We start from the raw sequence: 56,923 nt of genomic DNA on the forward strand, positions 1-56,923 counted from the left end.
CGCTGCTTCTCGGCGTGGTCATGTGCGCTGGCTCGGTCATCTCCATGGCAACCGCACTCAACGTCTTCGGCTTTGTCGTCGACCTGCGCGCTGCCTTTATCGGCGCCGCCGCGTTCTTCGGCGGGTGGCCTGCAATGTTCGTGGTCACCATCGGCTCCATCGCCTATCGCCTCTATTTGGGCGGGCAGGGTGCCAATGTCGGCGTCATAGGCATCCTGATCACCGCCGTCGTCGGTATCGCATGGTACCATGTCGTCGCGGTCCGCTCTCGTACCATGCTCGATATACTCGGCCTTGGCGTGACGGTGGCGCTTGCCGGGTTGATCACGCTTCTCGTCATTCCCCAGCAGCTCCTCGCGGGCTTCGTTCAGCAAAGCACATTGCCGTCTCTCGTGCTCGGCTTCATCGGCACCTTTATCATCGGCGTGCTGCTCGACCGGCAGCAGCGGCGTCGCGATCTCGCAATGTCCAACATGATCTACCGTGCCATGGTTCGCGAGCTGCCGGATTGCCTCAACGTAAAGGATGCCGCTGGCCGCTTCATCGTTGCAAACCCGGCCACCGCCGAAATGATGCGCGCCGCCTCGGCCGAGGACCTGATCGGCAAGACGGATTTCGATTTCTACTCAAAGGACGTGGCCGAGCGTTTCAGGCAGGATGAAATGGGCCCGCTGGAAACGGGGCAGACATTGCGCATCGATCAGCCCGCGCTTTTCCTGGATGGCAGCCAGGGCTGGCTCTATACGTTGAAAGCTCCTTTCCGCGACGAGACCGGCAAGATCGTCGGCGTCATCACCTACAACCGCGACATCACCGAGCAGAAGAAAAACGCGCAGCTCAAGAACGATTTCATCTCGACCGTCAGCCACGAGCTCCGAACACCGTTGACGTCGATCCGCGGCTCGCTCGGCCTGATCGTGGCCGGCGTTGCGGGCGAATTGCCGCCCAAGGCCGCCAATCTCGTCAACATCGCCCACAACAACAGCGAAAGGCTGGTTCTTCTCATCAACGACATCCTCGACATCGAGAAGATCGAATCGGGCGTCATCAGCTTCAAGATCAAGCAGATGCCCCTGCGCCCCGTCCTGGAGCAGGCTATAGCCGCCAGTTCCAATTACATGGCCGAGAGCAGGATACGCATCGTCTTGGTCGACGACGCGCCGCGCGCCGAGTCCAATATCGACCCTGACCGCCTGCATCAGGTGATGGCGAACCTCCTGTCCAATGCGATCAAGTTCTCCGAGCACGGCGGCACCGTGATGGTGAAGCTGCAGCGCCGTGAGGGCGGCATGCTGCGTATCTCCGTGATCGATCAGGGGGCCGGCATTCCCGAAGCCTTCCGCGGCCGCATATTCGGCAAGTTCGAGCAGGCCGACGCGTCCAGCACCCGCAGGAAGGGAGGTACGGGTCTCGGCTTGAGCATCGTCAAAACCATCGTCGAAAAGTTGGGCGGCGCTGTTTCCTTCGAAACGGAGGAAGGCAAGGGAACGTCGTTTCACGTCGACCTTGCCGAAGCGCATAGGCAGGAGGCGAAACCGGTCTTCGTCGAGCGCCGGTCGCGCAAGCGCGACGGCCGTCTGCGCGTCCTGATTTGCGAGGACGAGCCCGATGTCGCCGCGGTGATCGCCGCGCTTCTCGACGCGGAAGGCTTCTCCAGCGACGTTGCCCCCGACATTGACACTGCCAAGGCTCTCCTCGGCTCCCGCGACTACGCGGCGCTGACGCTCGACATCAAGCTGGCAGGGGAATCCGGCATCAAGCTCTTCCACGACATCAGGGCGTCGAAGGTCAATTCCGACATTTCGGTCATCGTCATCTCCGCTGTCGCCGATGAGGCCAGGCGTTCGCTGAACGGCACGGCGGTCGGCATCGTAGACTGGCTGGAGAAGCCGGTTGATTCGAAGCGCCTTCACGCCGCCATGGCCAAGATCGCTGGCCGCAGGGTCGAGCCGAAGCCGAAGATCCTGCATGTCGAGGACGACGAGGGCGTGCTTGCGGTGATGTCGGAAGGGTTGGGTTCGGGTGTCTCGATTATCTCGGCGAAAACGCTGAAGGATGCGCAGCAGGCCATCGCGAGCAATCCCTTCGATCTGGTCATCCTCGACATCGCGCTCCCGGACGGATCGGGACTGGATCTGCTTGCCAATCTGCCGCTCGAAACAGCGGTCATCGTGTTTTCGGCGGCGGAGCTGGACGACAAGCTGGGCGATCGGGTCCAGGCGATCATGACCAAAACCAAGGCGTCGGAGATCGACGTTGCAAGACTGGTCAGGAACATGCTGGTCTCGGCCGCCGACGGCGCGGGAGCCACCACGCAGGCCAAGGAGTGACCCTTTATGCCGGCGAAAATCCTTTATGTGGACGACGAAGACGACATCCGCGAAATCGCCCAGATGTCGCTTGAGCTGGAACCGGACTTCGAGGTGCGGTCCTCCACTTCGGGCGCCGAGGCACTGGTCGAGGCGGCGGCATGGCGGCCCGACCTCATCCTTCTCGACGTGATGATGCCGGACATGGACGGCCCGGAGACGCTGAAGCGCCTGGCCGCATCGCCGCCGACGGCGCCGATACCCGTGGTGTTCATTACCGCGCGCACCCAGACGCATGAGGTCGAACGCTATCTCTCCATGGGCGCGGTGGGTGTCATCGCCAAGCCCTTCGACCCGCTGGCGCTTGCCGGCGACGTGAAGAAGCTGCTTGCGTCGCGCGGCGGCCCGGCGGCTTAGCCAGCATTGCGCCGACAGCGCCCCGAAGCTTGTCGGCAAGCCCGCTACGGCGTTTACGCCTCCTATACCATGCGCCGATATTCATCTACTGATTGTATCGAAATGAGGCCGCCGCGAATCGGTCCGTCTATGATCGAGGCTGCATGGGTCAGCGCGGGTGACCGCGCGGGCTGTTTCATGGACCGCGTTGGCGGATGTCGGTTCATGGATCGGGTTACTCCGGGGGGCAACGAGGCGTAAACCGGAGCAGGACTGGTGGATGGAGCGAAGGCAAGAGTTCTGATCTGCGATGACGACCCCTTGCTGCTTGAGCTGATGGAGTTCAGGCTAAGGGCGAAGGGATACGAGGTCGTCAAAGCGGTCGATGGGGCGGAAGCGCTCGAGAAGGTGCGACAGGACGCGCCCGACGTCGTCGTGCTCGACGCGATGATGCCCAAGGCCGACGGCCTTGAAGTGCTGGCGCGCATCAAGGGCGACCCGGCTTTGTCCGACACGCCGGTCGTCATGCTGACTGCCCGCAAGGGCCAAAAGGACATTGTCTCGGCCTTGGACAAGGGCGCCGACGACTATTTGGTGAAGCCGTTCATTCCTGAAGAGCTTTTGGCCCGGCTGGCGCGTCTCATCGCGCGCAAGAGCGGAAAGCGCTGATGCGGCGCGGCCGGCGCTTGAGCTTCACCGCATGCCTGATCCTGGCCGTTGCCGCCGCTCCGGCCGCGGCCCTCGCGCAGACAGTCGACGAGCTCTACGCCTCGGCGGTGAAGGCGAGGCAAGCGCAGCATTTCGATGAGGCCGCCGACCTCCTGAAGCGCGCGCTGGCGCTCAAGCCCGACAATGCCGACGCGCTGGTCCAGCTTGGCTTCGCAGAACTCGGCCGCAACGACCTTTCGGCCGCGCGCGATGCCTTCTCTAAAGCCCTTTCCATTGCCCCGACCTATCGGGACGCCTCCTTCGGCATGGCCGAGGTCGAGTTCCGCTCGGGTAATCTGGATGCCGCGCTGCCGCTGGCCGAAACCGTTGCCAAGGCCGATCCGGCCAATACCGACGCTGGAAAGCTGGTCGAGAACATCCGCAAGGCAAAACAGTCGGCTGCCAGCAAGCTCAAACCGGCCGCCTCTACCCGGGCGGCGGCGACGATGCCGCATCGCCGGCCCGACCCCCTCCCGGGCCTCGTGGAAGAGGGCAGGCGCCTGCGCCAGGCGGGCAAGCTCCCCGAGGCGGAGAAGGTCTATCGCCGCGCCCTCAAGCTGGCGCCGAAGGACACCGACATCCTGGTCGCGCTTGGCCTCGTTGTGGGCTCCAGCCAGCGTCTCGACGAAGCCGACCATTTCTTCGACTGGGCGCTGGCCATAAAGCCCGGTCTTCTCGATGCCAGCCTGGGCAAGGCGCGCCTGGCGATCTGGCAGGGCGACGCGCCGCGCGCGCGAGCCCTGGTCGACGGCGTGCTGGCGACCGCGCCTGACAATGTCGAGGCGCTCAGCCTCGACGGCAAGATCGCCCTGATCGAGGCCGATTACACGCGTGCCGGGCAGTCGTTCCAACGTGTGCTTGCGCTTGAGCCGAAGAATGCCGAGGCGCTGGTCGGGATCGGCGATGTGCGCCGCGCCGAGGGCGACGACGAGGCCGCGCGGCAAGCCTATCATCAGGCGCTCGTCATCGAACCGGGCACTGCCGACATTGAGCAAAGGCTGGCTGTGCCGCCGCCGCGCAAATGGCGGCTCGATCTCGGTAGCGAGGTCAGCGATCTCACCAACGGTCTGGGCAACTGGACCGACAGCTCTGCCGGTCTTGCTTACCGGCTGTCGCCGCGCACGACGCTTTCCGGCCACACCCGGCTGGCGACGCGTTTCGGCCGCACCGACGCCCAGATCGAGGGTCGCATCGACCAGGCTTTCACGCCGGCCTTCTCCGCTTATGCGCTCGCCGCGGCGACGCCGGACGCCGACTTCCTGGCGCGCTATTCGATTGGAGCCGGCGCATCCTGGCAGGTCGTGGCGCCGGCAAAGGCGTTCGGCCCGCTCTCGCTCAACATCGATGCCCGCTACGACAATTTCGCCGATACGAGCGTCACCAGCATCCAGCCTTGGATCCAGGGCTACGTCCTCGACGGCCGCCTGGGCCTCTCCGCCCGCTGGGTGCATGCCCAAGACGAGATCGGCACGCGCGCCGACGGCTATGTGCTTCGCGCCGACCTCGCGGTGACCCCACGCTTCAACGTCTTCGCCGGTTATGCCGACGCCCCCGAGATCGACGACGGCGCGCTGGTGCCGACGCGCACCGTCTTCGGCGGCATTTCGTTCGACGTCAGCGACCCGCTGACACTGCGCGCGAGCATCGCGCATGAAGAACGCCCGACCTTCGACCGCAACATATTCGGCCTCGGCCTGACGGCGCGGTTTTGACGATGTGGTATATCTGGGACCTGTCGATACTGCTCAGCGCGCTGTCCCTGGCGACCATGCTGCTCCTGATCGCGCGCCGTGTGCTGCAGGAGCGCCGGGGCAGGGCGCCGGCTGATCAGCGGCGCCAAGTGCTGACGGCACTGATCGCCTTCACCGAGAACCGCGATCGCGAGGCCTTGAAGGCGACGGTGCTTGGCGTGCAGGCCGGCATGGCAATAGACGCCGGCTTCGAGTTCATTTCGCTGCTGCGCGGCGAGGAGAGGGATGATGTGTTGGTCGCCTTCAACGAATGCGATCTGCCGGACCGTGTCGGCCGGCTGCTGCAGAAAGGCAACGTCGCCGAACGCATTCACGCCGCCGAGATGCTGGCGGCGCTGGGTTCGGAGGATGCCTCGGCAAAGCTGCTTTCGGCGCTCGCACAGGACCGTTCACGCGAAGTCAGGATAGCGGCGGCCATCGCGCTCTGCGATCTGGGCAGCCTGCCCCTGCTCGGCACTGCGCTGGATTTCATCGGCGTGGCGGGGCAGCGCTCGCGCCGCCTGATCGAGCTGTTCCGGCGCTTTCCGCGTTCGCGCTTCAACGAGCTTGCGGTTCACGCATCGCGGGTGGACGCCTCGCCCTTTGTCAGGGCGGCTGCGATCGACGCGCTCGCCCATGCCGGCGGCTTCGGTTTTGCCGATTTCTTCGCTGGCCTAGCCGACGATGCCTCGCCCGAAGTTGTCGCCGCCGCGCTGCGGGCCTTGGGCCTCACTGGCCATGCCCAGGCGCCGGCCATCCTGAAGCGCGCCATGGCCAATGACGACTGGGACGTGCGCGCCGCCGCCGCCGAATCCGCGGGGCGCCTCGGTCTGCCCGAGCTCGCCGCGCCGCTCTCCAGGCTCTTGGATGACGAGGTCTGGACCGTGCGTTATGCCGCCGCTAATGCGCTGCGCTCCTTCGGCCAGCCGGGAGAGCGGCTGCTGCGCGAAATTGCTTCCGCTGAGGTTTCGCGCAGCCAGCGCACCGCCTCGCTTATCCTTGCCGAGGGACCGGTCCTATGATCGCCGAGTGGAGTCACGAGGTCGTTCTGGCCGCCACCGTCCTTTCCTGGTTCATCATCGCGGCTGGGTTGGCGCAGACAACGATCTACCTCCTGCAACTCGTTTTTGCCGGTTACGCGCTGTCCAAGCGCCCGCCGGTGGCGCGCTCGGCGTTGCTATGGCAGCGCTATGGCGACGTCGCGCCGCCGATCGCGCTGCTGGTTCCGGCCTATAACGAGGCACTGAACGTGGTCGAGAGCGTGCATTCGATGCTCGCGCTCGAATATCCGAATTTCGAGGTGGTCGTCATCAATGACGGCTCGAAGGACGACACGCTGCAACGCCTGATCGATGCCTTTAAGCTGATGAAGTTCCAACGGCCCTTTGAGGAGGCGCTCGCCCACCAGCCGATCCGCGGCCTCTATTCCTCGCCGATGACGGAACGGCTGTTCGTGGTCGACAAGGAAAATGGCGGCAAGGCCGATGCCCAGAACGCTGGCATCAATGTTTGCCGCGCGCCGCTCTTCTGCGTCATCGACGGCGACTCCATCCTCGAGCCGGATGCCTTGATGCGCGCTGCCCAGCCCTTCATCGACGACCCCGAGCGCACCATTGCCGTGGGCGGCACGATCCGCATCGCCAATGGTTCGAAGATCGAGGCGGGCAGGGTGCGCGAGGTCCACCTCCCGCGCCGCTTGCTCCCTTTGTTTCAGGTGGTCGAATATTTGCGCGCCTTCCTCATGGCGCGACTGGCCTGGAGCAGCATCAACACGCTGATGCTTGTCTCCGGAGCCTTCGGCATGTTCCGCCGCGCGGAAGTGGTGGCGGTGGGCGGCTTCACCAAGGGTTCGATGGGCGAGGACCTCGACCTCGTCATCAAGCTGCACCGCCATATGCGCGATAAAAACCGCAAATACCGCATCCAGTTCATTCCCGAGCCGGTGTGCTGGACCGAGGCGCCGGAATCGCTGAGCGTGCTCGCCCGCCAGCGCTCCCGCTGGCAGCGCGGCGCGCTCGAATGCTTCTTCCGCTATCGCTCGATGCTGTTCAATCCGCGCTACGGCCGCGTCGGCTTCCTCGGCTTCGGCCACATCCTGATTGTCGACGTGCTGGGGCCGGTGGCGGAGGTGCTGGGCTACATCCTGATCCCGGCCTTCTGGCTGCTCGGCATTCTTTCGGCGGAATATCTTCTCGCCTTCACCGCGCTCATCTTCACCTATGGGGTCTGCGTCAGCGTCTGCTCGCTGATCCTCGAAGAGGCCGAGCTGCAGCGCTTTCCTCGCGCCAGGGACCTTGCCGTGCTGACAGCCGCCGCCGTCATCGAGAATTTCGGCTATCGCCAGCTCAATAATTTCTGGCGCGTGAAGGGCTGGTGGCAATATCTGCGCGGTAACCAGGGCTGGGGCGAGATGACCAGGACCGGGCTCGGTGCCGCCAAGAAATAGGCCCCGGCGGCTTCAGGCCGGGGTCATTCACACCGGGATTAGCCCGCGCCATTCACGCCAGCGTCCCCTCGATCTCCGCGATCAAGCCATCAAGCGCCGCCCGCACGCTCGCGCCATCCGCCTGCTCGACGAGCAGCGTCTCCAGCGCGGACGCGCGCGCGCTGATTTCAGCGAAGCCGAATGTGCCGGCGGCGCCGGCGAGCGAATGGGCGAGGCGGACCAGCGGGTCGTTGCCGGGCAGGGGAGCAGCCTGATGCGCGATGGCCTTCAGCTCGGCGAGTTGATCGGCGCAGCGGGCGAGGAAGCGTTGGCGCAACGGGGCGAAGGGATCGTTTGGGATGAGGCTGGCTCCACCGCTAGCCCATTGTTTTTTCTGGTCGGAGTGGCAGGATTTGAACCTGCGACCCCCTCGTCCCGAACGAGGTGCGCTACCAGACTGCGCTACACTCCGTGACCAGACCGCGGGCTTATAGCTGCCGCTTTCCGATCCTGCAAGCGTCAATGACAGCACTTCTGTCGCATTTCCTTTCTTTCGCGAAGCTTGCCCGAATGGCATAGGATTTGGCTGCGAGGTAAAGGTGGGCTTAAAGGCTTTGTCGTAAGTCCAGCGCGTCGGAGCCGGACGTTTGACAAGGTCGTTCATGAGTCAGCGTATCGTCAGTTTTGTCATGAGCGGCGGCGTCGGCTCGCGGCTGTGGCCGCTGTCGCGCGAGGACAATCCCAAGCAGTTCCACGATTTTTCCGGCGACGGCTCGATGCTGGCGAAAACCTTGCGCCGCCTTGCGGCGCGGCCGCAGGGCGAGACGCCGATCTTCCTGATCGCCGCGGAGCGTCACGCCGAGCGCGTCCATGCCGACCTTGCGGGCATCGATCTCGGTGGCGGCGGGCCGCTGTTCGAGCCGACGGGCCGCAACACGGCTGCCGCGGTGGCGCTGGCCAGCCTGCGCACGCTCTCCGAATATGGCGACGAGCTTGTGCTGGTGGTCCCGTCCGATCATGAGATTTCGACGACCGCTCAGTTCTGGCAGAGCATCGAGGCAGGCGCGGCTGCGGCAAATGCCGGGCGGCTCGTGGTGTTCGGCCTCAAGCCGACCCAGCCCGAGACGGGCTACGGCTATATCGAGGTCGGGACCGGCAGGGACGGCGTCTTCGACGTCTCGCGCTTCGTCGAGAAGCCCGATCTCGCCACCGCGCAGGCCTATCTCGACGACGGCAGCTTCTACTGGAACACCGGCATCTTCCTGTTCCGCGCCGGCGCCATGCGCGACGCCTTCGCGGCCTATGAACCGAAAATCTGGCAGGCGACGGAGACCGCCTACGAGGCCGCGACCAGCGATCTGTCCGGCCTCTATATGCCGCTGGACCTTTATTCCGAGATCCCGTCGACCTCTATAGACTACGCCATCATGGAGCGCGCGAAAGACATCGCGATGGTGCCGGCCGGCTTCCGCTGGAACGATCTCGGCTCCTGGCAGTCGCTGCTGGATGTCGGCCCGTCCGATGGGCAGGGCAACGTCATCGTCGGAGACGTCGTCGCCATCGATTGCGAGAACTCCTATATCCGCAGCGAAGGTCGCCTGCTGTCGGCCATCGGCATGAAGGACGTGGCCATCGTCTCCACCGCCGATGCCACCTTCGTCGCCCCAGTGAGCCATAGCCAGCACGTCAAGAAGATCGTCGAGCAGCTGGAGAAATCCGGCCGGCTGGAGACGCGGTTCACGCCGGCGCATGACCGTGTCATCGAGAGTGGCGCCTGGCGGCGGCGCGTGCGCCACTGGCTGTTCGAGGAGACGCTGCCGCTGTGGTCGACGGTCGGCGTAGACGAGCGCCATGGCGGTTTCCACGAGGCGCTGCGCTTCGATGCCTCGCCGCTGATGAAGCCGAAGCGCATGCGCACCCAGGCGCGTCAGGTCTATGCCTTCGCGGTAGCCAAGGAGCACGGCTGGGACGGCCCGGCGGACCGGCTGATCGCGCATGGCATCGACTTCATGGCGGGGCAGGGCCGCACCGACCGCGGCGGCTGGGTGCGCACGTTCAACATCGACGGCTCGGTCGCCGATCCGGTGGAGGATGCTTACGATCATTCCTGCGTGCTTTTGGCGCTCGCCCACGCCCATATGTCGGGGCACCCCGACGCGTTACGGCTCGGCGAGGAGACGTTTTCCTTCCTCGATGCGCATCTGGAAGACGCCCGCATGACCGGCTTTCTGGAAACCTCCGACGGTGCGGAAGAACGGCGTTCCAATCCGCACATGCATCTGCTGGAGGCTTTCCTTGCCTGGCACAAGGCGACGGGCGAGCGCGCTTATCTGCGCCGCGCCGCGCGCATCATCGACCTTTTCCGCAGCCATTTCTTCGATGCCGAAAGCTGGACGTTGGGCGAATATTTCGACGAGGGTTGGAAACCGGCGGCGGGTGAGAGGCGGAGCTGGACCGAGCCCGGCCATCATTTCGAATGGGCCTCGCTGCTGGTCGATTTCGCTGCCCGCAGCGGCCAAGGCGAACTCACCGCCTTCGCCCGCAAGCTTTATGCCTCGGCCGTTGCCAACGGCCTCAACCGCGCCACCGGCCTCGCCTATGGCGCCGTTTCTCGGCAGGGCTTGCCGCTCGACACGGTCTCGCGCAGCTGGCCGCAGGCCGAGGCGATCAAGGCGGCGATCGCGCTCGACGGCTCGGGCGGGCCCGACCTCAAGCCCGAAATCGAAGCGCGCGTCGGCCGCCTGTTCCGCTGGCACATCGATCCGGCGCCGCTCGGTCTGTGGATCGACCGCATCGACGAGCGCGGCCGCTCACTGGCGACCGAGGTGCCGGCCAGCATCTTTTACCACCTGGTCTGTGCGCTGACGCAATATCTGGATGGGACGGCGGAGAGGTCTCAGTAGGGCGCCGCCACGTCCCCGGTCTCGACATAGACCGCCTTCAGCTGGGAGTAATGCGCCAGCGCGGCTAGCGAATTCTCACGGCCGATGCCGGACTGCTTGACCCCGCCGAAGGGCATTTCCACCGGCGTCAGATTGTAGGCGTTGATCCAGCAGGTGCCGGCCTGCAGTTCGGCAATCACCCGGTGGGCGCGCGGCAGGTCGCGGGTGAATACGCCGGCCGCGAGGCCGAATTCGGTGTCGTTGGCGCGCTCGATCACCTCGTCCTCGCTGTCGAATTTCAAGACGCTCATCACCGGCCCGAAAATCTCTTCGCGCGCGATCCGCATGTTATCGGTGACATTGGTGAACACAGTCGGCTCGACGAAGAAGCCGCCTTCGAACCCTTGCAGCGACGGCACGTTGCCGCCAAAGGCGAGGCTCGCGCCATCCTGCTTGCCGGCCGCGATGTAGGAAACGACCTTATCCTGCTGCGCCTTGTTGACCAGCGGCCCCATCTGCGTTTCGGGATCGAGCGGGTCGCCGATGCGGATTTTCTTGGTGCGCTCGATCAGCCGGTCGACGAAGCGGTCATGAATGCCGTTCTGCACGAAGACGCGCGTGCCGTTCGAGCAGATCTGCCCGGTGGAGTAAAAGTTGCCGAGCATGGCGCCGCCGATGGCGTTCTCGAGATCGGCGTCGTCGAAGACGATCAGCGGCGACTTGCCGCCGAGTTCCATGGTGGCGTGCTTCATCTTGGAGCCGGCGAGCGAAAGCACCTTGCGGCCGGTCAGCACCGAGCCTGTCACCGAGACCTTTGCCACGATGTCGTGCCCGATGAGGCCGGCGCCGACATCCCCATAGCCCTGCACGACGTTGAACAACCCGTCGGGCAGGCCGGCCTCCGAGTAGATCTCGGCCAGCGCCAGCGCCGACAGCGGCGTGTTTTCCGACGGCTTGAACACCATGGCATTGCCCATGGCGAGCGCCGGTGCCGACTTCCACCCCGCGATCTGGATCGGATAGTTCCAGGCGCCGATGCCGACGCACACGCCGAGCGGCTCCCTCCGCGTGTAGGCGAAGGGCCCACCAAGGTCGATCATCTCGCCGTTGAAGGCAGCGACCGCGCCGGCGAAATATTCCAGGCAGTCGGCTGCCGAAGGCGCATCCGCCACCAGTGTCTCCTGGATCGCCTTGCCGGTGTCGAGCGTCTCGATGCGGGCAAGATCGGCATTGCGCGCGCGCAGGATGTCGGCGGCCCGGCGCAGGATGCGGCCGCGCTCGACCGGCTTCAGCCGCGCCCAGGCCGGCTGCGCGGCGCGCGCGGCCTCGATGGCGAGTTCCAGAACGTTCGTCGTCGCTGAATGAAGCGTGGCGATGGTCTCGCCCGTCGCCGGATAGATCACCGGCAGCGGTGCACCGCCTTCGTCTTCAATATAGCGGCCGTTGACGTAGTGCGATGCCGTCGGTTGGGCGCGCATGGCTTTCTCCAGAACTGTTGGCCGATCGGGTCGTCTGCCTGACAATGCCCTATCGGTCCGCCACCTGCCAGCGCGGATTGATCCAGGGTTCCTGGTTGGATGGCGCCAGCGGCGTGCGACCGAGGATATGATCCGACGCCTTCTCGCCGGTCATGATCGACGGCGCGTTGAGATTGCCATTGGTCACACGCGGGAAGATCGAGGAATCGGCGACGCGCAGCCCCTCGACGCCGATCACCCGGCACTCGGGATCGACGACGGCGGTCAGGTCATCGGCGCGGCCCATCCTGCAGGTGCCGCAGGGGTGGTAGGCGCTCTCGGCGTGATCGCGGATGAAAGCATCGAGCTCGTCGTCGCTCCGCGCATGGCTGCCCGGCGAAATCTCCTTGCCGCGGAAGCCGTCGAAGGCCTTCTGGCCGAATATCTCGCGCGTCAGCCGGATACAGTGACGGAACTCGCTCCAGTCGTCCGGATGCGACATGTAGTTGAAGCGGATCACCGGCTTCGTCTTTGGATCCGGCGAGCGCAGCGTCACCGAGCCGCGCGACTTCGAGCGCATCGGCCCGACATGCGCCTGGAAACCGTGCGACTTCGCCGCCGATTTGCCGTCATAGCGCACCGCCGCCGGGATGAAGTGGTACTGGATATCCGGGTAGTCGACGCCAGCCTGCGAGCGCACGAAGGCTGCCGCCTCGAAATGGTTGGTGGCGCCGAGCCCGCTCTTGAAGAACAGCCACTGCGCGCCGATCAACGCCTTGGAAAAAGGATTTAGCACCGAGTTCAGCGTGATCGGTTTGGTCGATTCCTGCTGGATGTAGAGCTCCAGATGGTCCTGCAGATTGGCGCCGACGCCTGGCCGGTCGGCAACCACTTGGATGCCGTTTTCCTGGAGATGTGCGCCCGGGCCAATGCCGGACAGCATGAGGATCTTCGGCGAATTGATCGACGACGCCGCGACGATCACCTCACGCCGCGCCTTAACGACCTGAATTTGTTTGTTCGCTTCGATCTCGACGCCGACCGCACGTTGATTCTCGATCACCACGCGCCGCGCGAAACCCTTGAGCAGGCTAACATTCCTGCGTTTGAGAGCCGGCTTCAGATACGCGTTCGCCGCCGACCAGCGGCGGCCGCCCAGAATGGTCTGCTCCATCGGCCCGAAACCTTCCTGCTTCGAGCCGTTATAGTCGTCGGTGAGCTCGAAACCGGCCTGACGTCCGGCCTCGATGAAGGCGCCGTAGAGCGGGTTCTTGCGTGTGCCGCGCTGCACATGCAGCGGGCCGCCTTTGCCTCGCCAGCCATCCTCGCCGCCCTGGGAATCCTCCATGCGCTTGAAATAGGGGAGCACGTCGGCGAACGCCCAGCCGGCGGCACCCTGTTCGGCCCAGTGATCGAAGTCATGCGCATGCCCGCGCACATAGACCATGCCGTTGATCGAGGACGAGCCGCCGATCACCTTGCCGCGCGGGGTGGCAAGCACGCGCCCGCCGAGATGCGGCTCCGGCTCGCTGGCGAAGCCCCAATCGTAAAGGCTCATGTTGAGCGGGATCGACAGCGCCGACGGCATCTGGATCAGCGGCCCCATATCGGTGCCGCCGAACTCGATGACGATCACCGAGTGCTTGCCGTCTTCCGACAGCCGGTAGGCCATGGCCGAGCCGGCGGAGCCGGAGCCGATGATGACGAAATCCGCTTCAAGCATTGTTCATACGCGCCCATCGTTCATGTGCGAGATGAAATCGGCGAGCGAGACATTGCCGCCGGTTGCAACCACAAGGACGGTTTTCCCCGCCACATCCACCTTGCCGCCAAGAAGGGCGGCGAGCGATGCGGCACCCGAAGGCTCCAGCACCAGCTTCATCCGCTCGAAGGCGATCTTCATAGCCCGCCGCACCGAGGCGTCATCGACAGTGACGCCGCGCACACCGGCGGCGCTGACGGCCGCGAAGGGCGCGTCGCCTGGCTTGCGCGCCATCAGCCCGTCGCAGATCGATTTCGGCCCGATCGGCATCGTCTCGATCGCTCCATGCGCGAGCGACGAGCCCATGCCGTTGAAACCCTCCGGCTCGACGGCGATGACCCCGGTCTTCGGCGACAGATAGTGGAAGGCGAGCGAGACGCCGCCGATCAGTCCGCCGCCGCCGACCGAGCAGAACACCAGATCGGCATGCGCCTTCTTCATGGCCAACTGGTCGAGCGCTTCCAGTCCGGCGCCGGCCTGGCCGGCGACGATCTCCGGATCGTCGAAGGGATGGAGCAAGGTGAGGTGCTCGGTATCGGCGATCTCGCGCGCCTTTGCGGCCGCAACCTCCTCACGCGCGCGCTCGCCATGGTCGGTCAGCACCACGCGCGCGCCATAACCGGCCGTCGCGTCGCGCTTGGCGGCGGGCGCGTCGATCGGCATGACGATCGTGACCGGAATGCTCAGCGCCTGGCCGGCGGCCGCCAGTCCCTGTGCGAAATTGCCGGAGGAATAGGCCACCACGCCCTTTTTCGCTTCATCCGGCGTAAGCCGGCTCAGCCGCCAATAGGCCCCGCGCACCTTGAAGGAGCCGGCCCATTGCAGCGACTCCGGCTTGACGAAGACGCGCGCGGCGCCGGTTTCCCTGGCCAAGGCCGCGGACTCCAGGAGCGGCGTCACCTGCGTGGCCGCCGAGGTGACGGCATAGGCCTGCCTCAGGTGGTCGAGGGTAGGGACGAGAATGTCTGCCATCATTCGCCTCTCGGATACCGTTTGCTCTCTTCGAGATTGTCGAGGTTCATGTGATTGCGCATGTAGCGTTCCGACGCCTTCTGCAGGGGTTGGAACTCCCACGGGTAGTAGGCGCCGTTGCGCAGCGCCGGATAGATGACCCAGCGGCGCGCCTGGCTTTCGCGCACGGCGGCGTCGAAGCTCGCCATGTTCCAGCGCGCGCGAACCTTTTCCATGAAGGCCGAGACCAGATCGGCGTGGGCCGGGCTGGCGGCGAGATTGTCGATCTCGCGCGGATCGGCGTCGAGGTCGAAGAGCTGCGGCGGATCGAGCTCGCAATGGACGAATTTGTATTTGCCCTCGCGGATCGCCACCATCGGCGCGTAGGAGCCTTCGGCCGCATATTCCATCAGCACCGGCGCCGAGCGCTCCTTGCCGCCCGCAAGCGGCAGCAGCGATTGGCCGTCCGTCCATGGCGCTATCGCGCTCGTGTCGATGCCGGCGAGGTCGCAGAGCGTCGGCGCCACGTCGAGATTGGAGACAGGCGTCCCGATCAGCCCGGCCTCGATGCCTCTGCCGGCCATCATGAAAGGCACCCGCGCTGCGCCCTCGTAGAAGCACATCTTGAACCACAGGCCGCGCTCGCCCAGCATGTCGCCATGGTCCGAGCAGAACAGCACGATCGTGTCGTTAGCCATGCGGGTGCGCTCCAGCACCGACAGCAATTCGCCGACCTTCTCGTCGAGATAGGAGATGTTGGCGAAATAGCCGCGGCGCGAGCGGCGGATATGTTCCGGCGTGATGTCGAAACTGTCGTAGTCGGATGCCTTGTAGAGCCGCTTCGAATGCGGGTCCTGGCTGTCGTAGGGAATGAAGCCCACCTCCGGTTCCAACGCCGGGCAGTCCTCGTAAAGGTCCCAGTATTTGCGCCGCGCGACATAGGGATCGTGCGGATGCGTGAAGGAAACGGTCAGGCACCAGGGGCGCCGGTCCGCGTCATCCGAGACACGTGCGAACTCGTATAGCTTCTGCGTCGCATGGAAGGCGACCTCGTCGTCATATTCCATCTGATTGGTGATCTCGGCGACGCCGGCGCCGGTCACCGAACCCAGATTGTGGTACCACCAGTCGATGCGCTCGCCTGGCTTGCGGTAGTCCGGCGTCCAGCCGAAATCGGCAGGATAGATGTCGGTGGTGAGCCGCTCTTCGAAACCGTGCAACTGGTCGGGACCGACGAAATGCATCTTGCCGGAAAGCACCGTGTGATAGCCGGCGCTGCGCAGATGATGCGCGTAGGTCGGGATCGAGGAGGCAAACTCGGCGGCGTTGTCATAGACCTGGGTGCGCGAAGGCAGTTGCCCGCTCATGAACGAGGCGCGGCCCGGGGCGCAGAGCGGCGAGGCGGTATAGTTGTTGGCGAAGCGCGCTGAGCGCTGGGCGAGCGCCTTCAGATGCGGCGCATGCAGGAACTCGGCCGGGCCGTCCGGGAAAAGCGTGCCGTTGAGCTGATCGACCATGGCGATCAGGAAATTGGGTCGGGTCGTCAAGGCAGGCTCCGTCCGTTGAGCTTGGTTTCGAGATAGTCTTCGACGAGCGCGATCGCGGTCTGTGCGTCGGGAACGCCGTCTTTCAGCGCGCGGCGGATGTAGAGTCCGTCAATCAGCGCCGCGGTCGCTTCCGCCACGCGGTCGGCCTCGGTCCGCGGCAGGATGCCGGTCAACCCGCTCATCAGGTTCGAATGCAGCCGCCGCGCGTAAATGCGCAGTAGCCGCCGCAGTTCGGTCGACTTTTGCGCCTCGACATAGAAGGCGAGCCATGCGGCGATGATCTGAGACTGGAACTGGTCGTCGGAAAAGCTGACTGCCACGACTGCCGAGACGCGCTGGCGCGGCGTCCCGGCAAGGTTGAACGCACGCCTCGTGTCGGTGTTGAGCTCGGCGAGGATGTGCCGCATCGTCGCGAACAGCAGCTCGTCCTTGGCGCCGAAATAGTGATGCGCCAGCGCCGACGACACGCCGGCGCGGCCGGCGATCTCCGACATCGTCACGTCCAGCGATCCGCGCTCGCCGATCGCTGAAATCGTCGCATCGATAAGCGCCTTGCGGCGCACTGGCTCCATTCCGATTTTCGGCATTTTGGGGGTCCGGTTCGAGTTGAGATTATTTTTTATTGACGCATCAATCAATAATAATCGACAGCGGGATCAACCGATCGTGTCGTCCTGGCCCATGCCTTGGGCTGGAAAACGGTTCACTATTGAACAATATTGAATCACGTGCCGCGAAGGATCGTGCTAGGCTGCGGCGCAAATGGAGATTGCCATGACCGCATGCATCGTCGGCTGGGCGCATTCGCGCTTCGGCAAGCTCGAAGGCGAGACGCTGGAGGGCCTGATCACCAAGGTTGCCGTCGAGGCGCTCGACCATGCCGGCATCGGTCCCGACGATGTCGACGAGATCGTGCTTGGCCACTTCAACGCCGGCTTCTCGCCGCAGGATTTCACTGCCAGCCTCGTGCTGCAGGCAGATGACCGGCTGCGCTTCAAGCCGGCGACGCGCGTCGAGAATGCCTGCGCCACCGGCTCGGCAGCTGTCCGGCAAGGTATCCGCGCCATCGACGCCAACGCCGCCCGCATCGTGCTAGTGGTCGGCGCCGAGCAGATGACGACCACGCCTGGCCCCGAGATCGGCAAGAACCTGCTCAAGGCCTCCTACCTGCCGGAGGATGGCGACACGCCGGCAGGCTTTGCCGGCGTCTTCGGCAAGATTGCGCAGGCCTATTTCCAGCGCTATGGCGACCAGTCGGATGCGCTGGCCATGATCGCGGCCAAGAACCACAAAAACGGGGTCGACAATCCCTATGCCCAGATGCGCAAGGATTTCGGCTACGAGTTCTGCCGCCAGGAAAGCGAGAAGAACCCGTTCGTCGCCGGTCCGCTGAAGCGCACCGACTGCTCGCTGGTCTCGGACGGCGCGGCCGCACTTGTGCTCACCGACACCGCTACGGCGCTCAGGATGCGCCGCGCCGTCACCTTCCGCGCCAACGAGCATGTGCAGGACTTCCTGCCGATGTCGAAGCGCGACATCCTCTCCTTCGAGGGCTGCGAGCGCGCCTGGGAGCAGGCGTTGAAAAAGGCCGGCGTCACGCTCGACGACCTCTCCTTCGTCGAGACGCATGACTGCTTCACCATCGCCGAGTTGATCGAATATGAGGCGATGGGCCTGGCCAAGCCAGGCGAGGGCGCCAGACTGGCGCTGGACGGCACGACGGCCAAGGACGGCCGCCTGCCGGTCAATCCCTCCGGCGGCCTGAAGGCCAAGGGTCATCCGATCGGCGCCACCGGTGTGTCGATGCATGTGCTGACCGCCATGCAACTGACCGGCGAAGCCGGCGGCATCCAGGTGCCCGGAGCGAAGCTCGGCGGCATCTTCAACATGGGTGGCGCGGCGGTGGCCAACTACGTTTCCATTCTCGACAGGATTCGCTAGAAGCGGCCCGCATTAAAGGGGCGCGCCGCTGGGCGCGCGTGCGGGAGGCAACATGGCAAATCCGGTTCTGGTCGAAGTCACGCGCGGCGCGGTGGTCGAAAGCAGGCACCGCGGCGCGGTTTCGGTCTTCGACGCCGACGGCAACCCCGTCTGGGAGATCGGCGACACGGACCGTCCGGTGTTTCCGCGCTCCGCGGTGAAAGCGATCCAAGCGCTGCCCCTGGTCGAATCGGGCGCCGCCGACGCCTATGGCTTCGGCAACCGCGAACTGGCGCTGGCTTGTGCCTCGCATTCCGGCGAACCCGCCCATGTCGAACTGGCCGCGGCGATGCTCGCCAGGGCCGGCTTGGACAAGACCGCACTGGAATGCGGCGCGCATTGGCCATCGAACCATGCCGCCGAAATCGCGCTGGCCCGCGCCGGCGGCGTGCCCAACGCTTTGCACAACAACTGCTCCGGCAAGCATTCCGGCTTCCTCTGCACCTGCGTGCATGCCGGCATCGCGCACGCCGGCTATGTCAAGGCTGGCCATGCGCAGCAGGAGATGGTGCGCGACGCCATGCAATCCGTGACCGGCGCGGCGCACGGCGTCGACAACAGCGGCATCGACGGCTGCTCGATCCCGACCTATGCCGTCCCGTTGCAGAGTTTTGCGCTGGGCTTTGCCCGCATGGCGACGGGCAGGGGCTTTTCGCCCGAGCGCGACAAGGCTGCGAAGCGGCTGCTTTCGGCCTGCATGGCGGAGCCGTTCCTGGTCGCCGGCACCGGCAAGGCCGACGTCGCCCTGATGCAGGCCGCTCCCGGCCGCATCTTTGTCAAGACTGGCGCCGAAGGCGTCTATTGCGCGGCCTTGCCCGAGCTCGGTCTCGGCATTGCGCTCAAATGCGATGACGGTGCCGCCAGGGCGGCGGAAGTGATGATCGCCGCGGTGGTGGCGAAACTGCTGCGCGATGATGAAGCGGTAGCGGCCAGGCTCACCCAACTCGCCCATCCCGCAATCGAGAGCCGTATCGGCGCCAAGGTCGGCTTGCTGCGGCCGACGGCGGCGCTTAAATAGCACGTCGGCTCACTGACGCGCATCCGCGCGAGTGAGACTCCAGACAAGAATAATGTGCTAGTCTCCACACACAGTCGAACGGATGGTGGGTGCTGGCCATGCTGGAAGCGGACAAGGTGTTTGCCGGGTCGATCCCGGAAAATTACGATCGCCATATGGTGCCGTTGATTTTCGAGGCCTATGCCGCCGAAACCGCGCGTCGGGCAGAGTCCTTCTCACCCTTAGCCGTTTTGGAGACCGCTGCGGGCACGGGAGCCGTCACCCGCGCCCTGGCGCCGAAACTCGCTCCAGGGGCGAGCTACGCCGTCACCGACCTCAACCAACCGATGCTCGACTACGCGGCGTCGCGTCAGGGGCCTGACAGCCGCATCACGTGGCGCCAGGCGAATGCGTTGAGCCTGCCCTTCGACGATGCGTCCTTGGACCTCGTCTGCTGTCAGTTCGGCGCCATGTTCTTTCCCGACCGCGTGGTGGCCTACCGCGAGGCGAAGCGGGTTCTGAAGCCCGGCGGACATTTCCTGTTCAGCGTCTGGGATCGCATCGAGGAGAACATATTCGCCGACGACGTAACGAATGCTCTGGCAACGATCTTTCCGCACGATCCGCCGCGTTTCCTGGCGCGTACGCCGCATGGTTATCACGACAAGGATCTGATCCGAAGCGATCTAGCTGCCGCGGGGTTCTCCGACGTGACGATAGACACCCGGGCCGAGCAGAGCCGCGCATCCTCCCCGCGCGTTCCGGCCCTGGCCTATTGTCAGGGAACAGTGCTGCAATGAGATCGAGGCCAGGGAGGCCGGACGATTGGCATCCGCGACCGACTACGCCGAATCCGTGATCGCCGACAGGCACGGCCGCGGCGAAATTGCCGCCAAGATCCAGGCCCACATCATCGTCGCTGCGGCTTAACTTACTTTGTTCCGCTCGACTGTCAGATGCGCGTAGCCGGTGTCGGTTGACTGAGACAGGTCCCCGGTCACCGGGTCGGCCCAGCGCTGGCCGATGACGGCGCCGTTCTGCGCGCCGTCGATGACATTGTCCGAGATTACGGCGCTGCCGGATCCCTCGACGACTGAAACGACGATGGCGGTGCCGGCCTTGCGGATGATATTCCCCGTCGCCACGACATTGCGCAGATAGGGGCCCCAACCGAGCTGCATGCCGTAGAGCGGCGCGTTCTCGACGACATTGCCCGAGACGGTGGTGTCGGCCTCGGCACTGATGCCGACGCCGAAGCCGGGCGGATCGGCGGTGTAGGGGCCAACCGTCGTAAGGTTGCGCACGATGTTGTTAGAGCAGACCGCCATGCGGCCGCCTTCGTTGAAATTGACGATGGAGATGCCGTTGGCGGCGCCGTCGACAAGATTGTTGCTGAGGATCGCGCCTTCGAAGGAGAATTCCGAATAGATCCCGGTCTCGCCCGAGCGCGAGCAGGTGTTGCCGGTGATCTGCAGGTTGCTGGCGCTGTTGGCGCGGATCGCGGTGAAGGCGCAGTCGGCGACGACATTGCCGGAGATAATCACGTTGCCGGCGCGGAAGGCGTTGATGCCGTTGCCGTTCTGGCCGGTGCCGCCGCTGCGCGCGCCGATGCGCTGGACGCGGTTGCCGCTGACGATGGTGCCGTCTTCCGCCGCCTGCCAGCGGTGCACCAGGATGCCGCCATTGGCGCAATCGGACACGCTGTTGCCGGAAATCTCCAACCCGCCGGCCTCGACCGAATAGATGCCGGCATCCGCGGCGCCCGAAATATCGCAGCGGCCGACGCGGCCGACGGCATGCTCCAGCGCCAACCCGTTCTTGCCGCTGCCGGTCACCTGGCAATTGTCGATCACGAGATGGGCGACGCTGCGCAGGTCGAGCAGACCTTGCGTGTAGTCGGCCAGCCAGCGGTTGGCGCCGTCGAGCACCAGCCCGCTGAGCTCGATATGTTCGGCCTGTTCAGCCATCATCAGATGGCCGTTGCCGCCATAAACAATGCGCGTCGCGCCGGGCACGCCCGACAGGCGCACGCGAGCAGGCAGTTTGAGGTTCGAAACGAGATAGGTGCCGGGCGGCAGGAACACCGGCTGGTCGCGGTCGCTGGCCTCAGCCAGCATCCTGGCGAAAGCCTTGCTCTGGTCGTCGACCGCGCCCGGCTGCACGCCGATCCCGGTCGCGTCGATCGAGCCGCGCATGGCGGCCATCTCGATGCCCGGCAGTGACTTCGCCGATGCCTTGCCGGCGAAGAGGCCGGCGACGGCAAGGCCCGCGGTCCGGGCAAGCAGCGTTCGTCTGTTCAACATCGGCACAGGTCCTGGCGTTTCGTCGTGTACGTCGCAGGAATCGTGCCAGGGTGGGCTCACCGGCAAATCGCTTGTGCAGTCGCCTCGCCAAGCCTAAGTTCAGTCCATGAGCAGAGCTTTTACCCGCGAAGAAGACAGCGAAAACGCCATTGCCGGTGTCGGCGAACGGCCGATCAGCACGCATCGCAACCTAGTGACGGAGCGCGGCTTGACGATGATCGAGGACAATCTCGCCGACCTGCGCGACATTCTGGCCAAGGCCGAAAGGAAGGGCGACCGCGAACGCATCGCGGTCGTGTCGCGCGACCTGCGCTACTGGGCCGCCCGGCGCGAGACCGCGGAGCTTTCCGTGCCCGAGCCGGGCAGCGACGTGGTGCGCTTCGGCATGGGCGTGACGCTGGAAGGCGACGACGGCAAGAAGGTGCACTGGCGCATCGTCGGCGAGGACGAAGCCGACCCGTCCAAGGGCAGTATTTCCCACGTTTCCCCAATGGCCGTGGCCCTGTTCGGCAAGACGGTCGGCGAGGTCGTCACCGTCAACGGCAAGGAATGGGAAATCGTCAAGCTCTCGGACAGGGCCGAGAGCTAGAGCAATTCCAGGAAAGTGTGAGCGGTTTTCCGCCCGGAATTGCGTAAAAACAAAGAGATAGGGCGTTTCACGGTTTCCACGAAACGGTGAAACGAACTAGCAGCCAAGCCTGCTTGCCAGTTGCTGCAATTCAGCTTCATATTTGTCCATGACATCGCGAGCAGCGTTCATTTGCCGTTCGTGGTTGTCGTGGCGGATGGCCTTAGAATGAGGCCGTCGTCGGTTCAATGGTATGGAACTCATCGCCGACTTGAAGGTCCAAGCTGTCAAGCATTTGGTCTGCAGCAGGAGGGCGCCCGATCCGTCCTCAGCCTGTGGATGGTTGTCTTGAACATTATCGCGCCTTGGTTGTATCCATTCATAGAACAACCTTTCGGTCAAATCAGCAAGCCCTCATCGATCGGCCAGCAACCGATCCATCAGCCGGTTCGCCGCTTCCGGGATAACGGTCCCAGGCGGGAAGATTTCCGCAGCACCCGCCGCCAGCACCGCGTCATAATCCTGCGGCGGGATGACGCCACCGGCGACGATCAGCATGTCGCCATGGCCGAGCTTCTTCAGCGCTTCCTTGAGCTCGGGGATCAGCGTCAGGTGCCCGGCAGCCAAAGAGGAGGCGCCGATGATATCGACGTCGTGCTGCACCGCCAGCTTCGCGATCTCGTCCGGCGTCTGGAACATCGGCCCGACGGTGACGTCGAAGCCGAGATCGGCGAAGGCGCTGGCGATCACTTTCTGGCCGCGGTCATGGCCGTCCTGGCCCATCTTGGCGACCAGGATGCGCGGCTTGCCGCCGGTCTTCTTCTCGAACGCTTCGATCTTCTCCTGCAGCGGGTCGAGCGCCGGGTTGTCGCCGAGCGCGTCGCGGTAGACGCCGGAGATCGTCTGCACCGCCGCCGTGTGGCGGCCGAACACTTTTTCCAGCGCCAGCGAGATCTCGCCCACGGTGGCGTTGGCCCGTGCCGCGCGGATCGCGAATTCGAGCAGGTTCTCGTCGCCTTCGGCAGCGCGGGTCAGCGCGGCTAGCGCATCCTCCAACGCTGCGACGTCGCGAGTGCCTTTGAGCCGCTGCAGCTTCGCCAATTGCCTGGCCTTCACCTCGGCATTGTCGATCTTCAAGACATCGACGTCGACATCCGTTTGCGGCCGGTGCGCGTTGACCCCGACCAGCACCTGCTCGCCGGAATCGATGCGCGCCTGCGTGCGGGCGGCGGCTTCTTCGATGCGCAGCTTGGGGATGCCCTTTTCGATCGCCGCAGCCATGCCGCCGAGGCTTTCGACCTCCTCGATATGGGCGATCGCGCGCGCCGCCAGATCATGCGTCAGCCGCTCGACACAGGCCGAGCCGCCCCACGGATCGATCATGCGCGTGATGCCAGATTCTTTCTGCAGGATGAGCTGTGTGTTGCGGGCGATCCGCGCCGAATGGTCGGTCGGCAGCGCCATCGCCTCGTCGAAGGAATTGGTGTGCAGCGACTGCGTGTGTCCCTGCGTCGCCGCCATCGCCTCGATCATCGTGCGGGTAATGTTGTTGTAGGGGTCCTGTGCCGTCAGCGACCATCCGGAAGTTTGGCAATGGGTGCGCAACGACAGCGAGCGCTCGTCCTTCGGCGCAAAATTCTTCTTCATCAGGCTCGACCACAAGAGCCGCGCGGCCCTGAGCTTGGCGACCTCCATGAAGAAGTTCATGCCGATCGCCCAGAAGAACGAAAGCCGCGGCGCGAAGCGGTCGATGTCGAGGCCGGCGGCGACGCCGGCGCGCGCATATTCGATGCCGTCGGCAATGGTGTAGGCGAGTTCGAGGTCGGCCGTCGCTCCCGCTTCCTGCATGTGATAGCCGGAGATCGAGATCGAGTTGAACTTCGGCATGTTTTGTGAGGTGTAAGCAAAAATGTCCGACACGATCCGCATCGACGGCTTCGGCGGATAGATGTAGGTGTTGCGGACCATGAACTCCTTCAGAATGTCGTTCTGGATGGTTCCGGCGAGATCCTTCTGCGCGACGCCCTGTTCCTCAGCCGCGACGATGTAAAGCGCCATGATCGGCAGCACGGCGCCGTTCATGGTCATCGACACCGTCATCTCGTTGAGCGGGATGCCGTCGAAAAGCTGGCGCATGTCGAGAATGGAATCGATCGCCACGCCCGCCATGCCGACATCGCCGGCGACGCGCGGATGGTCGCTGTCATAGCCGCGATGCGTGGCAAGATCGAAGGCGACCGACAAGCCTTTCTGGCCGGCCGCGAGGTTGCGCCGGTAAAAGGCGTTGGATTCCTCCGCCGTCGAGAAGCCGGCATATTGCCGGATGGTCCAGGGCTGCTGGACATACATTGTGGGGTATGGGCCGCGCACGAAGGGCGGCAGCCCCGGATAGGTGTCGAGATTGGCGAGCCCCTTGAGGTCGCCCTGCGTGTAAAGATGTTTTACGGCGATGCCTTCCGGCGTCATCCGCTGGCCCTCGAGCTCGACCGGCGCGCGACGCGGCGCCGACCAGCCGATCTGGCTGAAATCCGGGATCATGATCCGGCTCCGATCGACTGATCGATGCGCACCGGAAACAGCGGCTCGCAGGTCGCAACGCCTTCGGTCAGGGCCGGACGCCGCTCCTGCGGCAGTGTCTCGACCGGGCGCTCGCTGCCGACGCGGTAAAGCGTCGTGCCGACAATGCCGCGCTCGCCCGACCGGTAGGCGCCGCTGCGCTTGGCGGCGGCAGTCTGGACGCGGTTCTGGATATAGCCCTGCTGCAGGCTGGCGAGCACGCCGCCCTCGGCCTCGATGCGCTGGAATTCTTCCCAGGCGGCAGCGCAGAGACCGTCGGTCAGCGCTTCGACCGCTCCCGAGCCGCAGGCGGGGTCGGCGACATGGCCGAGATGGCTCTCCTCGGCCATGATGAGCTGGGCGTTGCGGGCGATGCGGCGGGCAAAGCCGGCCGGCAGGCCATGTGCGATCGTGTGCGGCAGGACCGAGATCGAATCGGCGCCGCCGGTTGCCGCCGCGAAGGCCGCGATCGCCGTGCGCAGGATGTTGGTTTCCGGGTCGGCCACCGTCATCATGCGGTAGGAGGTCTCGGCATGGATGCTGGCGGTCGATGCCGGGATCGAGCAGGCTTCCTGGATGCGCGCCCAGAGCTTGCGCAACGCCCGCACCTTTGCCATCGACACGAACTGGTCCTGGTCGACGCTGAGCGCGAAGCCGATATGGGGTGCCGCATAGACCAGCGGCTGGCGCGCCTTCTCGAACATCCTGAGATAGGACACGACCGAGGCCATCATCGTGCCGAGCTCCTGCGCCTCGGTGGCGCCGGCATTGTGGAACACCCGGCCGTCGGCCTCGAGCAGCACGCCCGGCACATCCATCGAGAAGAAATGCGCCAGCGACTGCGGCATCGATTCCTGCAGCGCCTCGATCGAGGTGCGCAGCCGCCCGGCTCCGGCGAAGATCGCCGCCGGGTCGATGCCGAAGGAGAGGTTGAGCTTGGTCGGATCGGAGCGGCGTTTGCTCAGGAAAGCGAGCAGCCAATCGGCCACGGCGCGGCTCCAGGGATGCGCGTCGATGCGCACCTGCACGCGGTTGAGGGGAACGCCGTCGAGCACCCTTTCCAACGCTTCGGCGGTGCGCGGCAGGCCGTAGCCGAAGGCATTCGGCGCGCCCTCGAAGACAAGCGACAGGCCGGTGGCGCCTTGGGCGATGTCTTCCAGGGCTTGCGCGCTGGCGCGGGCGGTATCGGGATCGTCGACACGCTGGCTGACAATCCAGGGCGCGGTCGGATTTGTGCGCGGCCATGGCTCTCCGGCCGTCGAGCGTTGGCTGAGCGGCTCGATGCGGATCCCGTCATCGGTGCGGGAGACGAGCTTTTCCTCGAAGGAGCCGCCGGCGAGCGCCTTTTCCGCCAGCGCCTGCCAACGCTTGGCGTCCGGGTTCGGAAGGTCGACATCCCTGGTCAAGGCGCCGGCGCCCATCGCTCTCCTCGCTTCTCGGCCGCATCAGCCGGTTCAGCCAATCTAAGGTCAGGAACCGGATATCACAATGCGTCATCCGGCCGGTTCTTTCACGGCCAGCCAATCGATTGCCAAACATGCACGCAATCCGCAAGCGCCAACGGCCAAATTCGGTGCGCCGCAAAATCGATGCTGGGCATTGCCGCATGCGGCGGGCGTTACTATACCTCCGGGTGAAGCCCTTGAGCGGAACAGATTGCGGAGACCGGATATGGTTGACGAGACCAGCATCTTCATCGGCGCCAGCCGCAAACCCGACGATTCCTATCAGCGCGCCGAAGAGCTTTTGCTGCGCTACGGCAACCGCCATGGCCTTGTCACCGGGGCCACCGGCACCGGCAAGACGGTCAGCCTGCAGATCCTGGCCGAGGGCTTTTCGAACGCCGGCGTGCCTGTCTTCTGCGCCGACATCAAGGGTGACCTTTCCGGCATATCCATGATGGGCCAGGCCAAGGATTTCCTGGTCAAGCGCGCTGAGCAGGTGAAGCTCGATCCCTACCAGTTCCAGGAATTCCCCGTCATCTTCTGGGACCTGTTCGGCGAGCAGGGCCACCCCGTCCGCGCCACCATCTCAGAAATAGGACCGCTGCTTTTGTCGCGGCTGATGAACCTCACGGAAGCGCAGGAGGGCGTCATGAACATCGCCTTCCGCATCGCCGACGAAGAGGGCCTTCTCCTGCTCGATTTGAAGGACCTGCAGGCGCTGCTCGCTAATATCGCCGAGCGCGCCGACGAACTCAGCTCGCGCTATGGCAATGTCACCAAGCCCTCCGTCGGCGCCATCCAGCGCACGCTTCTGGTGCTCGAGAGCCAAGGCGCCGCGAACTTCTTCGGCGAGCCGGCGCTGCGCATTGCCGACATCATGCGCACCACCCGCGACGGCCGCGGCGCGATCAGCGTTCTGGCCGCCGACAAGCTGATGATGAATCCCAGGCTCTACGCCACCTTCCTGCTCTGGCTGATGTCGGAGCTGTTCGAGGAACTGCCGGAGGTCGGCGATCTCGACAGGCCGAAGCTGGTCTTCTTCTTCGACGAGGCTCATCTTTTGTTCGAGGACGCGCCGAAGGTGCTGATCGACCGGGTCGAGCAGGTGGTGCGGCTGATCCGCTCCAGGGGCGTCGGCGTCTATTTCGTCACCCAGAACCCGCTCGATATTCCCGAAAAGGTGCTGGCCCAGCTCGGCAACCGCGTCCAGCACGCGTTGCGCGCCTATACGCCGCGCGAACAGCAGGCGGTGCGCACCGCCGCAGAGACCTTCCGGCCCAACCCTGATTTCGATTGCGCCACCGCCATCACCCAGCTTGCCACCGGCGAGGCGCTGGTCTCGATGCTGGAGGACAAGGGCGTGCCGGCCATGGTCCAGCGCACGCTGATCCGTCCGCCGTCATCTCGGCTCGGACCGATCACGCCCGACGAGCGCCGCAAGATCATCGCCGAGAGCCCGGTCGCTGGCCAATACGACGAGACCGTCGATCGCGAATCGGCCTTCGAGATGCTGCAGAAGAAGGCCAAGGAGGCGCAGGACGCCGAGGCGCAGGCACAGCAGCAGAACAGCGGCGGCTCGCGCTGGACCATTCCCGGCTTCGACGATGTTTTGGGAACCGGCAACCGGCGGCCTTCCAACCGCCAGACCGTGGCCGAAGCCGCCATCAAGTCGGTGGTGCGCTCGGTCGGCTCCTCCGTCGGCCGCGCCATCGTGCGGGGCATCCTGGGGAGCTTGGCGCGCGGGCGCTAAGAGTGGGCGGCGACCGTCCGCTTCTAGACCGTCAGATCAACAGGCGACCATCCTATCGTGGCATGGCCGCCGTCGCTCACGGGTAGCTTCCGTATTTTGGGCAGGTGGGAACTGGCGCTAGCCGCCCAGGCGAATGTGCACGGCACCCCGACGCGTCAGAGGTTGTCTTTTGCTACCTCAGGACGAAAAAATCTTACTTGAGAACAAGGAGATAGCATCAGCGGCATCTAAAGTTTTCGTGAGAGAAGTTTTTCCTCACCGAACCGCAATTTCGTGAAATACCGCACGCCTCAAATCATGGCTCTTGCGTTGCTGTCGTCGGTCGGACTCCGATGGCGTTTACCAACCAGCACATGATCACGAATTGTTTTGCCTGAGGAACCGAAGACACGCGTTGAGGTTGGACCAAGGCGGGTGGGGGCTGAGCATCAGGAGGCCGTCTTGCGGCGCGACGATGATCTACCAGCCCTATTGTCGGAAGTCGCTTCCGACAGGGCTCCCTTGCTGAACGCGAAAGGCGGATTGTCGGCCAGGCACACCCATCAAATCCAGCAATTCCTGAAAGAGAATTTCTCGCGCAAGCTGTCGCTGGCGGAGATGGCGGCCGTGTGCGACTTGTCACCTTACCATTTCGCCCGCGCTTTTTCTAAGACGTTCGGCGTGTCGCCTCATCAATATGTTCTGGTTCTTCGCCTCGACCTTGCCGAAAAGCTGCTTGCCGATAGCCGCATGTCGATCACGGACATTGCCGATTCGACGGGATTTTCGAGCCAGAGCCACTTCACCACCATGATGAGGAAGTATCGCCATGTGACGCCTCAGCAGGTGCGGACAGGGCAACGCCGCTCTCGATCGGGAATTTAGATCATCCTAATTTAGTAATTATCAAGTTGAACGTCTGCTTATTTCAGCCATCTCTGAAGTAACTCACTGTTAACTAGGGATATTTTGCATAATATTTTTGAACGGAACAGCAATTTATTGGAATACCTGAATCCAAAAACATGACCTCCTGAAGCAATTCCGGCTGCCCCGGAATCGATTTGGCTGCGGGGGGACATGAGCGACGACACGGCGATTCGCCGGAGCCTTTCCGAGGAGATCGGCTACTGGCTGGAATCGGCATCGAGAACGCTTGCAAAGCGCTATGGAGATGGCGTGCCCCTCGCCAAGCAGGACATGCTGCTGGCTCACTATCTCTATGGCCTCACGGCCGTGGTTCACGCGCATGACGCGCCAGCCGCCCATCTGGCGGCGGTGCGGTCCTATCTCGAGCGGCTGATCCCGCCGGAGCGGGTTGCGGCGGCGCTCCAGGCTATCCCTGAGGCCGGTGACGTCTGGCTCGAAAACACGCTCGATCGCGTCGAGGCGATCGGGGAAAAACAAGGCCATGCGCTGCTCGCGCGTGGCGCCGACGTGATCATTCCATTTTCGAGCAGACACGCTCCGGCGGCTGGGTTGGCGGACCCGGCGACCATCGAGCGCGACCCACCAAAGGAGGCATTATCACAATGAACTTCAGGCAAGAACGTATCGCTCAGCGCGGGTCGGCCCGATTTGCCGGAAACTGGGTCTCCGGCGCTGGCGACAGCCGCTCGCTCCGGCGCCGCCTGATGGCGGCGCTGCGCAACGCGCATCGCGTGCTTGGCATGCGGCGCAGGGGGCTGGGGCTTGGCACACTCGGCGGTGGCAGGTTTCTGGCGGCGGTGCTGGGTGCAATTGCATTCGGCGGTATCGCCACGCCCGCATCGGCACAGGTTTTCGGCGGCGGCGGCACGGCAAACGGTGTGCGCGGTATCGCGTTTGGATCTGGAGCCGTGCAAAACGGAGCCGATTCAATAGCCGAGGGTACCAATGCTAGCGCGGGCAGCCAGAATGCTGTCGCGATCGGCTTCCAGTCGATCGCCTCGCAGATCAACTCCATCTATCTCGGCTCGCGGACTGTTGCGGGAACGGGTGCCACGGCCACGAGTGCCATCGGCATCGGCACGGATGTCACGGCATCCCAGGCCGACGCAATTGCCATGGGGCGTTCGTCCGTGTCGTCGGCACAATATGCGATCGCCATCGGTCTGAATGCACGTGCTACGGGTACCGGCGGCGCGATCGCATTGGGTCAAGGCACTGTCTCAAGCGGCGTCAATTCGGTCGCGCTCGGTGTAACCGCCAATGCCACTGGAGCTGGCGCAAACGCCTTGGGCACCTTCTCTCTTGCTTCTGGGGGGAACTCCACTGCCCTCGGCACCAGTTCCACGGCCAGCAACAACTATGCGACAGCCGCGGGCTGGGGATCTGTCGCCAGCGGCGCCAACTCCACTGCCGTCGGGCGTGAGGCCGCTGCCAGCGGCATAAACGCCTCTGCATTTGGGGAAGGGGCAAAAGCGGTAGCAGACAATTCTCTCGCTGCCGGCGTCAGCGCCAACGCAGGCGGAGTCGGCAGTACCGCACTCGGCATCGGCACCTCGGCCGGCGGCGCCAGTTCGGCAGCCGTGGGCTTCCAGGCCCAGGCAGCCGGTACGAATGCAATCGCCGTTGGCCCCCAGGCAAATGCATCGGCGTCAAACTCGGCAGCGTTCGGCAACGTCGCCACGGCTTCGGGTCAGTTCGCACTGGCTCTAGGCAATTCGGCCGTGTCGAGCGGCGTCGGCTCGGTCGCGGCTGGTTCTGGAGCCCAGGCGACGGACGTCTCCACCACCGCGATCGGCAACAACGCCGCGGCGGTAGCCGCCAACGCAAGTGCGCTGGGATTGGGCGCCACTGCGAGCGGTGTAGACGGCACAGCGGTCGGCAGGCAAGCCAATGCGAGCGCTCAATCGGCCATCGCCATAGGCACCAACTCCGCAGCGAGCGCCGCTGCCAGCACGGCAGTTGGCAACACCGCCGTTGCCAGCGGAATAAACGCCTCCTCATTCGGGTCTGGAGCGAAGGCGACAGGCGACAATTCCCTTGCCGCCGGCGTCAGCGCCAGCGCCGGTGGGGTAGCCAGCACCGCACTCGGCATCGGTTCCAATGCGTCAGCGCAGAGCGCCATCGCCGTCGGCAACAACGCCAAGGCCGATTCCGCCGAGGCGGTTGCCATGGGCACCAATGCGGTCGCAACCGGCGGCAAAGCGGTCTCCATCGGCTCCGGCAACACCGCCTACGGCAACGGCGCGGTTTCAATCGGCGATCCGAGCTATGCCAGCGGCACCGGCGCCTTCACCGGCGGCGCTAACAACATCGCCAACAGCGACGGCACGGCAAGCGCCACCGCCGCCAACCAGGCCGCCGGCGCAGTGGCGATCGGCAACAACAACAAGGCGATCGGGCAGGGCTCGGTCGCGCTGGGTAACGGCTCCACTGCCGGGGCTGCGGGTCTCGCAGGCAACATCGCCCTGGGCGACGGCGCGACTGCTGCGGCGAAGTCCGGAGACGTCGCCCTGGGCTCCGGCTCCGTGACTGTCGCGGCCGTGGGCACCAGCGGCACGACGATCGGCACCACGGCCTACAGCTTCGCCGGGACGGCTCCGACATCGACCGTCAGCATCGGCGCGCCGGGCGCGGAGCGGACCCTCACCAATCTCGCCGCTGGACGGCTCAACGGCGGGTCGACCGATGCTGTCAATGGTTCGCAGCTTTTCGCGACCAATCAGCAGGTGACGCAGAACACGACCGATATAAGCAATCTCAGCACGTCGCTTACCGACATCAACACCGGCGCGGGCATCAAATATTTCCACGCCAATTCGACGCTGCCCGATTCCCAGGCTCTGGGAACCGATTCCGTCGCGATCGGCCCCAATGCCGTCGCCAACAATGCGGGCGACGTGGCAATCGGCCTGAACTCCGTATCCGGCACCACGACCGTGGTCGGCGGCACGACGATCGGCGGTGTGAACTATACCTTCGCCGGCGGAACGCCGGCCGGCGCGTTCTCGGTCGGCTCGGTCGGTGCTGAACGCCAGATCCAGAACGTCGCGGCTGGGCGGTTGAGCAACTCCTCGACCGACGCAGTCAACGGCTCGCAGCTGTTCGCGACCAACCAGCAGGTGACGCAGAACACAACCGACATCGCAGCCAACACCGCCGACATCACCAATCTCGGCAACACGATCAACAACATCAGCACCGGCGGCGGCATCAAATACTTCCACGCCAATTCGACGCTCGCCGATTCCCAGGCGCTAGGGGCGGATTCCGTCGCCGTCGGCCCCAATGCGGTGGCCAATAATGCCGGTGACGTGGCGATCGGTCTGAACTCCGTATCCGGCGCCACGACCGTGGTCAGCGGCACGACGATAGGCGGTGTGAACTACACCTTCGCCGGCGGAACGCCGGCGGGCGCATTCTCGGTCGGCTCGGTCGGCGCGGAGCGCCAGATCCAGAATGTCGCGGCCGGGCGGTTGAGCAACTCCTCCACCGACGCCGTCAACGGCTCGCAGCTGTTCGCCACCAATCAGCAGGTGACGCAGAACACCACCGACATCGCTGCCAACACCGCCGATATCACCACTCTTGGCAATACGATCAACAATTTTGCCGGCGACACCTCGTCCGCCTACACGGACGCCAATGGCGAGGGCATCCGCTATGTCCGCACCAACGACACGACGCTTCCGGTCACCGACGCCTTCGCGCAAGGGATCGGCTCCTCTGCGCTCGGTTACCAGGCGACGGCATCCGCCGCCAATTCGCTGGCGCTCGGCCGCGGTACCACTGTCTCCATCACCGACGGCGTAGCGCTCGGCTCCGGCTCGGTTTCCGACCGCGCGGTGGCGCCGATATCGGGGTCGATCCTGTCCGGCACCGGTCTCATTCCCTATAACACGGCGGATATGAGCCTGCTCGGCGCCGTCTCGGTCGGCACCTCCACCTCCTATCGCCAGATCATCAACGTGGCCGACGGCACCGAGGACCAGGACGCGGTGACGCTTCGCCAGTTGAAGGGAGCGCTGAGCTCCTTCGCGGTGACGGGGACCATGTACTTCCACGCCAATTCGAGCGCCTCGGACTCGCTGGCTGTCGGTGCCGAGTCGGTCGCGATCGGTCCGCGCACCACCGTCAACGGCGACAACGGTATCGGCATGGGCAACGGCGCCATCGTCCAGCAGACGGCGCCGGGCGGCATCGCGATCGGCCAGAACGCAACATCCAACCAGGCCGACAGCATCGCCTTCGGCACGAACTCGACGGCGAACGGCGCCCAGTCCATGGCGCTCGGCGCCGGCGCCACGGCCAATGAGCCGGGCAGCGTCGCGCTCGGCGCCGGCTCGACGACCGCCGCGGCGGTCGCCACCACCGGCACGACGATCAACGGCGTCAACTACACCTTCGCCGGAACCGCTCCGACGAGCACGGTGAGCGTGGGCGATGTCGGCAAGGAACGCACCGTCACCAATGTGGCAGCGGGCCGGATCAGCCAGACTTCGACCGACGCCATCAACGGCAGCCAGCTTTACGCGACCAACCAGGCTGTCGAAGCAGTGCAGGGAAGTGTCGGCAATCTGAATGAGTTCGCCGTCCAGTATGACAAGAACCCGGACGGCACCAAGTCCAACTCGCTGACACTTGTCGGCGGCGACCTGAATGCGCCCGTCGTCATCCACAATGTCGGCGCCGGCACCGCCGATACCGATGCAGTGAACGTGCTACAGTTCAACAACGGGCTGGCGACAACGCTCGACAACTCCAAGGCCTACACCAACCAGGTGGCGGCCACCACGCTGCAGCAGGCCAATGCCTATACCGACTCCAAGCTCAGCCAGCTCAACATGGATATGGGCGAGGCTCGAGGCGAAGCGCGCCAAGCGGCCGCGATCGGCCTGGCGGCCGCTTCGCTGCGCTATGATGACCGTCCTGGCAAGCTCAGTGTGGCGGCCGGCGGTGGCTATTGGCGAGGCGAGGGGGCCGTCGCGTTTGGTGCCGGTTACACCAGCGAGGACGGGAGAGCCCGGGCAAATGTCTCTGGCACGACGGCCGGCGGACATTGGGGCGTCGGCGCAGGCGTCAGCTTTACCTTGAACTGAGTCCATTCATGGTCAGGCAAGCCAGCTCTGCTGTCGCAATCTGCATGACTTGCCTGCTCCTGTCCGGTCCGCGCGCGGCCGGGCAGGAGGCGGCCCCGCCTGCCTATCGGATAAAGCCTTCGGACGTCGCCGTGCCTCCCGGCGTGAAGCTCGGCGACTACCAACGGACCACGCGCCCATTCGAGAACTGGACCCTGATCTGCGACGAGAATCTCCAAGCCAGGAAGAAGGTTTGCAACATCAGCCAGTCCTTCGTCGACCAAAGCCAGGTCATGGTCTTCAGTTGGTCGCTCGCGGCCGACGAGAAAGGCAAACCCTTCATGATCTTGCGGACTCCCAGCCAGGCCGGCGCGGGAAGCAGGCTTTCGCTCAAGCTGGCCGGCCGCCAGCAGGCCGTCGACGTTCAGCTACAGGGCTGCGATGCGTCGGTTTGCGTCGGCTATGTGCCTGTAGGCCCGGTCCTTCGCGAGCAGATCGGCAAGGAAACCACCGTCCAGGTTTCCTATTCCCTGCCGTCGGGGGCGACCGTCAGCCTCGATGCTCCTTTCAAGGGGCTCAAGACCGCGCTTTCGACCATCAAATAGAAAGACTTTGAGATGACACGCCAATCCATCGAGGACAGGATCCTGACGCGCTCCGAAGCCGTTACGCTGACAGGACTGCCGGCCGGCTCGCCATCTGCGCGGTTGTCCGCTTGGCATCTTGCGCGGACCATCACGCTGCTTGGCGCGTTCGCCGTCCTGGTCGCAGGGGCGGTCGTCCTGTCGTTCCGTCTCTATCCCGCGCTCGGTACATTCGTCGCCGGCACGGCTTCCGCGCAAGCACAGGCGCCTATGCAGGGCGAGCCGGCGCAACCCGCGCCTGCGCCGGCGGATATCGCGGCGAACAAGAATCCGTTTCAGGCGCATGCCGCTCAGGCGGGCGTGCGCACCTGTGCCAATCTCTTTACCACGCTCGGACAGGCTCTGACTGCCGGATCGACCTATGCGGTCCAGACGCAATGGGACAAGACCTCGCCCGATGCGCATGCGGTGCAGGCGGTCGCCGGGATGAGTTACAATCTGCCGGACTATAAGACCCAGGCCGCCGGCGTCGTCTTTGCCTCACCGCTTGGCCAGACCTGCGAGGGCGGCTTCGTGCGCGTGGCGCCGTTCCAAAGGTCTTGCCAGGAAGTCGTCGGCACGCTGCCGAAGGGCAGCCAGCTGGCAGACAATCTGTCGAACACGATGCTTTTCAACCTTGCCAACAATGGCGGTCAGGCCCTGCTCGTTCCGACGGGAAATACCTGCGTTGTCGTTTCGGTCGCGCGCATGGGCGGATAACGGCCAGGCACAGTCACCTGTCTTGAACAGCTGCAATCGGGAGCTACGAACATGTTGATCGACCGTCGCCTCTCATTCCCGCTGCTGGCGGCCCTGGTCGGGCTTACGATCGCCAGCCATGCGGCCGACCTGGTTTCGCCACCGCCGGCTGAGACGGGCGAGGAAAAGGGCATCTGGGGCGCGATCGCCTACTCGCCGGGCGACGGCCGTCACGGCTTCTTCTGGGGCGCCGACAAGCGGCAGGAAGCGGAAGACATCGCGCTGAAGCACTGTGAGAACGCGGACGGCAAGGGCTGCCGGGTGGTCGAGGTGTTCCGCAACCATCGCCATTGGGACGATGACGACGGAACCGGCTTTCCCTACGAGCACTGCGCGGCGCTGTCGGTCGGCAAGAGCCGTGGCGCGGCGACACCGTTCTGGGGCGCGGCATCGGCCACGACCCGCGGTGAGGCCGAGGACAAGGCGACGGCCGAGTGCGGAGGCGAGGGGAAGGAGTGCAAGATCCGCGAGTGGGTCTGTACCTGACGTCGCCGGCGGAATCGAGCGCCTGCGGCGATCCGTCGGCCCTGGCGCCGTTCACACCGGGATAAGCGGCGCGACCGCGCGGTCCGATGGACGGTCGCTCGACGACAGGCCGGAAAAGACGCCGGCGCGATCGGCGGCATTGCGGTTCTGGCTCATCTTGCGCTTGCCTTCGAGCCGCGTGATCGGCATGCGCAGGCCGACGATGCCCTTCAGCTGCGACTGGATGAAATCCGCCGGCGCATCGGAAACGGCCCAAGGTGCCGAGCGCTCGCCTTCATGCAGGTTGGTCAGGCGAGTCACGACCTCGAGCAACCTGTCGGCGTCCTCGAAGAATTCGATCGGCCCATGGGCGTGGACGGCAACGTAGTTCCAGGTCGGCACGACCTTCCCGGTCTCCTGCTTGGTCTGATACCAAGCCGGCGTCACATAGGCGTCTGGCCCCATGAACATCGCCAAGCCGTCGCCCACCGCCGGCACGCGCCAGTGCGGGTTTGCCTTGGCGACATGGCCGTAGATCACGCCATGCTCGCCTTCGTTCTCATCCAGCAGAAGCGGCAACGGTGTCGCCAGCGGCCCTTCGGCTGTGGCGGTGACCAGTATAGCCAGCCGCGCGGCGCGGATCGTGGCCGTGAGGCTCTCCTTGTCGTCGTCGCGGAAGGCGGGCGGTATATACATGGCTAAACTCCTTGCGGCATAAAATGCCTGAAGTCCGGCCTGCTTAGAACATCCGGTCCTGAAAGTTTGTGTGGTCCAGTTGGCCGGGTTCGCACCGCTCCAGCCTGCCGGGTTAACCGCTTCTCGGCCCAGTGCCGGTTGCGGTGCTCGCCATCATTTCGGCCGGGCACCGCTGACCGCCTATGCATGTCCCCAGCGGTTTTGGGAAAACAACATGCACGGGACAAAGACTCAAAGCGCATCGCGTCTTGAGCGTTAGAAGATCTCGTTGGTTAGCCGCTTCACGGGACCGAGCAGGATCGAGCCCGTCGGCACCCCGTTGTCGATCGGGATCGCCTTGCGCTCCGGCATGTCCTCTTCCGGTGCGCCGATATTGGCCGTCACGATGACCGGCGTCTTGGTCGGCACGCGGTCGTAGAGGTCGATGATGTCCTGGTTGATCAGGCGCACGCAGCCCGACGATACCGACTTGCCGATCGACCACCATTCGGGCGAGCCGTGCAGGCGGTAGAGAGTGTCCTGGTTGCCTTGGAACAGATAAAGCGCACGCGCCCCGAGCGGGTTCTTCAGGCCGCCCGGCATGCCGCCATTCTTGGCGCTGTATTGCGTCAGCTCCGGCTGGCGGGCGACCATCTCGTCCGGCGGCGTCCATTTCGGCCATTTCTGCTTCCACTGCACGACGGCGTCGCCCGACCATTCGAAGCCGGCGCGGCCGAGGCCGACGCCGTAGCGGATCGCCTGGCCGCCCTCGCGCACCAGGTAGAGGAAGTGGCCGGTGGTATCGACGACGATGGTGCCCGGGCGCTGTCCGGTCGGATCGGGAACGATCTGGCGCAAAAATCTGTGATCGATCTTGTTCACCGGGATGGCCGGCAGCTCGAAGCCATTGTCCGACATCGCGCCATACATCGTCTCGTAATCCCCGAGCGGCGGCTCGACATAGGTGGGCGGTGGCGGCTGGATGGGAGCAGGGGCCGGGCCGGTGGTGGTGCAGGCGGACACGGCGGCCGAAGCGGCGCCAAGGGCCGTGAAGTTGAGAAAGCCGCGGCGGCTGATGCGGAAGGAAGCGTCTGACATGGTTGCCTTTTCTAGGTCTTAATTCGCAAGAAAGCATGAATCCGCGAGCAGGTCGCCGGGGCCATTCATAACAGTCGGTGGCGATAGGCGGTTCCAATTCTGGCCTGAGGGTGGACAGAAAAAGGCGAAGCTGTGACCGTGCCGCCGCTGTTGCGCTGCAGCAACAGCGAGGTCAGGGTGGTTCGCCGCTCACGGAAACGCCGAACCACCCTTTCTTTTGTTTCGATGCAATTCCGGACGGAAAACCGCTTCACTTTCCTGCATCAGACGCCCGCCAGAAGACCATCGAGCGAGGGTAGAATGAGGCCTGGCGGAAAGTCGCGGTATTCGTCCGGCTGATTGGCCCGGTTGATCCAGACCGTGCGGAAACCGAATTTCGTCGCGCCGGCGACGTCCCAGCGGTTCGACGACTGGAAAGACACCGCGCCCGGATAAAGTCGCCAGTTGGTGACCACCATGTCGTAGACCGACGGGTCGGTTTTGAACCGCTCGACCGCATCGACCGAGAATACGTCGTCCAGGATCTGGTCGAGTGCCGCGGATTTGACCGCCGCGTCGAGCATTTCCGGCGAGCCGTTGGAGAGGATCGCGAGCTTCGCGCCCGAGGCCTTGAGCGCCTTCAGCACGGCCGGCACTTCCGGGTAGCAATCGAGCCGCCAATAAGCTTCGAGCAGTTTCGTCCGCAGCGCTGGATCGGCCGAGGGCACCTTGCGCAAAGCGAAATCCAGCGCCTGCTCGGTCAGTTGCCAAAAGTCGGCGTATGAGCCCATCAGCGTCCTGACCCAGGAATATTCGAGCTGCTTGGCGCGCCAGATTTCCGACAACAGCTGGCCGTCCGGGCCGATCTCGCCGGCATGGCGGCGCACGGCAGCGTGCACGTCGAACAACGTTCCATAGGCGTCGAAGACATAGGCCGCATGATGCATGGAAAGAGTTTTGCGGCGGCAAGCCGCGCCGTGCAAGCGCTGATTGCCGTTAAGTGCCGCTGGCCTCAATGATTTTCGGCCATGTCGGTTGACGCCGGCCCTCAAAGCATCGTCCTATGCCGGCCCGAAATCACTTATTTGGACGGCAAACATGACACTGGCGGCGGCGGCGCAAACCGCGACTTGGACCTATGTGGACGGCGACTGGTATGAAGGCAATGTCGCGGTACTGGGGCCGCGCAGCCATGCCATGTGGCTCGGCACCAGCGTCTTCGACGGCGGCCGCTGGTTCGAAGGCGTCTCGCCCGACCTCGAGCTTCACGCCGCTCGCGTCAACGCTTCCGCGACCGCGCTTGGCCTGAAGCCTTCGATGACGACGGAAGAGATCGTCGGCCTGACCTGGTATGGTCTGAAGAAATTCGACGGCAAGACGGCGGTCTATATCAGGCCGATGTATTGGGCCGAGCATGGCGGCTATATGGGCGTGCCCGCCGACCCGGAATCGACACGCTTCTGCCTGTGCCTCTACGAAGCGCCGATGATCCCGCCATCCGGCTTCTCGGTCACGGTCTCGCCGTTCCGCCGCCCGACCATCGAGACCATGCCCACCAACGCCAAGGCGGGCTGCCTCTACCCCAACAATGGCCGCGCCATCCTGGAAGCCAAGAATCGCGGCTTCGACAACGCACTCGTGCTCGATATGCTGGGCAATGTCGCCGAAACCGGAACCTCCAACGTCTTCCTGGTCAAGGACGGCCATGTGATGACGCCGGCGCCGAACGGCACGTTCCTGTCGGGCATCACCCGCTCGCGCACCATCAACCTGCTCGGCGATTACGGCTTCAGGACCATCGAGAAGACGCTGTCGGTTCGTGATTTCCTCGAAGCCGACGAGATCTTCTCGACCGGCAACCACTCCAAGGTCGTGCCGGTCACCCGCATCGAGAATCGCGACCTGCAGCCCGGCCCGGTGGCCAAGAAGGCGCGTGAGCTCTATTGGGAATGGGCGCATTCGGCGTCCGCCGCCTGAGCAGACGGAGCGTTTTTCCGCTTCGCTGAACGGCGAACCGCTCCATCTCCTTATTTTGCGCAATTCCGGGCGGAAACCGTCTCACACTTTCCCCGGAATTGCTCTAAAAAGTCGCTCGGCGTTCCATTCCGGAGTTGCCCCGATCCATTCCAGACCTATCTTAGGCCGGTAGTATCACCGGACTTTTTTCCTCGAGGGAGTACCATCCATGGCTTTTGAGTTGCCCGCTTTGCCTTACGACTACGAGGCCTTGCAGCCTTACATGTCGAAGGAGACGCTGGAGTATCATCACGACAAGCATCACAAGGCTTATGTCGACAACGGCAACAAGCTGGCCGCCGAGGCCGGAATGGGCGACCTGTCGGTCGAAGAGGTCGTGAAGCAGTCCTTCGGCAAGAATGCCGGGCTCTTCAACAACGCCGCCCAGCACTACAACCACATCCATTTCTGGAAGTGGATGAAGAAGGGCGGCGGCGGCAACAAGCTGCCGGGCGCGCTGCAGAAGGCTTTCGACAGCGACCTCGGCGGCTACGACAAGTTCAAGGCGGATTTTATCGCCGCCGGCACCACCCAGTTCGGCTCGGGCTGGGCCTGGGTCTCGGTCAAGAACGGCAAGCTGGAAATCTCCAAGACCCCGAACGGCGAGAACCCGCTCGTCCATGGCGGCTCGCCGATCCTCGGCGTCGACGTCTGGGAGCACTCCTATTACATCGACTACCGCAATGCGCGGCCGAAATATCTCGAGGCCTTCGTCGACAGCCTGATCAACTGGGACCATGTCCTGGAGATGTACGAAAAGGCCAAAGGCTGAGCGATTTTTGATGAAAAGCCCCGGCACGCCGGGGCTTTTGTTTTTCAGGCAGGAAAACGGCAAGCCAGCCGGCAAAATCGTCACGGCGAAGGGGAATAATCTCGCCGCGGCGCCCGTTAACGTCCAGTCGCGTACTCTTTCCTTCACCACGGAGCCAATTGAATGAGAAAGCTTGTCATCGCCATCTCCATGCTCGCCTTCGCCGGTTCGGCCGCCTACGCCGACCCGATCAAGGATCGCCAGGCCCTGATGAAGGAGCGCGGCAAGCTCGCCGGGCAGATCTCGAAGGTGGTTAAAGGCGAGACGCCTTTCGATGCCGCCGCCGTGCTGGACGCGCTGAAGGCGCTGCAGGCCAACGCCGAGAAATTCGATGTCGATACGCTGTTCCCGGCCGGCTCTGATAAGGGCGACACCACGGCCGCGCCGAAGATCTGGGAAGACATGGCCGGCTTCAAAGCTGCCGAGGACAAGTTTCTGGCCGATACCAAGGCCGCGGTCGCTTCGCCGCCGGCCGACGCGGGCGCACTGAAGGCTCAGCTCAACACGCTGGGCGGCGATTGCGGCACCTGCCATCAGACCTACCGGATCAAGAAGAGCTGACCGCCTAAATGGCCTGGCTGAGGAAGCTTGTCGGCGCCGTCATCGTGCTTGGCGGCGCCGCGGCAGCCGCCGGCTGGGTCCTGTCGGCTCCGGTCAGGCTGGACGCCGCCACCGTCGCGCAACTCGGCCCCGGCGATGCCGCCAAAGGCAAACGCATCTTCTACGCGGGGGGCTGCACCTCCTGCCACGCAAAACCGGGCGCCCAGGGCGACGCCCGCCTCAAACTGGTCGGCGGGCTGGAGCTCAAGACGCCGTTCGGCACCTTCGTGCCGCCCAACATCTCGCAAGACCGGAAGGACGGCATCGGCGCCTGGAGCGAGGAGGATTTCGCCAACGCCATGCTGAAGGGCGTTTCGCCTTCCGGAGAGCATTTCTACCCGGCCTTTCCCTATGCGTCCTACGCGCGCATGAAGCCGGCCGACATCGCCGACCTCTACGCCTTCATGAAGACGCTGCCGGCGGTCGCCGGCAAGGCGCCGGACCACAAGCTGTCCTTCCCCTTCACCATCCGCCGCGGCATCGGCCTGTGGAAGCTTCTCTACCTCAGCCCGGACCCGGTGATCGCGCTGCCTGGCGGCACACCGGACAAGGTTCTCGCCGGCCGCTATCTGGTCGAAGGACCCGGCCATTGCGGCGAATGCCACACGCCGCGCGATTTTGCCGGCGGCGTCAAGAAGGGTGAATGGCTGGCGGGCGCCGTCGCCGCAGAAGGCTCAGGAATCGTGCCCAACATCACCCCCGGGGGGAAGAGCATCAAGAGCTGGTCGGAAGCAGATATCGCCAACTATCTCGAGACCGGCTTCACGCCCGATTTCGATTCCGTCGGCGGCGCCATGGTCGAGGTGCAGAAGAACATGGCGCAACTGACCGCCGACGACCGCGCCGCGATCGCCGCCTATCTCAAGGCGATCCCGCCGCATCTCAACGGCTACCCGGCGCGCAAGCCAGCGAACTGACCTTTTATCTTACGGGTGCCGGTCGCCCAGGAAATCGAAGCCGTTTTCGAAGAAGTGATTGTAGTCGCAGGTCAGTTCCTCGCCCGGCGCGATGTCGCGCAGCGCGTATGTTTCCTCGGGCGAGGAGACGTCGCAGTTCGGCTCGTCCGCGTGGTTCATGTAGCGCGCGTCATCTGCCTCGAAGACGATGTAGTTGGGGTCGCGCCGGTCCGGATAGGAATAGCGATCGAGATAGGACTTCACCGGCCCGCTCTCGCTCTCATACGTGTCGACAGGAATGCGCCGGTCGAACCTTGGGTCGAGCTTCCAGATCAGCGTGCCCTTTGCGATGCGGTGTTTGGCGAAGACGCCAATGCCCTGGATGGGCGATTTGTCGAGATAGACGTCGACGAGCAGCATGACGAACCTTGCGAATGAGCGGTCGGCGCGGTCCAAGGACCACGTCCAAAAAACAGAGCATTGCGTAACGCGCGCCCTTGTCAATTGCGAGTGGAAAATCAGGCTTTGCCTGTCACTTTCAAGGCATAGGCGTAAATGTAGGCGATCTCCTCCAGCCGCGAGAACCGGCCCGAGGCGCCGGCGTGTCCGGACTCCATGTTGATCTTGAACAGGACCGGATTGCCGCCTGCCTTGCGTTCGCGCAGCCGCGCCACCCATTTCGCCGGCTCCCAATAGGTGACGCGCGGATCGGTGAGGCCTGCCAGCGCCAGGATCGGCGGGTAGTCGAGCGCCCCCACATTGTCATAGGGCGAATAGGCCGCGATCGTCTCGTAGTCGGCGGCGGACGCGATCGGGTTGCCCCATTCCGGCCATTCCGGCGGCGTCAGCGGCAGGCTGGCGTCGAGCATGGTGGTGAGCACGTCGACGAACGGCACCTCGGCGACGATGCCGCCGAAAGCTTCCGGCGCCATGTTGGCGATCGCCCCCATCAGCATGCCGCCGGCGGAGCCGCCCTGCGCAACGATGCGGTCATGCCGGGTGTAGCGCTCCGCGACGAGATGGCGGGCGCAGGCGATGAAATCGGTGAACGTGTTCATCTTCTTCGCCCGCTTGCCGTCCTCGTACCAACCGTAGCCCTTGTCCTTGCCGCCGCGCACATGCGCGATGGCATAAACGAAGCCGCGGTCGACCAGCGACAGGCAGTTGGTGTTGAAGGCGGAGGGCACCGTGATGCCGTAGGAGCCGTAGCCGTAGAGCAGGCAGGGTGCGGAACCGTCGAGCGGCGTGGCGCGATGGTAGAGCAGCGAGATCGGCACCAACTCGCCATCGGCCGCCGGCGCCATCAGCCGACGCGTGACATAGTGCTCCGGATCGTGGCCGGAGGGCACTTCCTGCGTCTTCAGGAGCACCCGTTCGCGGCTGCGCATATTATAGTCGAACACCTGCGCCGGTGTTGTCATCGACGAATAGCTGAAGCGCATCACTTCGGTGTCGTATTCATAGGAGCCGGAGAGACCGAGCGAGAAAGCTTCCTCGTCGAAGGAGATGAAATGCTCCTCGCCGCTGGCGCGCTCGCGCACCACGATACGCGGCAGTCCGTCCTTGCGCTCGAGCCTGACCATATAGTGCTTGAAGCCGAGCACCGAGAGGATCAGGCGGCCCGGCTCGTGCGGCACCAGTTCCTGCCAGTTGGCGCGCACCGGGTTGTCGACCGGCGCGGTCATGATCTTGAAGTCCTTGGCGCCGTCGGCATTGGTGAGGATGAAGAAGATGTCGCCGCCTTCTTCCAGGTCATATTGCACGCCGGTCTCGCGCACCGCCACCAGCTTCGGCTCGGCCGATGGATCATTGGTCGGCAGCAAGCGGTATTCCGAAGTCTCGTGGTCGTTGATGCCGATCATGATCCAGTCATTGGCGCGCGTGCCGCTGACATCCATGAAGAAGCCCGGATCGGTTTCCTCATGGATCAGCCGGTCGTTCTCGGACTTGTCGCCGAGCGCGTGGAAGAACACTTTCGACGGGCGATGATTGTCGTCGAGATGGGTATAGAAGAAGCCGTCGTCGCCGGCGTCCCAAACCCCGCCGCCGCCCGTATCCGGAATCCGGTCGGCAAGATCCTTGCCGCTCGCGAGATCGCGCACGCGTAGCGTGAAGAATTCCGAGCCCTTGTCGTCGAACGCCCATAGCAGCTTCTTGTGGTCGCCCGAATGGTCGACGCTGCCGAGCCGGAAATAGGCCTTGCCCTCCGCCTCGCTATCGCCGTCGAGCAGGATCTCCTCGGCGCCGCCGTCGCGCGGCGTGCGGAAATAGCGCGGCTGCTCGCCGCCTTGTCGGAAGGAAGAGCCATAGGCATAAGGGCCGTCCTTCATCGGCACCGTGGAGTCGTCTTCCTTGACGCGCCCCTTCATCTCGGCAAACAGCTTGCCGCGCAGGTCCGCGCTACCCGCCATCAGCGCCGCCTGATAGGCGTTCTCGGCCTCGAGATGGGCGCGGATGCGGCCGTCGAGCAGGGAAGGGTCACGGAATACGGCCTGCCAGTTGTCGGCTCGCATCCAGGCGTAGTCGTCGCTGCGGGTGATGCCGTGATGCGTGTCGGAAACCGGGTGTTTTTCAGGGGTCGGCGGGCTGGCGGCCGGGAAGGCGGAAGTCAAGGCGGAAGCTCTGGTCATTACGTCTCGCTGCGGAATTTGCTTGAATGACGAATGAACACGCCGCTCAGCGGCGGTTCAAGGGGCGCGGCTCAAGATGGTCTACAGAAGCTAAGTCGAAGGGGGAAAGATGAAATCCTGTGTTTCTACCGCAATGTCCGTCGTCCTCGCGGCGGGTCTGGCTTTTTCCAGTCAGTCTCATGCAACCGTCTTTGCCGCCTGGCAAGTGGCGGGGGTGCCGTTCGGCGACACCCTCAATGCACGAAAGTATCCGTCCAACACATCACAGAAACAGGCTGCTTATCCGAACGGCACCGTACTGCAGATGACCGGCCGCTGCACCGGTGGCGTGAACCTGCTCGATATCGCCCGGCAGCCGCAATGGAAGCAGCGCCAGGCGATCCGCTACCGCTGGTGCGAGATCTGGCACGATCCGGCGCAGAATGGTCATTTTGTCGCCGGCTGGGTCTACGGCAAATATATCGCGCCTCACTGATGAATTCTGTCGCAAAGCCTCGTCGGCTCCGGCCGCCAAGGCGAGATCCTTGCGTCTCGTTGCGCCGCAGGATTCGTTGCACTGGCACAACAGGCGCCCAAGCATTGATCAAGCATTGAATGCCGTGTCGGGTGGCGATCGGATGTCTAACACGTGGATGGCGCTACGTCATGGCATGCTGGTCTGGCCAGAAAAATCTCGCGAAGTTACACGGTGCACGAATTTTTGAAGCTGAATCGGCAATATTTGATGAATATCGATCAATATAAACCAGCATGCGAATTGACTTACTTTCAATGCAGCGTCATTAAGATAACCGACGCGAATCGCAGAGCCTTTCCTGAATGAATTCGCGCGATGCCCGATCCCAGAAAAAGGGCGCAGTTTTAGAAACAACTCTCGTTGGGGCCTTAGCACTATGGAAATCGTCGAAACACCTTCGAAAAACGGTGATGCGCTGATCGAGCTGACCGCCGATGTCGTCGCCGCCTATGTCAGCAACAACCCGGTGCCGGTCGGGGAACTGCCAAACCTTATTGCCGACGTCCATGCCGCGTTGGGCCGCGTTGGCGGCTCGCCGGAGCAGCCGTCGGCCGAGAAGCAGAAGCCGGCCGTCAACCCGAAGCGCTCCGTCCATGACGACTACATCGTCTGTCTCGAGGACGGAAAGAAGTTCAAGTCGCTGAAGCGGCATTTGATGACCCACTATAATCTCACGCCGGAAGAGTATCGTGAGAAGTGGGGCCTGGACGCCAACTACCCGATGGTTGCCCCCAATTATGCGGCCGCCCGCTCGCAACTCGCCAAGAAGATGGGCCTGGGCCGCAAGCGCAAGGGCCGCTGACGGGCTCCTGCTCTTGCAAGCAGCTCGACGGCGCCCTCGCGGCGCCGTTTTGCTTTAAAGATCTGAGGTCAGGCGGTCTGCTTCAGCGCCGCTTCCGCGTCGCGCTTGATGCGCTTGACCATCGAGCGCAGACCGTTGGCGCGCTGCGGCGACAGATGTTCGTCGAGGCCGAGTTCCTTCAGCGTCGCTTCGGCATCCGTGTTCTGGATTTCGCTCGCATGTCGGCCTGAAAACAATGCCAGCATGATGGCGACGAGGCCGCGCACGATATGGGCATCGGAATGGCCCTGGAAGCTGATCACCGGATCGGCGCCGTCGCCTCGCTCGGTGGTGAGCCACACCTGGCTCACGCAGCCGGGCACCTTGTTCGCGGCCGTGCGTTCCGCCTCGGGAAATGGCGGCAGGCCTTCGCCAAGCTCGATCACATAGCGATAGCGGTCCTCCCACTCGTCGAGCAGGGAAAAGTCGTCGCGGATGGTCTGGATCGGGGTGATCATTGCCCGCATATAGTGACCCGGCTCCGCCGCGTCACGGAAAAAGAAAGACGCCGCGGGCGTCGAGAGGTCGGACGCGCCCGCGGCGGAGAGCAATTCCAGGAAAAGTGCGTAGCGGTTTTCCGTCCGGAATTGCGCCAAACCAAAGAAAGAGCAATCCAGAAAAATACGTAGCGGTTTCCGCCCGGAATTGCGCCAAAACCAAAGAGCCGAGCGAACGGCCGGAAGAATTCAGTTCTTCGCCGTCAACATCACCGGAATGTTCACCTTGGCGGGCAGCACGATGTCCTCGGCGACGCTGCCGGTGGTCGTGACGGAGCCATCCGCGACCTTCGTCTCGGGCGTGCCTGCCTGCCCGGACTGCCCAGACTGCCCAGACTGCTTGTCGTCGATCATGGCCGCGGCGATCTTGGCCGTTTCCTTGGCGCGAACGGTGATGGTGTACATGGCCGATTTGCCGGTTTCGCAGACATCGGGCTTGCGCTCGCAGAGCCCGGCAATGTCGCCGACTGCCTCGCGCGCCGCAAAGAGCGCCTGGATCGGCCCGACGCTCTGCTTGCCGTCCTCGCCCGGGCCGACGCCAAGTGGCAGCGCCAGCAGCACCAGCGAAAACCAGAAAGCCATCCTGATCAGAAAGCCCATCTTACTAACCTCTCATCCGGGATGGATGATGCATCCATCCGTGACGGATCATGCATCCCTTGGCATGACCTCTTTTATGGGCACGATCATGGCACGGTCACACAAAGGACGGCTTGCATCGAAGCCGCCAATTTTCTTCAAATTTTAAGCAAATTCGAAAGGAATTGGCTTTGAAACGCAATTGCCTCGAATCTCATCCGCTGTATTAACTTCACGACAACCATATATCGCGTTGTAATTGCGCAATTTTCTTATGAGCAGGGGTTAGTCGGATCAAGTTGTGGTCCATTTCGGCACAGGCCTCGCGGCTAACCCGCCGTTTACCATGGCGGCAACTCGGCATGCTTCGCGAGGCCGGCATCACAATATTTGCCTTGGGGCGGTCGCCGGCGCCGCCAGCCTTATCCATTCCTTAAACGCTGGATGCGAGTTTCAAGTCATTGATTGAGTCACCTGCAAGGCAGGGTGTTTTTACGACCGGGTACGCGTGCGTTGAGTTCAATTTCAGCCAGATACGTTCAATTGCCCGGCGCGGTGTCAGCCGGCTGCGAACGCATGGTTCACCCGACCGTTACGGGTGAGGCCGAACGCTTGCGCCAGCGCCGTTTCATAGGCGTTATGTTTGCCGCTCCGTTCCTGGCTGCGGGTGCCGCGGTCACGCTTGTCACGTCCAGCCTCGGCGCGGCCGTCACGATGGCCGCGATCTTTGCCGCTTTCGGCCTATGCTGGTTCGCGGCGCTTCTGGTGGCGGCTACCGGCCACATGGCGTTCGTCAGCCGCATAGCTGTGGTGCTGGGCGGCCTTGCCCTTGCCGGCGCTATTGCCGCGGCGGGCGGGTTGGCCTCGCCGGTCGCTTTGCTTGCCGCTGCCTTGCCGGTCGAGACCTGGTGGGTCTCGGGATCGCGGCGGGCCATGCTGTCAGGTGCCTTGGCGGCGGTCGGTGCGATCGTACTGCAGCCCTTCGCCGGCCATGTCCTGCCATCGGGCGAAATCGCGGCCTGGCATTGGCTGCTGCCGCTCGCCTGGGCGCTGACGCTGGTGCCGCGGGCCGCCGCCTTCGCCGGCCCGGCAGGCTCGCGGCTGACGGAGCCTGCCGCCGATCGTCTTGAGGACGTGATCGACGCCGTCGTGCTGCGCCTTGGGCGCCAGGGCGACGTGCTCGACGCCTCCGCCAAGGCTCGTTCGATCCTCAAATTGGCGCCGGAACTCCTGCTCGGCACCGGCCTTTTCGACCGCGTCCATCTTTCCGATCGCGTCGCCTATCTCACCGCCTTGGCCGACATGCGCGAGGGCGCGCCGAAACGCCGGCTCGACCTGCGCATCCGGCTGCCGCGCGAGGGTTCGTGCGCGACCGACAATTTCCGCCCGTTCAGCCTCGAGCTGCTGCGCGGCGACGCCGATCGCGACGCCTTCACCCTGGTCCTGCGTGAAAACGACGATGTCGCGGCGCTGCGAGAGGAGCTTGCGCAAGCGAGGGAGGAGGTTGCGACCGCCGAAGTGGCCAAAGGCCGCTTCCTCGCGGTGGTCAGCCACGAGCTGCGCACGCCGCTCAACGCCATCATCGGCTTCTCCGACATGCTGCTGCACGAGATGTTCGGCGGCTTCAAGGACCCGCGCCAGAAGGAATATGTCGGCCTGGTCAGGGAGTCCGGCCAGCATCTGCTGTCGGTCGTCACCTCGATCCTCGACGTGTCGCGCATCGAGGCGGGCGCCTATGCGACCGAGCTGGAGCCATTCCGCTTCGTCGAGGCGGTCGACATGTGCCGCTCGATGATGCGGCCGCTGGCCGACGCCAAGGGCATCGTTCTTGCCACGCAGATCGCGCCGGATGCGGGCGAGATCAATGCCGATCGCCGCGCCGTGCAGCAGATCCTGATCAATCTCGCTTCGAACGCCGTCAAGTTCACGCCCGATGGCGGCAGCGTCGTGATCGGCGCCAAGCGCGTCGGCTCCCGCCTGCATTTTTGGGTGAGCGACACCGGCATCGGCATCGCCGAGGAGGATATGGCCAATCTCGGCAAGCCGTTCATGCAGATCCAGAACGACTACACGCGCCGTTTCGAGGGTACCGGGCTTGGTCTGTCGCTGGTCAAGGGCCTGGTGGCGCTGCACGACGGCACGATGTCGATCGAGAGCGCGCCGGGTGAGGGCACGACGGTGACGATCGGCCTGCCGGTGAACGGGCCGAAGCGGCATTCCGGTGCGCCTTCCGGCGTGCTGGCCATGCCGGCGGCGAAGCCGAAGGGGGACAGAGATGGGGAGGGAAATGGCTCGCTCCGCAAAACGGCCTAAGGTCGTCGAACCCGAACGCGGCGTCCTCGCCGAAGGCGCGGTCGCGGTCGGTCAGCTGATCGCAAGCAATCCGGTCCTGGTCGGCGGTTCGACCGCCTTCCTGGTGACGTTGTTCTATGTCTCGGCCAATGCGCTCTGGTATCAGCCTTTTCCGCATACCGGCGCCTTCTTTGCCACCCGCAGCATCGAGAATTTCCCGCATACCCTCTCCAATGAACCGGAAACCACCATCAACATCGTGCGCCAGGCGCCGGCGCAGCCGGTCGCCAAGCCGGATCCGGTCGTCCAGCAGGTGCAAGGCATTCTGAAGGACCTCAATTTTTATGACGGCACGGTCGATGGCCTCACAGGCCCGGCCACGCGCAAGGCGATCCAGACCTATCAACTGAAAGTCGGGCTGCCCGGCTCGGGCGAGATCGACGGCGCGTTGCTCGACCAGCTTGGCGCCCGCCAGACGACGGCGGCCATTCCCCACCCGGCGCCGCGGCCGGCCGATGGCGTGGCCGTCCTGGCCGCCAAGCCGCCGGTGATCCCGGTTTCCGCACCGGCCGATGGCGCCACGCAATCGCCCGATGCCCGCATCGTCAAGATCCAGGCAGGCCTGAAAGCTTTCGGCAACAACGACATGCAGCTCGACGGCAAGGTCGGCGCCCGCACCAAGGCCGCGATCAAGGAATTCCAGGCCTTATTCGGCCTGCCCGAGACCGGCGAGCCGGACGAGGCTGTCTATGTCAAGATGCGCGAGATTGGCCTGACGAACTGAGCGGTCACGGAAAACTGTTCATTCCAGCCAATGTTTTGCGCTCGGCTTTCAAAGCACGGAGAAAGGCGCGGCGATCGATTTCCTGGCCTTCGCCGCTCGCGATTCCTTCATCATAGGCGCGCTTCAATCGTGCGAGTTCGAGCTCGCGAAGCTCCTCGCGGTGCTCCCACAATCTGAGGGCTTCCCTAACGATTTCGCTGTTTTGAGGCATAGTCGCCACTCTCGACCGCATCTTGCAGTCGCGCGGCCTGCTTCGGCGTGAGGGATATGGTCAGGGTGCGTCCCATTGTAGGGTTCCTCTTAAAATCTAACAAAATTTGTTGGACGTTTCCTTCTGTGCTCATCGCTCGCGCGCACAGCTAAATCCCGCTAGACAAACTGAATGCCATCCGGAAACCTCCCATGCGCGTAACCACCGATCTTTGGGTCTCCGCCCTTGTCCGCCGCGTCTTCGGCGCCGGCGGCTTTGCGGCGATCGTCAAGCGCGGCGCGACCGAGGCGGGCGCTGTCTTCGTGCTGTCGCGCGGGCGTCTTGGGGAGGTGGCCCTCTACGGGCCGGCGCCGCAGACGAGCTACGATTCGGCTGATCCCGACGAGCGCTTCTTTGCCCTGCTCGATTCAAGCGACGACGGCTCGGCCTTCGATGCGCGGCTGGAGCGGGAAAAGAAATTCGACCCCGACATCTGGGTGGTCGAGATCGAGGCAGGGACTGTTCCGGTCGAAGAGCTTCTTTCGGTAAAGACGGAATAGATCAGGAAGCCTTGAGGCTGGAGGTCGCTTCGCTGTTCGACACGTCGCGGCGCTCGGTGCCGGGTGCGTCGGGGGCAATGTCGCGGATCGCCCGCGAAAGGGTCTCCGCCTTCCAGGCGCGTAGCTTGTCGAGCGCCGCCTCGCGGTGCAGCAACCGGTAGCGGTCGAGGAAGAGCCGGATCGCCTGCGGGTGCGGGAACTCGCCGGGATAGACTGCGACCGCGATCAGGAATGCCATGTCTTCGCTGAGATCGAGGGCCCGCAGTGCCGCAAGCAATGCGGCATAGCTCGATTGCCTGGTCACGGAGCGGGCCGTCGCGAAGTCGATCCCCAGCGCGTCGGCAAGCGCGGTCTGGAAGAAGGCCGCGTTGCCGGTCAGCGCCGTCTCGCGCAGCTTCACGTAGGCCGGCTGGCCGAGGAAGGTGTTGACATCGGCAGCGTTCCCGGTCGGGCGCATCATCGAGCGCAGGCGGCGCCGCGCGTTCTCCGCGGCTTCGCCGGACAAGGGACGGTCGGTGTCCGCCTTGGCCACGGGCTCCGGTTTCGGCGTGAGCTTCGTGACCGTTTCCGGCGGCCGCGTCTTGACGAGCGTCGGTCTTTCCAGCACGCGGATCAGGTCGGCGATCGTCGGGTTGAGGTCCTTGCGGCGCGCAATGGCCCGCGCGTGCGGCAGCCCGTGCCGGCCGATCAGCGCGATGAGGTCGATGTCGCTCAGCGCGTTGGAGCGCGTGAGCAGGGGTGCTGCGATCTCGACCGGCTCTTCGGCCAACCGCCTGACCAGCGCGGCCGGCGCATATTCGCATTCGGAAAGGGCAGCGGCGACATAGCGGCGCGACTCGACCGAGACCTCGTCGAACAGCGGCAGCGTCAGATCCTCGAGCTGGGCGATCTCGCGGCGCGAGGGGCGCGTCAGCGAGCAGAAGGCCGACACGGCGGCGCGGAACAGCCTTTCGGCCTTTCCAGCTTCGGTCCGGATAGCGATTTGCCTGAAATCCGAAGATGACACGGAGGATACGCCCGACACTCGACACAATCCCGAACCGCACGATCCGGCCGGCCGGTTTCGCGTCTTCAGGAAAAACAAACATCAAACTAGCCGCGATCCGTTAGCGCTCCGTTAACCCTCTAGGTTCCTTAATCAACTTTGGAGGCGTTGCGTTGTGCTCCGGTCAAACCGAGAGGAATGCGCGAACCATGGGCATGGTCCTGTCTTTTGTGCCGCGTGCGGCACCCGTAAATCGAGCAAGTCACGACACCACGACGGCGGCGGCGGCGGCGGTCATCATTTTCCCCGGCGTCCGCTATGAGTTGCGTCCGCAGGCCGATGAGGCCCGGCCGCGCGAAAGCTCCGACAGGCCAGGCTCTCCGCCACCTGCCAAGCCGCATCACTGATCGGTCGCTTTCTCAGTAGTCCTGCAATTCGCAGGCGCTCTGCTCGAGGAAGCGCGACACGATCGGCTTCCAGCTCGCGTCCGGCACGAAGGCGCGGATGACGAAAATGCCTTCCTGGATCGGCGCTTCGACGAAGATGGCGCCCTGCAGATCCTCGGGAAGGTCGCGTCGCACCTCGATCATCTGCGCCGGCGTCAGCACCACCGCATCGAGCTTCTCGCCGTTGGCGTTGTGGTCGTTGAAGGAATAGATGTTGTGGCCGCCGCGGTCGTAGACCGAAGCCGACCAGAACGGCACGTCGCCCGGCGCCCTGATCCTGACCAGTCCATCCGAGAGATCGAACCGGCAGGCGGCCGCGTAAAACAGCGGATCGACCGACTTCACCACCGGCGCGCCGCCGGCCTCGGCGTCGAGCCGCGTCATCTTGTAGAGGTCGGATGACATCGCCAGCCGCGACCAGGCATCGCGTTCGGAAAATTCCGGCACCAGGAACAGCACCACGATATGCACGATACCGGCGCCGATGAGGCCGAGGATCAGGGCATGCAGCAGCCTACGCATTGCAGCCCGCCTTCAGGATGCGCGGCAGCGTGACGTCCGAGAGGCCGGTGCTCGAGGCGATCGGCGTGTCGTAGAAGGTCAGCACGAAATACATCTTGCCGGAGCCGCCGGTCAGCAGCCAGTTGCCGGGGGCAGGGCGGCTGCCGACGGAAATGACGACGGAATTGTCGGGCTGGCGCAGCACTTCGTAGGATTGCAGCGCCGACTGCCTCGGCTTGCCTGTGTCGATCACGCCAAGCGACTGGTCGGCGGCATAGAGCGTCCAGAAGCGGGCGGTGGGATAACCGCCTTCGATCGTGTAGGTGCATTCTCGTTTCAACGGCGCGCCGGCATCGTCGCGCTCGGCGACGAAGGCAAGCCCCTCGGCCTGGCCGAGCGCCAGCACGCCCTCGCGTGCCACTCGCGCCTTGGAGTAGGGGTCGGCGTTGAGCGTCCCGACTTCGGGGAAAGCGGTCCATTGGCCGATACGGATCGCGCCGACGCCGTCCTGCGCATTGAGCGCATACCAGACGCTGTAGCCGCCAAGCCCGATGGCGATGGCAAGCGAAAGCAGCGTCAGGATGGCGTTTTTGAGCATGAGAGCCGCAAACAGAGGAGATTGCCCGGGATATCGCGGCGCGGGGTGCCGTGGCAAGCCGGCTTCACGCAAGCGCCGCCCTAAAGCGCCGAAAGCGTCTCCGGCAAAGCGGGCGCGCCGAGCACGGGCGCGGCCTGGAAAGCCTTGGTCATGTCCCGCAGCGTCTGGCTGGTGCGGCTGGACAGCACCGGCGGGCGTTCTGCCTCGGCCTGCGCCGCCGCCGCGTCGGCTTCCTTCTTAGCTGCTTCCTCAGCCTTGGCCGCGACCTCCGGGTCGACCCACGGATGATCGAGACCCGGGATCGGCTTCAGGTCGATATTCTGGTGCGCATAGACCATCAGCCGCTGCCAGACCATCGCCGGCAGCGTGCCGCCGGTCATCTTGTTGGTCGGCGTGAAGTCGTCATTGCCGAGCCAGACGGCGGCCGTGTAGTTGCCGGTGAAACCGACGAACCAGGCGTCGCGATAGGATTGAGTCGTGCCGGTCTTGCCGGCGACGACGATGTTGGGAAGCTGGGCGCGCCGCGCCGTGCCGATCGCCGGCACCGCCGCCAGCATCGTGTTCATGTATTTCAGCGCTTTCTCCGACAGCACGCGGTGCGGCGGCGGCGCATCCTTGGCCCAGTCATAGACCACCTCGCCGGTGCGGGTGACGAGCTGGGTGATGCCGTGGCGGGAACCGACGAAACCGTTCTGGGCAAAGACGCTGTAGCCGGTCGCCTGGTCCATCACCGTCATGCCGGACGTGCCGAGCACCATGGTCTTGTGCGATTCCAGCGGCGATTCGACACCCATCGATTCCGCCATCGCCTTGATCGGACCGATGCCTAGGTAATCCTTGGCAAGCCGCACCGGCACGGTGTTGATCGACTTGGCGATCGCCGTGAGCAGCGTGACATTGCCGGCCGAGCCGCCATTGTAATTGTGTGGCGACCAGCCGCCCCAGCTGATCGCGCCGCCCGAAACGACCGAATCCGGCGTGAAACCATGCTCCATTGCGGTGGCATAGACATAGGGCTTGAAAGAGGAGCCGGTCTGGCGCAGCGCCTTGGTGGCGCGGTTGAATTGGCTGGCGCCGTAGTCGCGGCCGCCGACGATGGCGCGCACCGCGCCGTTGGTCTCGATCACCACCACCGCGCCTTCGGTGACGTTGTATTCCTTGCCGAATTGCCTCAGATGGAACTCGACTGACTCTTCCGCGGCCTTCTGGATGTTGGCGTCGAAAGTGGTGTGGGCGACCAGCGAATGCTGGCCGGGCTTGGCGATTTTCTTCACCTCGTCGAAGGCCCAGTCGAGGAAATAATCCGGGCTCTTCTGCTCGCCGCGATCGACGACGTCGGCCGGATGCAGCCGCGCCTGCAGCACCTGGCCCTCGGTCATAAAGCCGGCGTCGACCAGGTTGGACAGCACCACATTGGCGCGGGCGCGTGCCGCCGGCAGGTTGATGTGCGGGGCGTATTTGGTCGGTGCCTTGAACAGGCCGGCCAGCATCGCCGCCTCGGCGAGGCTCAGATCCTTGACGCTCTTGCCGAAATAAAAATCCGCCGCCGCCTCGATGCCGAACGTGCCGCCGCCCATATAGGCGCGGTCGAGATAAAGCTGCAGGATCTCCTTCTTGGAAAGGTTCGCCTCCAGCCACAGCGACAGGAAAGCTTCCTTGATCTTGCGCTCCAAGGTGCGCTCGTTGGACAGGAACAGGTTCTTGGCGAGCTGCTGCGTGATGCTGGAGCCGCCCTGGACCACGGAATTCGCGCGCATATTCTCGAAGAGCGCGCGCGACAGGCCCAGGATGTCGATGCCGTAATGGTCGAAGAAACGCCGGTCCTCGGTCGCCAGCACCGCCTTGATGACGATGTCCGGCATCTCGTCGACCGGCACGGAATCGCGCTGGATGATGCCGCGCTGACCGATCTCGTTGCCGTAGCGGTCCAGGAAGGTGACGGCGAAGTCGCCCTGGTTGCGCCAGTCGCCGGCGGTGATGTCGAAGGCCGGCATGGCGAGCGCGAGCAGCACCACGAAGCCGCCCGCGCCCATGGTGAAACCTTCGCTCAGCACCTCGATGATGGCGCGGCGCCAGCCATGCACGCGGAAGCGGCGGGAAAAGATGGTCGCCGCTTCCCAGAATTCGCGCGCTTTGAAGCTGATCTCATAGAGCGAGGAATCGAGCCACGCGTCGACGGCGAGAGCCGCCGAGGCGATCCGGCCTCTTCTCTTGCGCGGTTTCGAAGGACTTGCCATTCCAGACTTCCGACCCAATGCGCTTTCGCCCGAAAACAGCATGCGGGCAGTTTCAGGGTGGCGCCCCTGTCAAACTATTCAACCATTTTATCACCGCCCACAAGGGCAGCGAAGCCACAGCACAAGCTTTGTTGATTGGAAGGATGCATTGGTGGCCGATCGATATCACCGCGACGCGATGAAGCGCATGAAATGCGCCACATCCGCCTCTGTCGGCTCCTGGCCGGTGAAGGAGCGCAAATAGGCGGCGAGATGGCTGACGCGCGCCTCTACCGGTTCCTTCAGGTCGAGCACGTAATAGCCGATCTGCATGTAATAGAGGACGCGGGCGCGGATGAAGGCGTCCTCGCTCTCATAGCCATGCCGGCGGTACATGTCGCGTATGGCAAGCAGGCGCTCTTCGTCGGCCTTGTCGATCATGCGCCGCACGTCGTCGGAGCGCCTTGCCCATTCGCGGACGGCGAAATCGAGCCTGGGATCGAACAGGCGCTCGTCGGCCCAGCATTCGAAGACGTTCATCACACCCATGATGATGGTCTCTGCCGGGCGGCGGGCACGCTCGACGATCGCCGTGGTGTTGGTCTCGTGCCAATGCCTGAGCAACTGGTCGAGCAGGTCCCGCCGGCTTTCGAAATACCAGTAGAAGCTCGAGCGCGAGACGCCGAGCTTCTGTCCCAGCGTCAGCACGCGCACGCTCTCGATGCCGTCTGAAACCAGCGTCTGCAGCGCGAGGTTTATCCAGTCCGCGCGGGTCACCTTGATATTGCCGGGCGCCGGTTCGTCCCGGGGAGCGGTCATGGTCATGACCGAACAAGTGGCACGGCGCGGGCCGGCGCGCAAGCACTGGACAGAAGTGTCTAGACACATATGTCCAGAATATATATCGTAAGAACCTCCAACGAGAGGGAGAGGGCTCGTGAAGTCGCATTACCGGGCAGTGGTCATCGGGGGAGGCGTGGTAGGCGCCTCGGTGCTTTATCACCTCACGCGTTTTGGCTGGAGCGGTGTGGCGCTGATCGAGCGCGCCGAGTTGACGGCGGGCTCGACCTGGCACGCGGCGGCGGGCTTCCACGCGCTCAACGCTGATCCCAATGTCGCGGCGCTGCAGGACTATACGATCAAGCTCTATCGCGAGATCGAGGCCGAGTCGGGCCAGAATGCCGGGCTGCACATGACCGGCGGCGTCAACATGGCGAGCGACCCGCAGCGCTGGGAATGGCTGAAATCGGCCTGGGCGGTGTTCCAGTCGGTCGGCATCGAGACGGCGCGGCTGGTGACGCCCGAGGAAATCAAGGAGATCTGCCCGATCGTCGACGTGAATGGCGTGCTCGGCGGGCTCTATGATTCCAATGAGGGCCATCTCGATCCCTATGGCACCACGCACGCCTATGCCGGCGCCGCGAAGAAGCGCGGCGCGGACGTCATCCTGCGCAACCGCGTCGTCGAACTGAGGCAACGCGCCGACGGTGGCTGGGACGTCGTCACCGAGAAGGGCACGATCGTCGCCGAGCACGTCGTCAACGCCGGCGGCCTGTGGGCCAAGCAGGTCGGGTTGATGGCCGGCGTTGACCTGCCGGTGACGCCGATGGAGCAT

The 56,923-nt window shown here is 64.3% G+C and carries 49 protein-coding genes, 1 tRNA gene and 2 pseudogenes (2 of these 52 cut by a window edge); 29 read left to right on the forward strand and 23 right to left on the reverse strand.

Annotation, left to right across the window (positions count from 1 at the left end; translation table 11 throughout):
- From FJW06_RS04515 to FJW06_RS04540, 6 genes are all read left to right on the forward strand, one after another.
- Positions 1-2,330, forward strand: partial view of an ATP-binding protein gene (locus FJW06_RS04515; protein ID WP_140748620.1) — the 3' portion only. Its footprint begins 112 nt before the window's first position; 2,330 of the gene's 2,442 nt are visible here — the last part of the coding sequence; the start codon falls outside the window, past its left edge; it ends in the stop codon at positions 2,328-2,330.
- A gap of 6 nt (positions 2,331-2,336) precedes the next feature.
- Positions 2,337-2,726, forward strand: a complete 390-nt coding sequence (locus tag FJW06_RS04520) for a response regulator (RefSeq protein ID WP_140748622.1) — start codon at positions 2,337-2,339, stop codon at positions 2,724-2,726.
- 255 nt (positions 2,727-2,981) lie between these two features.
- Complete coding sequence (locus FJW06_RS04525) at positions 2,982-3,374, forward strand: response regulator (protein WP_140748624.1); 393 nt, start codon at positions 2,982-2,984, stop codon at positions 3,372-3,374.
- Complete coding sequence (locus FJW06_RS04530; protein ID WP_140748626.1) at positions 3,374-5,125, forward strand: YaiO family outer membrane beta-barrel protein; 1,752 nt, start codon at positions 3,374-3,376, stop codon at positions 5,123-5,125. Before FJW06_RS04525 ends, FJW06_RS04530 begins: the two co-directional genes overlap by 1 nt.
- Positions 5,126-5,127: 2 nt before the next feature.
- Positions 5,128-6,165: a HEAT repeat domain-containing protein gene (locus FJW06_RS04535; RefSeq protein ID WP_140748628.1), complete on the forward strand. Its 1,038-nt coding sequence runs from the start codon at positions 5,128-5,130 to the stop codon at positions 6,163-6,165.
- A complete protein-coding gene (locus FJW06_RS04540; RefSeq protein WP_181178135.1) occupies positions 6,162-7,589 on the forward strand; it encodes a glycosyltransferase in 1,428 nt (475 codons plus the stop codon). The genes FJW06_RS04535 and FJW06_RS04540 overlap by 4 nt, the downstream gene beginning before the upstream one ends.
- 52 nt (positions 7,590-7,641) lie before the next feature.
- On the opposite strand, the gene FJW06_RS04545 is transcribed toward FJW06_RS04540, so the two are convergent.
- Together FJW06_RS04545 and FJW06_RS04550 are read right to left on the reverse strand one after the other, a co-directional pair.
- The gene (locus FJW06_RS04545; RefSeq protein ID WP_181178136.1) at positions 7,642-7,905 is read right to left on the reverse strand and encodes an Hpt domain-containing protein; all 264 of its coding nucleotides are present in this window, start codon (positions 7,903-7,905) and stop codon (positions 7,642-7,644) included.
- 58 nt (positions 7,906-7,963) lie between these two features.
- Positions 7,964-8,040 (reverse strand) — tRNA-Pro (locus FJW06_RS04550).
- 190 nt (positions 8,041-8,230) lie between these two features.
- Here FJW06_RS04550 and FJW06_RS04555 point away from each other — a divergent pair.
- Entirely contained in the window at positions 8,231-10,471 is a 2,241-nt protein-coding gene (locus tag FJW06_RS04555; RefSeq protein ID WP_140748630.1) for an AGE family epimerase/isomerase, read from the forward strand.
- Here the strand turns inward: FJW06_RS04555 and betB are convergent.
- From betB to betI, 5 genes are read right to left on the reverse strand one after another with little or no spacing between them, the layout of a single operon-like run.
- A complete protein-coding gene (gene betB / locus FJW06_RS04560; protein WP_140748632.1) occupies positions 10,465-11,928 on the reverse strand; it encodes a betaine-aldehyde dehydrogenase in 1,464 nt (487 codons plus the stop codon). The two genes, FJW06_RS04555 and betB, sit on opposite strands and share 7 nt — an antisense overlap.
- A gap of 49 nt (positions 11,929-11,977) precedes the next feature.
- Positions 11,978-13,630, reverse strand: coding sequence for a choline dehydrogenase (betA, locus tag FJW06_RS04565; protein ID WP_140748634.1), 1,653 nt, complete (start codon positions 13,628-13,630; stop codon positions 11,978-11,980).
- A 3-nt stretch (positions 13,631-13,633) separates the two neighbouring features.
- Positions 13,634-14,644, reverse strand: a complete 1,011-nt coding sequence (locus FJW06_RS04570; RefSeq protein ID WP_181178137.1) for a threonine/serine dehydratase — start codon at positions 14,642-14,644, stop codon at positions 13,634-13,636.
- Entirely contained in the window at positions 14,641-16,167 is a 1,527-nt protein-coding gene (gene betC / locus FJW06_RS04575; RefSeq protein ID WP_140748636.1) for a choline-sulfatase, read from the reverse strand. Before betC ends, FJW06_RS04570 begins: the two co-directional genes overlap by 4 nt.
- A complete protein-coding gene (gene betI / locus FJW06_RS04580) occupies positions 16,164-16,754 on the reverse strand; it encodes a transcriptional regulator BetI (RefSeq protein ID WP_140748638.1) in 591 nt (196 codons plus the stop codon). Before betI ends, betC begins: the two co-directional genes overlap by 4 nt.
- 187 nt (positions 16,755-16,941) lie before the next feature.
- Here betI and FJW06_RS04585 point away from each other — a divergent pair, with 187 nt between their 5' ends.
- The 3 genes and pseudogenes from FJW06_RS04585 (at position 16,942) to FJW06_RS04595 (ending at position 20,074) form a co-directional block, all read left to right on the forward strand.
- Positions 16,942-18,108 carry an acetyl-CoA acetyltransferase gene (locus FJW06_RS04585; RefSeq protein ID WP_140748640.1) on the forward strand — a complete coding sequence of 389 codons (1,167 nt, stop codon included), beginning with the start codon at positions 16,942-16,944 and terminating at the stop codon, positions 18,106-18,108.
- Between the two features lie 52 nt (positions 18,109-18,160).
- Positions 18,161-19,165, forward strand: a complete 1,005-nt coding sequence (locus FJW06_RS04590) for an asparaginase (protein WP_140748642.1) — start codon at positions 18,161-18,163, stop codon at positions 19,163-19,165.
- Positions 19,166-19,263: 98 nt separating this feature from the next.
- A pseudogene (locus FJW06_RS04595) lies at positions 19,264-20,074 on the forward strand (methyltransferase domain-containing protein).
- Here FJW06_RS04595 and FJW06_RS04600 read toward each other — a convergent pair.
- Entirely contained in the window at positions 20,071-21,447 is a 1,377-nt protein-coding gene (locus FJW06_RS04600) for a TIGR03808 family TAT-translocated repetitive protein (protein ID WP_140748644.1), read from the reverse strand. The pseudogene FJW06_RS04595 and the gene FJW06_RS04600 sit on opposite strands and share 4 nt — an antisense overlap.
- A gap of 106 nt (positions 21,448-21,553) precedes the next feature.
- Here FJW06_RS04600 and greA point away from each other — a divergent pair, with 106 nt between their 5' ends.
- A complete protein-coding gene (greA, locus tag FJW06_RS04605; protein ID WP_140748646.1) occupies positions 21,554-22,036 on the forward strand; it encodes a transcription elongation factor GreA in 483 nt (160 codons plus the stop codon).
- A 393-nt stretch (positions 22,037-22,429) separates the two neighbouring features.
- Here the strand turns inward: greA and scpA are convergent, their stop codons facing one another.
- Together scpA and FJW06_RS04615 are read right to left on the reverse strand one after the other, a co-directional pair.
- A complete protein-coding gene (gene scpA, locus FJW06_RS04610; RefSeq protein ID WP_140748648.1) occupies positions 22,430-24,553 on the reverse strand; it encodes a methylmalonyl-CoA mutase in 2,124 nt (707 codons plus the stop codon).
- On the reverse strand, positions 24,550-25,992 hold the full coding sequence (locus FJW06_RS04615; protein WP_140748650.1) for a methylmalonyl-CoA mutase subunit beta: 1,443 nt from the start codon (positions 25,990-25,992) through the stop codon (positions 24,550-24,552). The genes scpA and FJW06_RS04615 overlap by 4 nt, the downstream gene beginning before the upstream one ends.
- 250 nt (positions 25,993-26,242) lie before the next feature.
- Here FJW06_RS04615 and FJW06_RS04620 point away from each other — a divergent pair, with 250 nt between their 5' ends.
- The 7 genes from FJW06_RS04620 to FJW06_RS04650 all read left to right on the forward strand — a co-directional run bounded on the left by FJW06_RS04620 (position 26,243) and on the right by FJW06_RS04650 (position 35,618).
- On the forward strand, positions 26,243-27,766 hold the full coding sequence (locus FJW06_RS04620) for a helicase HerA-like C-terminal domain-containing protein (protein WP_140748652.1): 1,524 nt from the start codon (positions 26,243-26,245) through the stop codon (positions 27,764-27,766).
- 441 nt (positions 27,767-28,207) lie between these two features.
- On the forward strand, positions 28,208-28,630 hold the full coding sequence (locus tag FJW06_RS04625) for an AraC family transcriptional regulator (protein ID WP_246674522.1): 423 nt from the start codon (positions 28,208-28,210) through the stop codon (positions 28,628-28,630).
- Between the two features lie 195 nt (positions 28,631-28,825).
- On the forward strand, positions 28,826-29,281 hold the full coding sequence (locus FJW06_RS04630; RefSeq protein WP_140748656.1) for a hypothetical protein: 456 nt from the start codon (positions 28,826-28,828) through the stop codon (positions 29,279-29,281).
- The gene (locus FJW06_RS04635; protein ID WP_140748658.1) at positions 29,278-33,771 is read left to right on the forward strand and encodes a YadA-like family protein; all 4,494 of its coding nucleotides are present in this window, start codon (positions 29,278-29,280) and stop codon (positions 33,769-33,771) included. The genes FJW06_RS04630 and FJW06_RS04635 overlap by 4 nt, the downstream gene beginning before the upstream one ends.
- A gap of 44 nt (positions 33,772-33,815) precedes the next feature.
- Positions 33,816-34,355 (forward strand): invasion associated locus B family protein, encoded by a 540-nt coding sequence (locus FJW06_RS04640; protein WP_246674523.1) that lies wholly within the window; start codon positions 33,816-33,818, stop codon positions 34,353-34,355.
- Between the two features lie 12 nt (positions 34,356-34,367).
- Positions 34,368-35,093: a hypothetical protein gene (locus FJW06_RS04645; RefSeq protein WP_140748662.1), complete on the forward strand. Its 726-nt coding sequence runs from the start codon at positions 34,368-34,370 to the stop codon at positions 35,091-35,093.
- 51 nt (positions 35,094-35,144) lie between these two features.
- Complete coding sequence (locus tag FJW06_RS04650; RefSeq protein ID WP_140748664.1) at positions 35,145-35,618, forward strand: DUF4189 domain-containing protein; 474 nt, start codon at positions 35,145-35,147, stop codon at positions 35,616-35,618.
- Between the two features lie 51 nt (positions 35,619-35,669).
- Here FJW06_RS04650 and FJW06_RS04655 read toward each other — a convergent pair whose 3' ends face one another.
- The 3 genes from FJW06_RS04655 to FJW06_RS04665 form a co-directional block, all read right to left on the reverse strand.
- Positions 35,670-36,293: an FMN-binding negative transcriptional regulator gene (locus FJW06_RS04655; protein ID WP_140748666.1), complete on the reverse strand. Its 624-nt coding sequence runs from the start codon at positions 36,291-36,293 to the stop codon at positions 35,670-35,672.
- Positions 36,294-36,548: 255 nt separating this feature from the next.
- The gene (locus tag FJW06_RS04660) at positions 36,549-37,370 is read right to left on the reverse strand and encodes a L,D-transpeptidase (protein WP_140748668.1); all 822 of its coding nucleotides are present in this window, start codon (positions 37,368-37,370) and stop codon (positions 36,549-36,551) included.
- A 263-nt stretch (positions 37,371-37,633) separates the two neighbouring features.
- Positions 37,634-38,296 (reverse strand): haloacid dehalogenase type II, encoded by a 663-nt coding sequence (locus FJW06_RS04665; RefSeq protein WP_140748670.1) that lies wholly within the window; start codon positions 38,294-38,296, stop codon positions 37,634-37,636.
- A gap of 151 nt (positions 38,297-38,447) precedes the next feature.
- Here FJW06_RS04665 and FJW06_RS04670 point away from each other — a divergent pair, with 151 nt between their 5' ends.
- From FJW06_RS04670 to FJW06_RS04685, 5 genes are all read left to right on the forward strand, one after another.
- Positions 38,448-39,326 carry a branched-chain amino acid aminotransferase gene (locus FJW06_RS04670; RefSeq protein ID WP_140748672.1) on the forward strand — a complete coding sequence of 293 codons (879 nt, stop codon included), beginning with the start codon at positions 38,448-38,450 and terminating at the stop codon, positions 39,324-39,326.
- Between the two features lie 208 nt (positions 39,327-39,534).
- Positions 39,535-40,137, forward strand: coding sequence for a superoxide dismutase (locus FJW06_RS04675; protein ID WP_140748674.1), 603 nt, complete (start codon positions 39,535-39,537; stop codon positions 40,135-40,137).
- A 10-nt stretch (positions 40,138-40,147) separates the two neighbouring features.
- On the forward strand, positions 40,148-40,303 hold the full coding sequence (locus tag FJW06_RS30025; protein WP_181178138.1) for a hypothetical protein: 156 nt from the start codon (positions 40,148-40,150) through the stop codon (positions 40,301-40,303).
- Positions 40,300-40,737 (forward strand): cytochrome c, encoded by a 438-nt coding sequence (locus FJW06_RS04680; RefSeq protein WP_140748676.1) that lies wholly within the window; start codon positions 40,300-40,302, stop codon positions 40,735-40,737. Before FJW06_RS30025 ends, FJW06_RS04680 begins: the two co-directional genes overlap by 4 nt.
- An 8-nt stretch (positions 40,738-40,745) precedes the next feature.
- The gene (locus FJW06_RS04685; RefSeq protein WP_140748678.1) at positions 40,746-41,693 is read left to right on the forward strand and encodes a cytochrome c; all 948 of its coding nucleotides are present in this window, start codon (positions 40,746-40,748) and stop codon (positions 41,691-41,693) included.
- A 9-nt stretch (positions 41,694-41,702) separates the two neighbouring features.
- On the opposite strand, the gene FJW06_RS04690 is transcribed toward FJW06_RS04685, so the two are convergent.
- Both FJW06_RS04690 and FJW06_RS04695 read right to left on the reverse strand, forming a co-directional pair.
- Positions 41,703-42,092, reverse strand: coding sequence for an SET domain-containing protein-lysine N-methyltransferase (locus tag FJW06_RS04690; RefSeq protein ID WP_140748825.1), 390 nt, complete (start codon positions 42,090-42,092; stop codon positions 41,703-41,705).
- A gap of 98 nt (positions 42,093-42,190) precedes the next feature.
- On the reverse strand, positions 42,191-44,302 hold the full coding sequence (locus FJW06_RS04695) for a S9 family peptidase (protein ID WP_140748680.1): 2,112 nt from the start codon (positions 44,300-44,302) through the stop codon (positions 42,191-42,193).
- Positions 44,303-44,411: 109 nt separating this feature from the next.
- Here FJW06_RS04695 and FJW06_RS04700 point away from each other — a divergent pair, with 109 nt between their 5' ends.
- The gene (locus tag FJW06_RS04700; protein WP_140748682.1) at positions 44,412-44,777 is read left to right on the forward strand and encodes an SH3 domain-containing protein; all 366 of its coding nucleotides are present in this window, start codon (positions 44,412-44,414) and stop codon (positions 44,775-44,777) included.
- 418 nt (positions 44,778-45,195) lie between these two features.
- Entirely contained in the window at positions 45,196-45,621 is a 426-nt protein-coding gene (locus FJW06_RS04705) for a MucR family transcriptional regulator (RefSeq protein ID WP_027164827.1), read from the forward strand.
- Positions 45,622-45,689: 68 nt separating this feature from the next.
- On the opposite strand, the gene FJW06_RS04710 is transcribed toward FJW06_RS04705, so the two are convergent.
- Positions 45,690-46,118 carry a SufE family protein gene (locus FJW06_RS04710; RefSeq protein WP_140748828.1) on the reverse strand — a complete coding sequence of 143 codons (429 nt, stop codon included), beginning with the start codon at positions 46,116-46,118 and terminating at the stop codon, positions 45,690-45,692.
- A gap of 228 nt (positions 46,119-46,346) precedes the next feature.
- Positions 46,347-46,757, reverse strand: a complete 411-nt coding sequence (locus FJW06_RS04715) for a DUF5330 domain-containing protein (protein WP_140748684.1) — start codon at positions 46,755-46,757, stop codon at positions 46,347-46,349.
- A gap of 555 nt (positions 46,758-47,312) precedes the next feature.
- Between FJW06_RS04715 and FJW06_RS04720 the strand changes: the two genes are divergently transcribed.
- Positions 47,313-49,049 (forward strand): HAMP domain-containing sensor histidine kinase, encoded by a 1,737-nt coding sequence (locus FJW06_RS04720; protein ID WP_140748686.1) that lies wholly within the window; start codon positions 47,313-47,315, stop codon positions 49,047-49,049.
- Positions 49,024-49,812 carry a peptidoglycan-binding protein gene (locus FJW06_RS04725; protein ID WP_140748688.1) on the forward strand — a complete coding sequence of 263 codons (789 nt, stop codon included), beginning with the start codon at positions 49,024-49,026 and terminating at the stop codon, positions 49,810-49,812. The genes FJW06_RS04720 and FJW06_RS04725 overlap by 26 nt, the downstream gene beginning before the upstream one ends.
- Before the next feature lie 4 nt (positions 49,813-49,816).
- Here the strand turns inward: FJW06_RS04725 and FJW06_RS04730 are convergent.
- Positions 49,817-50,099 (reverse strand): annotated as a pseudogene (locus FJW06_RS04730) (type II toxin-antitoxin system ParD family antitoxin).
- Positions 50,100-50,214: 115 nt separating this feature from the next.
- On the opposite strand from FJW06_RS04730, the gene FJW06_RS04735 reads away from it, so the two are divergent.
- The gene (locus FJW06_RS04735; protein WP_140748690.1) at positions 50,215-50,562 is read left to right on the forward strand and encodes a DUF1491 family protein; all 348 of its coding nucleotides are present in this window, start codon (positions 50,215-50,217) and stop codon (positions 50,560-50,562) included.
- 1 nt (position 50,563) lies between these two features.
- Here the strand turns inward: FJW06_RS04735 and FJW06_RS04740 are convergent, their stop codons facing one another.
- From FJW06_RS04740 to FJW06_RS04765, 5 genes are all read right to left on the reverse strand, one after another.
- Complete coding sequence (locus FJW06_RS04740) at positions 50,564-51,568, reverse strand: DUF2336 domain-containing protein (protein ID WP_140748693.1); 1,005 nt, start codon at positions 51,566-51,568, stop codon at positions 50,564-50,566.
- Between the two features lie 398 nt (positions 51,569-51,966).
- Entirely contained in the window at positions 51,967-52,515 is a 549-nt protein-coding gene (locus FJW06_RS04750) for a DUF1254 domain-containing protein (protein ID WP_140748699.1), read from the reverse strand.
- The gene (locus tag FJW06_RS04755) at positions 52,508-53,092 is read right to left on the reverse strand and encodes a DUF1214 domain-containing protein (RefSeq protein WP_140748702.1); all 585 of its coding nucleotides are present in this window, start codon (positions 53,090-53,092) and stop codon (positions 52,508-52,510) included. Before FJW06_RS04755 ends, FJW06_RS04750 begins: the two co-directional genes overlap by 8 nt.
- 80 nt (positions 53,093-53,172) lie before the next feature.
- The gene (locus tag FJW06_RS04760) at positions 53,173-55,329 is read right to left on the reverse strand and encodes a penicillin-binding protein 1A (protein WP_140748705.1); all 2,157 of its coding nucleotides are present in this window, start codon (positions 55,327-55,329) and stop codon (positions 53,173-53,175) included.
- Between the two features lie 165 nt (positions 55,330-55,494).
- Positions 55,495-56,133 (reverse strand): TetR/AcrR family transcriptional regulator, encoded by a 639-nt coding sequence (locus tag FJW06_RS04765; RefSeq protein WP_140748708.1) that lies wholly within the window; start codon positions 56,131-56,133, stop codon positions 55,495-55,497.
- A 112-nt stretch (positions 56,134-56,245) separates the two neighbouring features.
- Here FJW06_RS04765 and FJW06_RS04770 point away from each other — a divergent pair, with 112 nt between their 5' ends.
- Positions 56,246-56,923, forward strand: the beginning of a protein-coding gene (locus FJW06_RS04770) for an FAD-dependent oxidoreductase (protein WP_140748711.1). Its footprint extends 1,734 nt past the window's final position; 678 of the gene's 2,412 nt are visible here — the first part of the coding sequence; the start codon lies at positions 56,246-56,248; the stop codon falls past the right edge of the window.

Source organism: Mesorhizobium sp. B4-1-3 (genome assembly GCF_006439355.1).
Classification (GTDB): Bacteria; Pseudomonadota; Alphaproteobacteria; order Rhizobiales; family Rhizobiaceae; genus Mesorhizobium.

Excerpts from the sequence above, each read along its gene's own strand:
- FJW06_RS04520 (WP_140748622.1), top strand. The coding sequence starts at position 2,337 with ATGCCGGCGAAAATCCTTTATGTGGACGACGAAGACGACATCCGCGAA.
- FJW06_RS04530 (WP_140748626.1), top strand. The coding sequence starts at position 3,374 with ATGCGGCGCGGCCGGCGCTTGAGCTTCACCGCATGCCTGATCCTGGCC.
- FJW06_RS04535 (WP_140748628.1), top strand. The coding sequence starts at position 5,128 with ATGTGGTATATCTGGGACCTGTCGATACTGCTCAGCGCGCTGTCCCTG.
- FJW06_RS04540 (WP_181178135.1), top strand. The coding sequence starts at position 6,162 with ATGATCGCCGAGTGGAGTCACGAGGTCGTTCTGGCCGCCACCGTCCTT.
- FJW06_RS04555 (WP_140748630.1), top strand. The coding sequence starts at position 8,231 with ATGAGTCAGCGTATCGTCAGTTTTGTCATGAGCGGCGGCGTCGGCTCG.
- betB (WP_140748632.1), bottom strand. The coding sequence starts at position 11,928 with ATGCGCGCCCAACCGACGGCATCGCACTACGTCAACGGCCGCTATATT.
- betA (WP_140748634.1), bottom strand. The coding sequence starts at position 13,630 with ATGCTTGAAGCGGATTTCGTCATCATCGGCTCCGGCTCCGCCGGCTCG.
- FJW06_RS04570 (WP_181178137.1), bottom strand. The coding sequence starts at position 14,644 with ATGATGGCAGACATTCTCGTCCCTACCCTCGACCACCTGAGGCAGGCC.
- betI (WP_140748638.1), bottom strand. The coding sequence starts at position 16,754 with ATGCCGAAAATCGGAATGGAGCCAGTGCGCCGCAAGGCGCTTATCGAT.
- FJW06_RS04585 (WP_140748640.1), top strand. The coding sequence starts at position 16,942 with ATGACCGCATGCATCGTCGGCTGGGCGCATTCGCGCTTCGGCAAGCTC.
- FJW06_RS04590 (WP_140748642.1), top strand. The coding sequence starts at position 18,161 with ATGGCAAATCCGGTTCTGGTCGAAGTCACGCGCGGCGCGGTGGTCGAA.
- FJW06_RS04600 (WP_140748644.1), bottom strand. The coding sequence starts at position 21,447 with ATGTTGAACAGACGAACGCTGCTTGCCCGGACCGCGGGCCTTGCCGTC.
- greA (WP_140748646.1), top strand. The coding sequence starts at position 21,554 with ATGAGCAGAGCTTTTACCCGCGAAGAAGACAGCGAAAACGCCATTGCC.
- scpA (WP_140748648.1), bottom strand. The coding sequence starts at position 24,553 with ATGATCCCGGATTTCAGCCAGATCGGCTGGTCGGCGCCGCGTCGCGCG.
- FJW06_RS04615 (WP_140748650.1), bottom strand. The coding sequence starts at position 25,992 with ATGGGCGCCGGCGCCTTGACCAGGGATGTCGACCTTCCGAACCCGGAC.
- FJW06_RS04620 (WP_140748652.1), top strand. The coding sequence starts at position 26,243 with ATGGTTGACGAGACCAGCATCTTCATCGGCGCCAGCCGCAAACCCGAC.
- FJW06_RS04630 (WP_140748656.1), top strand. The coding sequence starts at position 28,826 with ATGAGCGACGACACGGCGATTCGCCGGAGCCTTTCCGAGGAGATCGGC.
- FJW06_RS04635 (WP_140748658.1), top strand. The coding sequence starts at position 29,278 with ATGAACTTCAGGCAAGAACGTATCGCTCAGCGCGGGTCGGCCCGATTT.
- FJW06_RS04640 (WP_246674523.1), top strand. The coding sequence starts at position 33,816 with ATGACTTGCCTGCTCCTGTCCGGTCCGCGCGCGGCCGGGCAGGAGGCG.
- FJW06_RS04645 (WP_140748662.1), top strand. The coding sequence starts at position 34,368 with ATGACACGCCAATCCATCGAGGACAGGATCCTGACGCGCTCCGAAGCC.
- FJW06_RS04650 (WP_140748664.1), top strand. The coding sequence starts at position 35,145 with ATGTTGATCGACCGTCGCCTCTCATTCCCGCTGCTGGCGGCCCTGGTC.
- FJW06_RS04655 (WP_140748666.1), bottom strand. The coding sequence starts at position 36,293 with ATGTATATACCGCCCGCCTTCCGCGACGACGACAAGGAGAGCCTCACG.
- FJW06_RS04660 (WP_140748668.1), bottom strand. The coding sequence starts at position 37,370 with ATGTCAGACGCTTCCTTCCGCATCAGCCGCCGCGGCTTTCTCAACTTC.
- FJW06_RS04665 (WP_140748670.1), bottom strand. The coding sequence starts at position 38,296 with ATGCATCATGCGGCCTATGTCTTCGACGCCTATGGAACGTTGTTCGAC.
- FJW06_RS04670 (WP_140748672.1), top strand. The coding sequence starts at position 38,448 with ATGACACTGGCGGCGGCGGCGCAAACCGCGACTTGGACCTATGTGGAC.
- FJW06_RS04675 (WP_140748674.1), top strand. The coding sequence starts at position 39,535 with ATGGCTTTTGAGTTGCCCGCTTTGCCTTACGACTACGAGGCCTTGCAG.
- FJW06_RS30025 (WP_181178138.1), top strand. The coding sequence starts at position 40,148 with ATGAAAAGCCCCGGCACGCCGGGGCTTTTGTTTTTCAGGCAGGAAAAC.
- FJW06_RS04680 (WP_140748676.1), top strand. The coding sequence starts at position 40,300 with ATGAGAAAGCTTGTCATCGCCATCTCCATGCTCGCCTTCGCCGGTTCG.
- FJW06_RS04685 (WP_140748678.1), top strand. The coding sequence starts at position 40,746 with ATGGCCTGGCTGAGGAAGCTTGTCGGCGCCGTCATCGTGCTTGGCGGC.
- FJW06_RS04690 (WP_140748825.1), bottom strand. The coding sequence starts at position 42,092 with ATGCTGCTCGTCGACGTCTATCTCGACAAATCGCCCATCCAGGGCATT.
- FJW06_RS04695 (WP_140748680.1), bottom strand. The coding sequence starts at position 44,302 with ATGACCAGAGCTTCCGCCTTGACTTCCGCCTTCCCGGCCGCCAGCCCG.
- FJW06_RS04700 (WP_140748682.1), top strand. The coding sequence starts at position 44,412 with ATGAAATCCTGTGTTTCTACCGCAATGTCCGTCGTCCTCGCGGCGGGT.
- FJW06_RS04705 (WP_027164827.1), top strand. The coding sequence starts at position 45,196 with ATGGAAATCGTCGAAACACCTTCGAAAAACGGTGATGCGCTGATCGAG.
- FJW06_RS04710 (WP_140748828.1), bottom strand. The coding sequence starts at position 46,118 with ATGATCACCCCGATCCAGACCATCCGCGACGACTTTTCCCTGCTCGAC.
- FJW06_RS04715 (WP_140748684.1), bottom strand. The coding sequence starts at position 46,757 with ATGGGCTTTCTGATCAGGATGGCTTTCTGGTTTTCGCTGGTGCTGCTG.
- FJW06_RS04720 (WP_140748686.1), top strand. The coding sequence starts at position 47,313 with ATGGTTCACCCGACCGTTACGGGTGAGGCCGAACGCTTGCGCCAGCGC.
- FJW06_RS04725 (WP_140748688.1), top strand. The coding sequence starts at position 49,024 with ATGGCTCGCTCCGCAAAACGGCCTAAGGTCGTCGAACCCGAACGCGGC.
- FJW06_RS04735 (WP_140748690.1), top strand. The coding sequence starts at position 50,215 with ATGCGCGTAACCACCGATCTTTGGGTCTCCGCCCTTGTCCGCCGCGTC.
- FJW06_RS04750 (WP_140748699.1), bottom strand. The coding sequence starts at position 52,515 with ATGCGTAGGCTGCTGCATGCCCTGATCCTCGGCCTCATCGGCGCCGGT.
- FJW06_RS04755 (WP_140748702.1), bottom strand. The coding sequence starts at position 53,092 with ATGCTCAAAAACGCCATCCTGACGCTGCTTTCGCTTGCCATCGCCATC.
- FJW06_RS04760 (WP_140748705.1), bottom strand. The coding sequence starts at position 55,329 with ATGGCAAGTCCTTCGAAACCGCGCAAGAGAAGAGGCCGGATCGCCTCG.
- FJW06_RS04765 (WP_140748708.1), bottom strand. The coding sequence starts at position 56,133 with ATGACCATGACCGCTCCCCGGGACGAACCGGCGCCCGGCAATATCAAG.